Origin of the sequence: Klebsiella sp. DY2415 (genome assembly GCF_026314315.1) — a bacterium.
GTDB classification, from domain to species: Bacteria; Pseudomonadota; Gammaproteobacteria; order Enterobacterales; family Enterobacteriaceae; genus Klebsiella; species Klebsiella ornithinolytica.
In genome coordinates this window covers 344,525-402,195 of the sequence record NZ_CP111115.1, presented here as the reverse complement: position 1 = coordinate 402,195, position 57,671 = coordinate 344,525, and the positions used below count along the sequence as shown (strand labels likewise).

Here is a 57,671-nt window from a genome sequence, read left to right as displayed (position 1 = left end):
GTTGATAGCAAAAATAATATTCTTCGCCAGGTAGTAACCCGGTGCGGCTTTCGCCCCGAACAGGAACACGCGCGGTACGCGGTCCGCCTGCGGGTTTTCGCGAATCTCTTTGTACTGCGCCAGAATGTTCAGCAGATTGAGATGCTGACGCTTGTACTCGTGCAGACGCTTAATCTGGATATCGAAAATCGCCTGCGGGTTGATCTCGATACCGGTACGCGTCTTAACAAACTCAGCCAGGCGAACTTTGTTAGCCAGCTTAATCTCACGGTAGGTCTGGCGGAACGCCGCATCGTCAGCATATTTCTCCAGATGGATCAGCTGGTCGAGATCGTTAGCCCACTCTTTCTTCAGCGTCTTATCCAGCAGCGCAGCCAGTTCCGGGTTGCACTGTTTAATCCAGCGACGCGGCGTAATGCCGTTGGTCACGTTGTGGAACTTATTCGGCCACAGCTGGTGATATTCCGGGAACAGATCTTTCACCACCAGGTCGGAGTGCAACGCGGCAACGCCGTTGACCGCAAAGCCGCTGACCACACACATGTTCGCCATGCGAACCTGTTTATCATGCACCACCGCCAGTTTTGCCCACACCTGCTTATCGCCAGGCCAGGTTTTCTCGACCAGCTTCTTAAATCTGTCGTTAATCTCTTTGATGATCTGCATATGACGCGGCAGCAGGGCTTTAACCAGCTTCTCGTCCCAGCACTCTAGCGCTTCAGGCATCAGCGTATGGTTGGTGTAGGCGAAGGTTTTGCTGGTAATGGCCCAGGCGTCATCCCAGCTCAGCTGGTGCTCATCGATCAGCACGCGCAGCAGTTCAGGAATGGCGATGGTCGGGTGGGTATCGTTGAGCTGGATCACTTCGTAATCCGCCAGTTCTGCCAGCTTACGACCCGCCAGATGGTGGCGACGCAGAATATCGGCAACCGAACAGGCGCACTGGAAGTATTGCTGCATTAAGCGCAGCTTTTTCCCTGCCTGATGGTTATCGTTCGGGTAAAGCACTTTAGTCAGTTTTTCCGCGTCGATACCCTGCTGCTCTGCGCGCAGGAAATCGCCATCGTTAAATTTGGTCAGATTAAATGGATGAGCATGGGTCGCCTGCCACAGACGCAGCGGCTGCGCGACGTTATTACGATACCCCAGCACCGGCAGATCCCAGGCCTGGCCGGTAATCACGAACGCCGGTTCCCAGGCGCCGCTTTTGCTGACCTTACCGCCGATCCCAACCTGCACATCCAGCTGTTCGTTATGACGGAACCACGGGTAGCGGCTACGCCCCCAGTCATCCGGCGCTTCAACCTGCTGGCCATCTGCGAAAGACTGACGGAACAGACCATACTGATAATTCAGGCCATAGCCGGTTGCCGACTGGCCAACGGTCGCCATGGAGTCGAGGAAACATGCCGCCAGACGACCCAGACCGCCGTTGCCGAGGCCCGGATCAATCTCTTCTTCCAGCAGATCGGTCAGGTGAATGTCATGAGCCTTCAGCTCATCGCTCACCCCTTGATACCAACCCAGATTCAACAGGTTGTTGCCGGTCAGACGACCGATCAAAAACTCCATAGAGATATAGTTGACGTGACGCTGCCCTTTGGCGGGTTTCGCCACCGGTTGAGCGGCCAACAGCTCGGCAAGCGCACCGCTTACGGCGTGCCACCACTGACGCTGGGTCATCTCAGAAGCGGACTGTAAGCCAAAATGCTGCCACTGACGGGTCAGTGCAGCCTGAAACTGATCTTTATTAAAAGAAGTCTGTGACATAAGAAATCCGGGTCCTTTACTAAAACGTTGGCGTTAGTGTGCCGACCTCCTAAAGCAACGTCCTCATCCCGATGGGGATTAGACAGGGAGGAGCAGCAGGGATGAGCGAAAAGTGTGATCGTGGCCACTATAACGGTAGCTCTCCGCCAGAAACATGCTGGAAAATTCACCACCCAGAAACACTATATTGTTCATCACCATCAGAAGAATATTTGTTACAGGCCGAGACAAAGCGTTGGATAAAACACCATTCCGCAATTATCACGAAATAAAAATAAGCATTGTGTAAAAATAACTCTGCCTCATGACACAAATACGCCAAAACGATTATTTATAAGATTGTCCTGAAATTAACTTAATAAAAACATACAACTACAAAAAAATGGAGTGAAAGCCATTTTTTAGACCAGTGAACAAGGGAAAACCCAGTAATCACGCACGCTGGTACCGGTTTTACAACCGCAGGGTTTTAATTGGGAATTTGTGACCTGGTGCAAATTCAAGAGCATAAAATTCGGACATAACTTGCAATAATTTTCATTATCGCCGACCTTAATAGTCATTAATTACGAAGCGCAAAAAAAATCGCAAATCCTCTCTTGCACAGCGAAATGATTAACTATGTTGATTCCGTCTAAATTAAGTCGCCCAGTCCGCCTTGAACACACCGTGGTTCGCGAGCGATTGCTGGCTAAACTTTCCGGCGCGAACAATTACCGTCTCGTGTTGGTCACCAGCCCCGCTGGGTACGGCAAGACAACGCTCATCTCTCAATGGGCGGCGGGGAAAAATGAACTTGGCTGGTTTTCGCTGGATGAAGGCGATAACCAACAGGAGCGTTTTGCCAGTTATCTGATCGCCTCTGTTCAGCAGGCTACCGGCGGCCACTGCGTGGCCAGCGAAAACATGGTGCAGAAACGCCAGTATGCCAGCCTGCCCTCGCTTTTTGCGCAGCTGTTTATTGAGCTTGCCGACTGGCAGCGCCCGCTGTATCTGGTGATTGATGATTATCATCTGATCAACAATCCGGTGATTCACGATGCGATGCGCTTCTTCCTCCGCCATCAGCCGGAGAATATGACCCTGGTGGTGCTCTCGCGCAACCTGCCGCAGCTCGGTATTGCCAACCTGCGCGTGCGCGATCAGCTGCTGGAAATCGGCAGCCAGCAGCTGGCGTTTACCCATCAGGAAGCAAAACTCTTTTTCGACTGTCGTCTGGCTTCGCCGATTGAGGCTGAAGACAGCAGCAGGCTGTGCGACGACGTCGCCGGCTGGGCCACGGCGCTTCAGCTTATTGCTCTTTCCGCCCGCCAGAATAACTCTTCCGCCCACCACTCCGCCCGTCGTCTTGCCGGTATAAATGCCAGCCATCTCTCCGATTATCTGGTGGATGAGGTACTGGATAATGTCGACGCGCGAACGCGTAATGTTTTGCTGAAAAGCTCGCTGCTGCGTTCAATGAACGATGCGCTCATCGTTCGCGTGACCGGGGAAGAAAACGGGCAAATGCAGCTGGAAGAGATTGAGCGTCAGGGCCTGTTCATGCAGCGGATGGACGACTCCGGCGAATGGTTCCGCTATCACCCCCTGTTTGGCAATTTCCTGCGCCAGCGCTGCCAGTGGGAGCTGGCAACCGAATTACCTGAAATTCACCGCTCTGCCGCCGAAGGCTGGATGGCGCTGGGCTTCCCCAGCGAAGCCATTCATCATGCGCTGGCGGCCGGCGATGCGAAAATGCTGCGCGATATTTTACTGAATCACGCCTGGGGCATGTTCAACCACAGCGAACTGGGACTGCTCGAACAGTCGCTGGCGGCGCTGCCGTGGTCAAACCTGCTGGAAAATCCGCGTCTGCTCCTGCTGCAGGCCTGGCTGATGCAAAGCCAGCACCGTTACAGCGAAGTCAACACCCTGCTGGCGCGCGCCGAGCAGGAGATGGACATGAAAATGGATACCGCGATGCATGGCGATTTCAACGCCCTGCGTGCACAGGTGGCCATTAATGCCGGCGATCAGGAAGAGGCCGAGCGTCTGTCCATGGTCGCGTTAGAAGAGCTGCCGTTGGCCAGCTACTACAGCCGAATTGTGGCTACATCGGTGCATGGCGAAGTGCTGCATTGTAAAGGCCAGTTAAGTAAATCTCTGGCGGTGATGCAACAGACGGAGCAGATGGCCCGCCGCCACGACATCTGGCATTACGCGCTGTGGAGCATGATCCAGCAAAGCGAGATTCTCTTTGCCCAGGGCTTCCTGCAGGCCGCCTGGGAAGTGCAGGAGAAAGCTTTCCAGCTTATCCGCGAGCAGCATCTCGAGCAGCTGCCGATGCATGAATTCCTGCTGCGTATTCGCTCACAGCTGCTGTGGGCCTGGGCGCGGCTGGATGAGGCGGAAGCGTCCGCACGTAATGGCATGGATGTCCTGTCAAGCTATCAACCGCAGCAGCAGCTGCAGTGTCTGGCTCTGATGGTGCAGTGCTCGCTGGCACGCGGCGATCTGGATAACGCCCGCAGCCACCTCAACCGCCTGGAAAACCTGCTCGGCAACGGTCACTATCATAGCGACTGGGTTTCGAATGCCGATAAAGTCCGGGTGATCTACTGGCAGATGGTCGGTGATAAAGCCGCGGCCGCCAACTGGCTGCGCCAGACGCCGAAACCCGAATTCGCCAATAACCACTTCCTGCAAAGCCAGTGGCGCAACATCGCCCGGGCGCAAATTCTGCTGGGTGATTTTGACTCGGCGGAAATGGTGCTGGAAGAGCTCAACGACAATGCCCGCTCGCTGCGTCTGATGAGCGATATTAACCGCAACCTGCTGTTGCTCAACCAGCTTTACTGGCAGGCAGGACGGAAAAGCGAGGCGCAGAAAGTCCTGCTGGAGGCGCTCGCACTCGCCAACCGCACCGGGTTTATCAACCACTTTGTGATTGAAGGCGAAGCCATGGCGCAGCAGCTGCGCCAGCTGATTCAGCTCAATACGCTGCCGGAGCTGGAACAGCACCGCGCCCAGCGCATCCTGCGCGATATCAACCAGCACCATCGCCATAAGTTTGCCCACTTTGATGAGGGCTTTGTCGAACGGCTGCTGAGTCACCCGGAAGTCCCGGAACTGATTCGCACCAGCCCGCTGACCCAGCGTGAATGGCAGGTACTGGGGCTGATCTATTCCGGCTACAGCAACGAACAGATTGCCGGTGAGCTGGACGTGGCGGCCACGACCATTAAAACCCACATTCGTAATCTGTATCAGAAGCTGGGAGTCGCACACCGCCAGGATGCGGTACAGCACGCCCAGCGGTTGCTTAAAATGATGGGCTACGGCGTTTAACGCCGTTTAGCACAGTTCCAGCTGAAGGTTGTTGTCCGTAATAACTTTCAGTACCCCTGCCGGCGGCATCACATCGGTGTAGACCGCATCGACCATGCTGATGCTGCCCATATTCACCATCGCATTGCGCCCAAATTTCGAGTGATCCACCACCAGCATCACGTGGCGAGAGTTTTCAATGATCGCGCGTTTGGTGCGCACTTCATGGTAATCAAACTCCAGCAGCGAACCGTCGCTGTCTACGCCGCTGATACCGAGAATGCCGAAATCAAGACGAAACTGGGAGATAAAGTCCAGCGTCGCTTCGCCGATAATGCCGCCATCCCGACTGCGCAGCTCGCCGCCCGCCAGAATAATGCGGAAATCCTCTTTCACCATCAGCGTGGTGGCCACATTAAGGTTGTTGGTGACGATGCGCAGATCGTTATGCTCCAGCAGCGCATGCGCCACCGCTTCCGGCGTGGTGCCGATATCGATGAACAACGTCGCGCCATCGGGGATTTGGCTGGCCACCTTGCGGGCAATACGCTCTTTTTCCTGCGTCTGGGTGGCCTTCCTGTCGTGCCAGGAGGTATTTACCGAACTGGAAGGCAGCGCTGCGCCACCGTGGTGGCGCAGGATCATCTTTTGTTCGGCAAGGTCGTTCAGGTCACGACGAATGGTCTGTGGGCTGACGGCAAACTGCTCAACCAGCTCTTCCGTACTGACATATCCCTGTTTTTTTACCAGCTCGATAATGGCGTCATGACGTTGTGTTTGTTTCATGAAATATCCCTGGGATTATAAGACTCGCATAAAGGCGCTGTCGTTGCAGAGAGCCGGGTAAGTCGGCGGCCCTATGTTCGCTTTCGCACATGTTGCGTATCGACCAACGCCATCGCCAGCCCGGTCAGGAGACCTGCCACATGCGCACCGTTCGCAATCGACATGCCAAAAACATCAAACCATCCAGCAATTAACCACACTAAAGAGAAGAGTATCAAGCCACGCTGCAAATAGACGCCGCTTTGCGGATCCCGCTCTCCACGCAGCCAGACATAGCCCATCAGCGCATAGACGACGCCGGATAGCCCACCAAACCAGGGGCCGCTAAACTGGTGCTGAATAAACCCGCTTAACAAGGCGCTAATAACGGTAATGACCACCAGTTTGCCGGTGCCGATGCGTTTTTCCACCGCACCGCCGAGGTACCACCACCATAGCAGGTTAAACAGGATATGCATCAGCGAGAAGTGCATGAAAGCATGGCTAAAGTAGCGCCAGACTTCAAATTTCAGCGACGGGTCATAAGGCCAGGCCAGCAGCAGCATGATCGGCCGATCGCCGATGATGTTTTGCAGCACAAAGACCAGGATGCAGACAAGCAAAATGGCCCAGGTAAACGGCCCGGCGTTGTGACGCAGAGTGGCAAAGAAAGGGAAACGCTGGTAGCGCAAACCGCTGTTGGTCTGTCCGGATTGCCAGCTGGCCGCCAGATAGCGTGGATCGGCGGGGTTTTCCAGGAAGCGAGCCAGTTCGGCCTGCACCCGCCCGGCCTGACTCTCATCGGCCAGCCAGACATCGCTCTGATCATGCTGCTGAATGGTCAGGATAATGCCCTGCGTAGCCATGTAGTCGACAAACGCCTGGGCCACACGCGGGTTAGCAAAAGAGGTAATCATTAACATACGGCGGATCGCTTATTCCACACAAAGGGGGCTAGTATATACGAGTTGCAGGAGTGGCGCGCCCTGGGCGTCCCTGAACAACGCATCCGCAGCCATGCCATCTGAAACAGGACGGGAATAACGGAATGGCGTGCTAACGTTTAAAACGCGCCATGTTCCACTTCCGCCGGGAAATGACGATGCCACGCATCGAACCCACCATCCACGCTGTAAACCTTGTCATAGCCCTGCTGTAGCAGATACTGCGCGGCGCCTTTACTGCTATTGCCGTGGTAGCACATCACCATCACCGCGGTATCAACGTCATTATCGCGCATAAACGCGCCCAGCGTATCGTTGGTCAGATGAAACGCACCCGGCGTATGCCCCATCGCAAAACTCTGCGGATCGCGGATATCCACCAGCACCGCCTTTGCCTGATGCAGTTTCTGGTGCGCTTCTTCAACATTGATACATTCAAAGTGGTCCATGTGCTCTTTCTCTATATAGCGGAATAATATTGCTGGCAGATAGCCGGCCATGATTCTACTGCCTAGTTTACCGTCAGACGGGAAATAAACGCCAATATGTTACACGCATCACTCTGAAATGTTTTTTTGATGTTACCAATGGCGCGTTTGTTTGCTATATTGAGCGATAACGAACATTTTTGAGCTTAAACGAAAGTGCCAGAGGTAGCGAACGTGGAAACCAAAGATCTGATTGTGATAGGGGGAGGCATCAACGGTGCCGGTATCGCGGCAGACGCCGCCGGGCGTGGTTTATCCGTACTGATGCTGGAAGCGCGCGATCTCGCCTGCGCCACTTCCAGCGCCAGTTCGAAGCTGATTCACGGCGGGCTGCGCTACCTTGAACACTATGAATTCCGTCTGGTCAGCGAAGCGCTGGCCGAACGCGAAGTGCTGTTAAAAATGGCGCCGCATCTCGCTTTTCCCATGCGCTTTCGCCTGCCGCATCGCCCGCACCTGCGCCCGGCCTGGATGATCCGTATCGGTCTGTTTATGTACGATCACCTCGGGAAACGCACCAGCTTACCCGGTTCGACCGGCTTGCGATTTGGCGCAGAATCGGTATTAAAACCTGAAATCGTGCGCGGTTTCGAATATTCCGACTGCTGGGTAGACGATGCGCGTCTGGTACTGGCTAACGCGCAGATGGTGGTACGTAAAGGTGGCGAGGTCCGGACTCGTACCCGGGCAATTTCGGCAAAACGCGAAAACGGCCTGTGGATTGTCGAGGCGGAAGATATCGATACCGGCGAGAAATTCACCTGGCAGGCCCGTGGTCTGGTCAATGCGACCGGCCCGTGGGTCAAACACTTCTTTGACGAAGGGATGCATCTGCGCTCACCGTACGGCATTCGCCTGATTAAAGGCAGCCACATCGTGGTGCCGCGTGTGCACACCCAGAAACAGGCCTACATTCTGCAAAACGAAGACAAACGGATTGTGTTCGTGATCCCGTGGATGGATGAGTTCTCGATAATCGGTACCACCGACGTTGAGTACAATGGCGACCCGCAGAAAGTGGCGATCGATGACAACGAGATCAACTATTTGCTGAACGCCTATAACGCGCACTTCAAAAAGACGCTGTCCCGCGACGATATCGTCTGGACCTACTCCGGCGTCCGTCCGCTGTGCGATGATGAATCGGACTCGCCGCAGGCGATTACCCGCGACTACACCCTGGATATCCATGACGAACAGGGCCAGGCGCCGCTGCTGTCGGTATTTGGCGGCAAGCTGACAACCTATCGCAAGCTGGCCGAGCACGCGCTGGAAAAACTGACGCCCTACTACAAAGGCATCGGCCCGGCCTGGACCAAAACGGCCGTGCTGCCCGGCGGGGATATCGACGGCGACCGCGACGATTACGCGGCCAGGCTGCGCCGCCGGTTCTCATTTATCAGCGAATCGATGGCGCGTCACTATGCCCGCACCTACGGCAGCAACAGCGAGCTGATCCTCGCAGAGGCGGCATCGATAGCGGATCTGGGTGAGGATTTTGGCCATGAGTTCTATGAAGCCGAGCTCAAATACCTGGTGGAGCATGAGTGGGTACGCACGCTTGAGGATGCCATCTGGCGCCGGACGAAACAGGGAATGTGGCTGAATGACTCGCAGCAGGCGCGGATCGGCGAATGGCTGGCGCAGCACGTGGGAAAGTCTGAGCTTTCGCTGGCTTCTTAAGCCCGAACGACCCGCGCTGGCGCGGAGTTTGTCGGGATAGTGCATAAAAAACGGGGCCAGCGGCCCCGTTTTCACTGCGTAACCGGCTACAGCCGTACCGGGTCGATATGCCAGATATGGTCAGCGTATTCCTGAATCGTACGGTCAGAAGAGAAATAGCCCATGTTGGCGATATTATGCATCGCTTTCATCGCCCACTCTTCCGGATGACGATACAGCTCATCCACCTTATCCTGGCAATCCACATAGCTACGGTAATCCGCCAGCACCTGATAATGGTCACCAAAGTTGATCAGCGAATCCAGCAGATCGCGATAGCGACCCGGCTCCGACGGGCTGAACAGCCCGGTACCGATTTGCGTCAGCGCCTGATGCAGCTCCGGATCCTGTTCGTAAAATTCCCGCGGCTTATAGCCGTTACGACGTAGCGCCTCCACCTGTTCTGCGGTATTGCCGAAGATAAAAATATTATCCTCGCCCACGTGCTCCAGCATTTCGACGTTCGCGCCGTCCAGGGTACCGATGGTCAAAGCGCCGTTAAGCGCAAATTTCATATTACTGGTTCCGGAAGCTTCCGTACCCGCCAGCGAGATCTGCTCTGAAAGATCCGCCGCCGGAATAATCAGCTGCGCAAGGCTAACGCTGTAGTTCGGGACAAACACCACTTTTAGCTTATCGCCAATCTGCGGATCGTTGTTCACCACCGCCGCCACATCGTTAATGAGATGAATAATGTGCTTGGCCATGTAATAAGCCGAGGCGGCTTTCCCGGCAAAGATATTCACGCGCGGTACCCATACGGCGTCAGGATCGGCCTTAATACGGTTGTAGCGGGTAATCACGTGCAGGACATTCATCAGCTGACGCTTGTACTCGTGGATACGTTTGATTTGCACGTCGAACAGCGCTTTCGGGTTCACCACCACATTCAGCTGATGAGCAATCACGTTTGCCAGACGCTGCTTGTTCTCCAGCTTCGCCTGACGTACGGCCTGATTGACCGTCGGATAGTCAATATGCTGCTCCAGCTCCTGCAGTTGGCTGAGGTCGGTACGCCAGGTACGACCGATGTTCTCGTCCAGCACCTTCGACAACGGCGGATTCGCCAGCGCCAGCCAGCGACGCGGCGTCACGCCGTTGGTGACGTTAATAAAGCGCATCGGGAAAATCTTCGCGAAGTCGGCAAACAACGACTCCACCATCAGCCGGGAGTGCAGTTCGGAAACGCCGTTCACCTTATGACTAATCACCACCGCCAGCCACGCCATGCGCACCCGGCGGCCGTTGGATTCGTCAATAATCGACGTGCGACTTAGCAGCGCCGTATCATTAGGATACTGCTCCTGCAGCGTCTTCAGGAAGTAGTCATTGATCTCGAAAATAATCTGCAAATGGCGCGGCAGAATTTTCCCCAGCATATCGACAGGCCAGGTCTCGAGCGCTTCACTCATCAACGTATGGTTGGTGTAGGAGAACACCTGGCAGGTGACTTCAAACGCCTCATCCCAGCCGAACTTATGCTCATCAATCAGCAGGCGCATCAGCTCCGGAATCGACAGCACCGGATGGGTGTCGTTAAGGTGAATCGCAATTTTGTCTGCCAGGTTAGCAAAGGTTTTATGCAGCTGATAATGGCGGTTGAGAATATCCTGTACCGTCGCGGAGACGAGGAAATATTCCTGACGCAGGCGCAGCTCGCGCCCGGAGTAGGTCGAGTCGTCCGGATACAGTACCCGGGAGACGTTTTCGGAATGGTTTTTATCTTCCACCGCCGCGAAGTAATCACCCTGATTAAATTTACCGAGGTTAATCTCGCTGCTGGCCTGGGCGCTCCACAGACGGAGCGTGTTGGTCGCATCGGTATCAAAACCCGGGATAATCTGATCGTAGGCTTCCGCCAGGATCTCTTCGGTTTCAACCCAGCGCGACTGTTTACCTTCCTGCTGAATGCGTCCGCCGAAGCGCACTTTGTAACGCGTATTATGCCGTTCAAATTCCCACGGGTTGCCGTACTCGAGCCAGTAATCCGGCGACTCTTTCTGCCGGCCGTCAACGATGTTTTGCTTAAACATCCCGTAGTCATAGCGGATACCGTAACCACGGCCAGGCAGGCCCAGGGCCGCCAGCGAATCGAGGAAACAGGCGGCCAGGCGCCCAAGACCGCCATTACCCAGCCCCGGGTCATTCTCTTCGTCAATCAGCTCTTCAAGGTTCAGCCCCATCTCTTCCAGCGCGCTGTTCACATCTTCGTAGATGCCCAACGACAGCAAGGCGTTAGAAAGCGTACGGCCAATCAGAAACTCCATCGACAGGTAATAAACCTGGCGTACTTCCTGAGAAAGCTGAGCACGATTAGAGCGCAGCCAGCGCTCCACCATACGGTCGCGGACGGCAAACAGCGTGGCGTTGAGCCACTCATGCTTATTGGCGATAGCCGGATCTTTACCAATGATAAACATCAGCTTATAGGCAATAGAGTGCTTTAACGCCTCAACGCTCAGCGTGGGTGATGCATAGCTAAAGGGTACATTCATCGCAATGACTCCTGTGGTTACAGCAAGCGTTGATAAAGTTCGCGATAAGAGTGCGCCGCGACCTGCCAGCTAAAATCCATATTCATCGCCTGACGCTGAACGTAACGCCAGAGCGACGGGCGCGACCACAGCACGAACGCGCGCCGAATTGCCCGCAGCAGCGATAGTGCATTGCTGTCTTCAAAGACAAAACCGCTGGCTACGCCATCGGCCAGATTTTCCAGCGAACTGTCGGTCACGGTATCCGCCAGACCACCGGTACGCCGCACCAGCGGCAGCGTGCCGTACTTCAGGCCATACAACTGGGTTAAGCCACAGGGCTCGAAACGGCTGGGAACCAGAATCACGTCGGCGCCCCCCATAATGCGGTGTGAAAAAGCCTCGTGATAACCAATCTGCACGCCAACTTTGCCCGGGTGCTCGGCGGCCGCAGCCAGAAAACCTTCCTGCAGTACCGGGTCCCCTGCGCCCAGCAGCGCCAGCTGCCCACCCTGCTCAAGCAGGCCCGGCAGCGCTTCGAGAACTAAATCCAGCCCTTTCTGGCTGGTCAGACGGCTGACCACGGCGAACAGCGGGGCTTTGTCGTCGACTTTCAGCCCCATCGCAATTTGCAGCTGGCGCTTGTTCTCCGCTTTGTCTTCAAGGCGATCGCGGTCATAACGCGACGCCAGCAGCAGGTCGCTCTCCGGGTTCCAGATACCCGCATCCACGCCGTTCAGGATCCCCGATAGTCGCCCCTCGTGCTGGCGCTGACGCAGCAGCCCTTCCATGCCGTAGGCAAATTGCGGTTCGGTTATTTCACGCGCGTAGGTCGGGCTGACCGCCGTAATATGATCGGCGTAATAGAGCCCGGACTTGAGGAACGAGATCTGGCCGTTGAACTCCAGACCATGCATGTTATAGAACGACCACGGCAGTTCGATCTCATTCATGTGCCAGGAGTAGAACATCCCCTGATAGGCCAGATTGTGTACCGTAAAGACCGATTTCGCCGGGCGTCCACGCGCGGCCAGATAGGCAGGAGTCAGGCCTGCATGCCAGTCGTGAGCATGCACGACATCAGGACGCCAGAAAGGGTCCAGTCCGCAGGCCATCTCGCTGCCTACCCACCCCAGCAGCGCAAAACGCAGCACGTTGTCGGTGTAAGCATGTTGGTTGGTGTCGTGGTAAGGGCTCCCTGGGCGGTCGTAGAGATGCGGGGCATCAATCAAATAGATCCCCACGCCGTTATAGTGACCAAACAGCAGCGTCATGCGTCCGGCAAAAGTATCCCGGCGCGTCACCACCTGCGCATCGGTGACGCCACGGCGAATGTCCGGGAACGCCGGCAGCAGCACGCGCGTATCGATACCCTCAGCGATTTGCGCCGCAGGCAGCGCGCCGATTACATCCGCCAGACCGCCGGTTTTTAACAGCGGGAACATCTCTGAACATACATGTAAGACCTGCATTATCGCTCCTGTTTATGCCCCAACTTCCGCAACATATCACGCGTCACCAGCACGATACCTTCCTCTGAACGGTAGAACCGACGCGCATCTTCTTCCGCGTGTTCGCCGATCACCATGCCCTCAGGAATCACGCAGGCACGATCGATTACGCAGCGGCGCAGGCGGCATGAGCGCCCCACCCACACTTCTGGCAATAAGACTGCCGAATCAATATTACAGAATGAATTCACGCGCACGCGCGGGAACAGCACCGATTGCACCACCACGGAGCCGGAGATAATACAGCCGCCGGAAACCAGCGAGTTCAACGTCATACCGTGACTACCAGAGCGGTCCTGAACGAACTTCGCGGGCGGCAGAGACTCCATATGGGTGCGAATCGGCCAGTTCTGATCGTACATATCCAGCTCCGGCGTCACCGAAGCCAGGTCAAGGTTCGCTTTCCAGTAGGCTTCAAGCGTACCCACATCGCGCCAGTACGGTTCCGCATCCGGGTCAGACTGCACGCAGGAGAGCGGGAAAGGATGTGCATAAGCCATGCCAGCTTCAGTGATCTTCGGAATAATATCTTTACCGAAATCGTGGCTGGAGTTTTCGTCGTTATCATCTTCAGTCAGCAGTTCATAAAGATAATCCGCATCAAAGACATAGATCCCCATGCTGGCCAGCGATTTGGTCTCATCGCTCGGCATTGCGGGCGGTACGGCGGGCTTTTCGACAAACTCAATGATCTTGTCGCTCTCATCAACCGCCATCACGCCAAAGGCGGATGCCTCTTCGATGGGCACCGGCATACAGGCCACGGTGCAGCGAGCCCCTTTTTCGACGTGATCGATCAACATGCGCGAGTAGTCTTGCTTGTAAATATGATCGCCGGCGAGGATCACCACATATTCCGCTTTGTAGCGACGAATGATATCGAGGTTCTGCGTCACCGCATCAGCCGTGCCGCGATACCAGTTTTCGCCATGCACACGCTGTTGCGCGGGCAGTAAATCCACGAACTCGTTCATTTCTTCACTAAAAAATGACCAGCCGCGTTGGATATGTTGAACCAGAGTGTGCGATTGATACTGGGTGATGACGCCGATGCGGCGAATACCTGAGTTAATGCAGTTAGATAATGCGAAATCAATTATGCGAAACTTACCGCCGAAATGGACAGCCGGTTTTGCACGCTTAATAGTTAAGTCCTTAAGCCGGGTACCGCGTCCACCCGCAAGAATCAACGCCACGGTTTTGATGGGGAGCTGACGCGCCAGCATCAACGGATCGTTCTTTTCTAGCCTAACCATGATTAACTCCTTTTTACATCCCAGCCTTCCTGTCCCTCTCACCGCGTAGCGGCCGCGAGTGCAACCGGAAGCTTCAGGGCTTACGACCTTTGAAATACGCACACTCCGTGCGCGGGCCCATGCCAGACAGCCATGACGACCGGATTATCCTCTCCGGCGAAAGGAGGAACGGCGTGCCACTCCCCCTCAGGTAACTCCATATGCGCCACCTCTGGGGTGGCATTCACCGTCATTAACCAACGGCCAGACAGCAAAATTTGCAGACGCGCGGTGCCGTGCTGCCATTCATCGGCAGTTAACGGTTGCGCATACTGGTTTAGCCAAACAACGTTGCCGTCCCCTTCCTGCCACCAGCGGTTACTGGTTAATGCCGGTATGCATCGACGCAGGTGAATGAGCGCGGCGGTAAATGCCGTCAGCCCGCTATTTGCCTGGTTCCAGTCAAGCCAGGTCAATGCGTTGTCCTGACAATACGCGTTATTGTTGCCGTGCTGGCTATGACCATGCTCGTCACCCGCCAGCAGCATCGGCGTGCCCTGTGCCAGCAGCAGCGTCGAGAGCAGGGCATGAACGCTGTCCCGGCGCCGCTCAAGCACATCAAGACTGCCCCCTGTTCCCTCTATACCATGATTGCTGCTGTAGTTATTGTTAGTCCCATCGCGATTCTCTTCACCATTCGCCTCATTATGTTTCTGATTGAAACAAACGCAGTCGCGCAGGGTGAAGCCATCGTGGGCGGTGATCAGATTCACCGCCGCCGCGGGCTGGCGACCGTTACGCTGAAAGAGATCGCTGGACGCGGCAAAACGCCGGGCAAACTCGCCCAATGAGATGCTTTGTTGTAACCAGAAGCGCCTGGCGACATCGCGAAAATGGTCATTCCATTCGGCAAAAAGCGGCGGGAAGTTTCCCACCTGGTAGCCGCCGGCGCCAATATCCCAGGGTTCGGCAATCAGCTTCACGGCCGCCAGCTGCGGATCGTTACGGATCGCTTCAAACAGCGGCGCATCCTGGCGAAATTCCGGCGTGCGTCCCATCACCGAGGCTAAATCAAAGCGAAAGCCATCGACGTGGCACTCATCGACCCAAAACCGCAGACACTGGCGGGCATACTCCACCACGTCCGGCTGGCTGAGATTGAGCGTATTTCCGCAGCCGGTCCAGTTGTAGTAATCCCCGTCTTCTCTGATCCAATAATAGTTACGGTTATCGATTCCGCGCAAAGAGAAGGTCGGTCCTTCCAGATCAATTTCAGCACTGTGGTTCAGCACCACGTCGAGGATCACTTCGATCCCCGCCGCATGCAGCGCCTTTACCGCATCGCGAAACTCATCCAGCGCACGCGCAGGCTCGCTGGCATAGCGCGGATCGAGCGCGTACATCGCCATTGGGTTATAGCCCCAGTAGTTGCTTAACCCCATTCTCTGCAGGCGCGGTTCGCTGGCGAACTGCGCCACCGGCATCAGCTCCAGCGCCGTAATGCCGAGGGTCCTGAAGTAATCGATCATCACCGGATGACCCAGCGCTTTATAGGTGCCGCGAATCGACTCCGGCAGCCCGGGATGCAGCCAGGTCAGCCCTTTAACATGGGCCTCATAGATAACCGTTTCACCCCAGGGGGTTCCCGGCGGCGCATCGTTCTGCCAGTTGTAACGCAGATCCACAACCTGCGACTTTGGCGCAATCGCCGCGCTGTCACGACGATCGGGAGAAAGATCGCCGCCGTGGAGACGCTCATCATCGGGCAGTACGCCCTCAACCCGATGACAGCACGGGTCGAGCAGCAGCTTGGCCGGATTAAAGCGGTGCCCCTGCGCCGGATCCCACGGCCCATGCACACGGTAGCCGTAGAGCAGACCCGGCCCGGCGGCAGCAAGCCAGCCGTGCCAGATATTGCCCGTGCGCGCGGGTAAATCGAACCGCTGCTCATTGCCCTGGGCATCAAATACGCAGAGTTCAACCCGCTCGGCATGGGCGGAAAAGAGGGTGAAATTCACCCCCTTTCCGTCATAGCTTGCACCCAACGGCGAAGGTTTTCCGGCCGCCAGTGTCGTCATTCTGCCTCCCGTACCAGCCAAACGGTCGCCAGCGGCGGTAGCGTAATCGAGAGAGAATGCTCACGCCCGTGGCTGGCGATGGCTTCGCTTTCCACGATGCCGCCGTTACCGGTGTTGCTACCGTGGTAGTGCATCGAGTCGGTATTCAGTTCTTCACGCCAGCGCCCCGGCTGGTTAATCCCGAAACGATAGCCGTAGCGCGGCACCGGCGTGAAGTTGCTGGCAACGATAATCTCATTGCCGGCCTTATCGCGACGGACGAAGACAAATACCGAGCGCTCATGATCGTCCACCACCAGCCATTCAAAGCCGTAGGGGTCAAAATCCAGCTCGTGCAGCGCTTTATGGTGGCGATAGGTATGGTTCAGATCGCGTACCAGGCGCTGGACGCCGTGATGCCAGTTATCGCCGCCTTCCAGCAGATGCCAGTCAAGGCTACCGTCGTGGTTCCACTCCCGCCCCTGGGCAAATTCGTTGCCCATAAACAGCAGTTTTTTCCCCGGGAAGGCAAACATCCAGCCATAGTAGGCGCGCAGGTTGGCAAACTTCTGCCAGGCATCGCCGGGCATCCGGTCAAGAATCGATTTTTTGCCGTGAACCACTTCATCGTGTGACAGCGGCAGCACGAAGTTTTCGGTGTAGTTGTAGAGCATCCCGAAGGTCATCTTGTCGTGATGATGACGACGATAGATGGGATCGAGCTTCATGTAGTCGAGGGTGTCATGCATCCAGCCGAGGTTCCATTTGAACCAGAAGCCAAGACCGCCCGTCGAAGACGGTCGTGAAACCCCGGCGAAGTCGGTAGACTCCTCCGCCATCGTGACCGCTCCCGGCGTCTGTTCACCGAGCACACGGTTGGTATTGCGCAGAAATTCAATCGCTTCGAGGTTTTCCCGGCCGCCGTACTCATTGGGCACCCACTCCCCCTCTTTGCGGCTGTAGTCGCGGTAGATCATTGACGCAACCGCATCCACGCGCAGGGCGTCGATCCCGAAGCGCTCAATCCAGTACAGCGCGTTCCCGACCAGGAAGTTGCTGACTTCCCGACGACCGTAGTTGTAGATCAGCGTATTCCAGTCCTGGTGATAACCTTCTCGCGGGTCGCTGTGTTCATACAACGCGGTGCCGTCGAACGATGCCAGCGCAAAGTCATCCGACGGGAAGTGGCCCGGCACCCAGTCGAGAATCACGTTCAGACCCGCGGCATGGGCAGCATTCAGGAAGTAGCGGAAGTCTTCACGGGTACCAAAACGGCGGGTCGGCGCGTACAGCCCGGTCGGCTGATAGCCCCAGCTGCCGTCGAACGGATGTTCGTTTACCGGCAGCAGCTCCAGATGGGTGAAGCCCATCCACTTCGCGTAGGGCACCAGCTGATCGGCCAGTTCACGGTAGCTCAGCCAGAAGTTGTTATCGGTATGGCGACGCCAGGAGCCCAAATGGACTTCATAGATCGAAATCGGCGCATCAAACTGGTTGGCCTGCTTACGGGACTGCGGCTGTTCGACCTTTTCCGGCAGGCCGCAGATAAGCGACGCGCTTTCCGGGCGCATTTGCGCTTCAAAGGCATAAGGGTCGGACTTCACGCGCAGATGGCCGTGGGCGTCAATCAGTTCAAATTTATACAGCTGGCCATTATGCGCGCCGGGCACAAACAGCTCCCAGATGCCGGACTCTTTGCGCAGGCGCATCGGATGACGGCGGCCATCCCAGTAGTTGAACTGTCCGACAACGGAAACCCGACGGGCGTTCGGCGCCCAGACGGAAAAGCGCGTGCCGGTGACGCCGTCCATCGTGTCGGCGTGTGCCCCCAGCGTTTCATAAGGCCGTAGATGAGTGCCTTCTGACAGCAGCCAGACATCAAGATCCTGCAGCAGCGGACCAAAGCGATAAGGGTCGTCAATCAGGTTTTGCTGACCGTGCCAGGTGACGGCCAGCTGGTAACGAAAAGGATTTTTTCGGCGCGGCAGTACGCCGCTAAAGAATCCGCGTGAGTCGAGGCATTCGAGTTTGCCGACTTTGCGCCCGGTTTTCGGTTCAATCACCCATACATCGGTGGCATCGGGTAATAATGCGCGCACTTCCAGACCGGCATCGGTTTGATGCATTCCAAGTACGGAAAAGGGATCCGCAAAATGGCCAGAAATAAGCGCATTAATCACGTCTCTATCGATACGATTAGACATGGTTTCATCCTGTTGTAAGTGTCGCCCTTTCCTGTATCTGGCGACTTTTTTTGACCTGAACGGTGCAGCACACTGTGCATCCTTCTGCTCCGTCCCACCTTCAGGTAAGGCAACGTTGTCGTTCCTTACTTAAAGCATAGCCAAGGCTGTCTTACCTCCGTTGGAAAAAATCTAACATCCGCGTTTACTCCTTGTATTACGCAAAAAAAAGGAGGTGTAAAACACCCCCTTTTGGTTCATCCCGTTATCAAGCCAGCTGGCGCAGCATGCGTCGCAGCGGCTCGGCAGCGCCCCACAGGAGCTGGTCACCGACGGTGAAAGCCGACAGATATTCCGGCCCCATATTCAGCTTACGCAAACGACCCACCGGCGTGGTCAGGGTGCCGGTGACGGCAGCCGGGGTCAGCTCACGCATTGTAATATCACGATCGTTCGGTACGACTTTGGCCCACGGGTTGTGTGCGGCCAACAGTTCTTCAACGGTCGGGATAGAGACATCTTTTTTCAGCTTGATGGTAAACGCCTGGCTGTGGCAACGCAGCGCGCCAACGCGTACACACAGGCCATCAACCGGAATCACTGACGAGGTGGCGAGAATTTTGTTGGTCTCAGCCTGTCCTTTCCACTCTTCACGGCTCTGGCCGTTATCCAGCTGTTTGTCGATCCATGGGATCAAACTGCCTGCCAGCGGCACGCCAAAGTTATCAACCGCCAGGTCGCCGCTGCGGGTCAGCGCCGTCACTTTGCGTTCGATATCCAGAATGGCGGACGCCGGATTCGCCAGCTCTGTCGCCACGTGGCTATGCAGCTGGCCCATCTGGGTCAGCAGTTCGCGCATGTGACGCGCCCCGCCACCGGATGCCGCCTGGTAAGTGGCCACGCTCACCCACTCCACGAGATCCTGGGCAAACAGGCCGCCGAGGGACATCAGCATCAGGCTGACGGTACAGTTGCCGCCAACAAACGTTTTCACGCCATTATTCAGACCGGCGGTAATCACATCCTGGTTTACCGGATCAAGAATAATGATGGCGTCGTCTTTCATGCGCAGCGAAGAGGCGGCGTCAATCCAGTAACCCTGCCAGCCGCTCTCACGCAGCTTCGGATACACGTCGTTGGTATAATCCCCGCCCTGGCAGGTCACAATAATGTCCAACGCCTTCAGCGCGTCCAGATCAAACGCGTCCTGCAGCGTACCGCCGGTGCTACCACCAAAGGATGGAGCAGGCTGCCCCAGCTGAGAGGTGGAGAAAAAAACAGGGCGAATGGCGTCGAAGTCGCGCTCTTCAACCATGCGTTGCATGAGTACAGAGCCGACCATTCCGCGCCAGCCGATAAAACCAACATTTTTCATAACGTATTTCCTGGGAGATGTGTGCTGTTTGTGCCTAGCCAGTTTCCTGCTGGATCATCCCTCACATTACAAAATGCTGCTAAAGTCGCAAGTGAAATTAATCAATGATTGCGCAGCAATCAGAAAAGCAACTTATTGAACGCAGCTTCTGCCGACATCGGTACCCAGAAAAACCGCAAAGATTATCGGGGAAATAACCGCAGGAAGGGAATATTTTCCGCCGCTTTTTTATTGATCTGGATTATGGATCTGCGCAGAAATCTAGCGCTATCGCGCCGGTGGGGAAAGCGGAGAAAACCAGGTCTGATGCGGCCTTACGAGAGGTAATCCTTTCGTCTCATCGCTCAGCAGAGAGGTTTTTTGCGGGATTGGATGGGCGATTTGCCCGGCCTCGCGTCGCTCGGCCGGACACGCTCAGCGGCGTTTAGCTTAACAACGTAAACGCGATCATACCGACGATGGCGCCGGTGGTGCCGAGGATAGTTTCCATCATCGTCCAGGTTTTCAGCGTCTGCGCTTCGGTGGCGCCGGTAAATTTCCCGAACAGCCAGAAACCGGCGTCGTTCACGTGGCTCACCACGATGGATCCACCCGCGATACAGATGGAGAGCGCCGCCATCTGCGCACCGCTGTAGTTCAGCTGCTCGATGACCGGCATGACCAGTCCCACCGCCGTTAAACAGGCGACGGTCGCAGAACCCTGGATAATACGCACCGCGGCCGCCAGCACGAAGCAGGTAATGGCGATAGGCAGCCCCATGCCCGTCAGCGCTTCACCGAGCGCCGGGCCCACGCCGGAGTCAACCAGCACCTGTTTGAAGACGCCGCCGGCACCGATAACCAGCAGGATAATCCCCGCAGGCTGCAGCGCATGACCGCAGATCTCCATCACCCGATCTTTCGCCATCCCCTGACGTACCGCCAGACCATAGATAGCCACCAGACACGCGACCAGAATCGCGGTGAACGGATGGCCGATAAACTCAAACCATTCGTAAGCGCTGGAGCCAACCGGCACAAAGCGCGCGGCGATTGTTTTCAGCCCCACCAGCACCAGCGGCAGGAGAATCAGCGACAGGCTAAAGGCAAAGGACGGCATCTTGCCTTCACCCAGGCTTGGTTCGCTAATATCGTCAGGAATATGCAGCTCAACGTAACGGCTGATGAAGTTGCCCCACAGCGGCCCGGCGATAATCATTCCCGGAATCGCCGCGCACAGACCAATCAGGATCATCCAGCCAAAGTCAGCATGCATTTGCGATGCCAGCAGCATCGGCGCCGGCCCGGGCAGCAGGAACGCCGCCGCGGCCGCCACGCCAGCAAACAGCGGGATAACCAGTTTCACCAGGTTGGTGCCGGTATGGCGCGCCATGGAGAAGGCCACGCTGATCAGCAGCACGATCGCCACTTCGAAAAACAGCGGCAGCGCGCAGATAAGACCAGCGAGGCCAATCGCGTAATGAGCGCGGCTGTGGCCGAAAGATTTCAACATCTTCACGGCAATCTGATCGACAGCGCCGGTTTCATGAAGAATCTTGCCAAACATCGCCCCAAGCGCCACGACGATCGCCAGGAAGCCCAGCGTCCCGCCCATCCCTTTTTCCATCGTCGCCGCAATTTTATCCAGCGGCATGCCGGAAAAGAGACCGGCACCAATAGAAACCACCATCAAAGCCACGAAAGCATGCATACGCGCCTTCATGACTAAAAACAGCAGCAGCAAAACGGATCCTACTGCTGTTAAAACAAGCGTTAATGTACTCACTAGTTACTGCCTTTGTTGATCACCTCAATGGTGCTCGCGACCACGCCTTCCAGCGATTGATCAATATCGACGATTAAGACATCGCCTTCGTCTGCGCCAGGTTCCTGCAGCGTTTCAAACTGGGTCACCAGCATCTGGGTTTTAAAGAAATGGCCTTTACGCGCTTTCAGACGGCTTTCAATCAGGTCGAAATCGCCTTTCAGGTAGACGAAAGAGAGATTCGGGTTGCCCTTGCGGAGAATATCGCGATAGCTCTTTTTCAGAGCGGAACAGACGATCAGCGAAACTTTATTTGTACGCTGCATGGCAAAAGCGGCGTCGTTCAGCGCCTGCAGCCACGGCGTACGATCATCGTCGTTTAACGGCTCGCCGGAGGCCATCTTGTTGATGTTGCTACGCGGATGCAGAAAGTCACCATCGAGAAACGCGGCATGCAGCTGATGCGCCACTTCGCTGGCGACAGCGGATTTACCACTGCCGGAAACGCCCATCAGGACATAGACGTGGTGATCATGGTTAGTCGTGCTCAAAGCTTCCTCCCACTGGACACATATACGAAGCCGTACTGGCTGCAAGAATACAGCGTGAAGACTCGTATACCGATTGATTGTTACGGGTAACTGTTATCGGTAACATTGTCATGCCGGACTTAGCGATAAGCAATCACCATTCGTGCCAGGAATGAATATGTGTGATCTACTTCAAACTTGTCAGTCTAAATTGATCCGCCCGGTGACAATGTGAAACCTAAATCTAACATCTTCGGCGTCACGACTTCACCCCGAATACGGGCCAGCAGCCGTTCGGCACCAATGCGTCCCATTCGCTCACGCGGGGTCAGCACGCTGGCCAGCCGGGGCTCCATCACCTGACCAATATCATGGCCGTGGAAACCGGCGATCGCCATATCGTCCGGAATTTTCAATCCCAGGCGCTGACACTCAAAGGCGGCACCGACCGCAAGGTCATCGTTGGTACAGAAGATGCCATCGAGCTGCGGATATTCGCGACGCGCCTGGCGCATCAGCTCTATCCCTGACGAATAGGACGAAGATTGTTCAACCATCACGCTATACGGCGTCATGCCGGCATCGCGCATCGCCTGTTCGTAGCCCTTTTGCTTGATGATAGTACGTTCATCAAGGCGCGCCCCCAGATAGGCCACGTGGCGATGGCCGCGGGCAATAATTGCGGCGGTCATCTGGCGTGCGGCATCAAAGTTATCAAAACCGACGGCGATATCGAGGCACGGCGACTGACTGTCCATCAGCTCAACCACCGGGATACCGGCAACTTCGATCATTTTCAGCGTGCGAGGGGTATGGGTACGTTCGGTGAGAATCAGGCCATCAATGTTCCATGAGAGCATGGATTCGAGACGCTTTTCTTCCATTTCCGGCTTATAGCCGTAGTGCGCGAGCATCGTCTGGTAGCCGAAGGCATCGGTGACGCTTTCAATCCCACGCAGCACTTCCGAGAACACCTGGTTGGTCAACGAGGGCAGCAGCACACCAATGGCGCGGCTGGTGGCATTAGAGAGGATATCAGGCGCACGATTGGGAATATAACCCAGTTCATCGAGAGCAGCGGCAATCTTGCCACGCAGGGCCTCGGAAACCTGTTCCGGGTTACGTAAAAAGCGACTGACCGTCATTTTGGTCACGCCGACAAGATCGGCTACATCCTGCAGTACGGGTCTTTTCTTTTTCATCGTCCTGACTGTGATAACGGGGAGACATTTTCCCAGTTTATCACGGACAAAGCGCAACCTTCCCAAACATCCGGGAAGGCTGCGCAATTTATTTAAACATCTTCAGAACTGAATCAGACCGGCGGCAGATCGAACAGCAGGATCTCGCTATCGCTGTCAGCGTGTACGGAAATCGCCTGCTCGTCCCAAATCGCCAGGCCATCGCTGGTGGTCGCTTTGGTACCGTTAATCGTCACCTCGCCTTTCACCACCTGGATCCACACGCGGCGTTCCGCGGCAATCTGATGCACCGACTGTTCATCTTTCAGCAGCGCCCAGCGGTACAGTTCCATATCCTGGTGCACTTTCAGTGAACCGTCACGGGCATCCGGCGACAGAACCAGCTGTTTGCCCTGCAGAGCATCAAAGCGACGCTGTTCGTAGCGCGGAGTGATGCCGTTTTCTTCTGGCATAATCCAGATCTGGTACAGATGCAGTTTTTCTGTATCGCTTGGGTTGTACTCGGAGTGACGAACCCCGGTACCTGCGCTCATGATCTGGAACTCGCCCGCCGGAACCTGCTCTTTGTTACCCATGCTGTCCTGGTGTTCAACCGCCCCTTCCAGCACGTAGGTCAGGATTTCCATATCTTTGTGCGGATGGGTACCGAAGCCCTGACCGGCATCAATCACGTCATCATTGATAACCCGCAGCGCCGAGAAGCCCATAAAGTTCGGGTCATAATAGTTAGCGAAAGAGAAAGTATGCCAGGAATCCAGCCAGCCGTGGTTAGCGTGACCGCGTTCATTAGCTTTGCGTAAGTAGATCATGTTGCACCCCCGTATGTTTTCGATAGAGTCAGTGTGGACTCAATCTGCTCACGATCATAGAGGGTGAAAATTGACTCCTCTGTTCAAAAAATATGAATGACTACAAAGGAGCCAGGAAGGCTTATTTATCTAAGGTTATCGTGGCCGGAGAGGGCTGTTCAAACCCGCGCCCGAGGATCTCCATATTCGTGAGAACGTCAGATTCCTTGACGTAATTTGGCTGACCGTTAACGAGGGTTTCATACAGCGCATCATAGACCCGCCCATAGTCGCCGGTTTCAATTGGGATCTCTTCCCGCACGGTTTCACCCGCCTCATTGACGTACTCCAGCAGGCCAAACGTATCGTCCGCGCCGAATCCTGGCTCACCCGGCATAATATTGGCTTTCAGGCTGGTTTCCTGCCGATCGATACCATATTTGATAAAGGAGCCTTTATGCCCGTGGACGGTAAACCTCGGGTACGCCAGCTTCACCAGGTGGCTGGTTTTGGCAATGGCCTTCAGGTCGCCGTAGAACAGCTGGGCTTCAAAGGTGTCATCCGGATTGGCTTTGTTGCGCAGGCTGCGGATGTCATAAGCCACGTGGTCCGGGCGGCCAAACAGCGAGATGAGCTGATCCAGCGTATGCACACCAAGACCGTAAAATGTTCCATCCTGCGGCACTCCGGGCTGTGTTTCTGCCACCGGGCGATAAAGGTCAAAATGGCTCTCAACCTCCACGATCTCGCCCAGTTTGCCGCTCTCAATCACCTTTTTCATCGTCAGGAAACAGGAATCAAAGCGGCGGTTCTGGTATGGCGTCACCGTCAACCCCCGGCTCTTCGCCAGCGCAAAGAGCGACTTTGCCTCAGCTAGCGTGGAGGTAAACGGTTTTTCTACCAGCACATTTTTACCGGCCTCCAGCGCCCGCTTTGCATATTCGAAATGGCTGTCCGCATGAGTACAGACAATCACCAGTTTTACCTGCGGGTCGTTGAGCACATCGTCGAGATCGCTGGTGAAATGAATATGAGAATACTGCGGCGCCTGCTCCTGCGGCTTCGCGCTGCGGCGATAGATATGCGCGACGTGCCAGCGGTCTTTGCGGTGCAGAACATAAGGAAGATGGTAGCGGGTGGTGCTTTTGCCAAACCCAATAAACGCGCAGTGCAGAGTCATAAAGCCGTCCTTTGTTGAGGTTTCTGCTGCTAACCATAGCGCACCCCGGCGACGAACTTAACTCTTAACCTATTCAGGATGGTGGAAATGTCCGGCAAAAAAGCCAAAAAAAAAGCCAGCACCTGGCTGGCTAAAGTAATACTGGAAGCAATGTGAGCAATGTCGTGCTTTCAGGCTTTCCGCAAGGGTCTCCCTGAATGCAGGACAATAATAATCATTCTCATTCGCACTTGTCTACCTCTTTTTGCAAAAATTAGCCGTTGACGCATTTTTTAAAGTCAGGGATGTTTAAAAGGCCAATAAAGGGGATCAAGACCGCGATGCCGCGGCACAGGAGAAGAGAAATGAGTGACATAGTGATACGCCACGCTGAACCGCGCGATGCAGAACCTTTACGCCAGCTGACGGCCCACCCGGAGGTCTATCACGACACACTACAACTTCCTCATCCCTCGATGGAAATGTGGCAAGAACGTCTACAGCCCAGGCCACACAGCCACCATCTGGTCGCCACTCTTGACAATGGCGTCGTCGGTCACCTGATGCTCAGCGTCGAGCCGCGACCTCGCCGGAGCCACGTTGCCACCTTCGGAATGAGCGTTGACGCAGCGTTCCACGGGCGTGGCGTGGGCAGCGCGCTGATGCGCGAAATGATTAACCTGTGCGATAACTGGCTGCGGGTCGAGCGCATCGAATTGACGGTATTTGCCGATAACGCCGCCGCCGTTGCCGTCTATCGCAAACACGGTTTTGTCGTCGAAGGGACCGCGCGGAAGTTTGCCCTGCGTAACGGCGAGTATGTGGATGCGCATTTCATGGCGCGCCTCAAGTAACCGCTAAATATGGCCCGGTGGCGCCACGCCAGCCGGGCCCGTGATTCTGCATCATCTGTAGGCCGGGTAAGGCGTCAACCGCCACCCGGCACATCAATCAGTATCCCGCCGTCAAATCACCGGGCGAGCGCGGATCGGACGCGCCATACAGCGTCCCGTCCGGGCCGACCATAATGCTCTGGGTACTTCCCATCGCCTCTTTCAGCGCCACTTTCTGCCCTTTCTGCTCCAGCAGCTTCAGCGTATCCGGGCTAAACCCCTTCTCCACCCGCAGCTCATCCGGCAGCCACTGATGATGGAAGCGCGGCGCGTTGGTGGCTTCCGCCACGTTCATACCGAAATCGATGGTGTTGACCACCATCTGCAGTACGGTGGTAATGATGCGGCTACCGCCCGGACTGCCGGTCACCAGCCAGGTTTTCCCCTCCTTCACCACGATAGTCGGCGACATCGACGACAGCGGACGCTTTTTCGGCCCGACGGCGTTGGCATCACCGCCCACCAGCCCGTAGACATTCGGAACGCCCGGTTTCGCCGAGAAGTCATCCATCTGGTTGTTCATCAGTATCCCGGAGCTACCCGCCACAATACCGGTCCCGAAGGTAGTATTCAGCGTATAGGTGACCGCCACCGCGTTACCCTCTTTATCCACCACCGAGAAATGGGTGGTCTGGTTACTTTCATACGGTGCCAGCTTGCCCGGACGAATCTGGCTCGAAGGTTTGGCTTTGTTGATATCAATCTGTTCAGCAATCGATTTGGCGTAGGCTTTGTTGGTTAGCGCCTGCCACGGCACTTTGACGAAGTCCGGATCGCCGAGATACTCCGAACGGTCGGCATAGGCATGTTTTTCGGCTTCCGCCATCACCTGCATGGCGTCTGCACTGCCGAAGCCATATTTATGCATGTCGAAGTTTTCGAGGATATTGAGGATCTGTACGATGTGGATCCCCCCGGACGAAGGCGGTGGCATCGAAAACACCTGATAACCGCGATATTCGCCGCTTATCGGCGTACGCTCGACTGCCTTGTAGCCGGCAAGGTCGGCTTTGGTGATCAGGCCGCCGTTTTTGTGCATTTCGTCGGCAATCTGATCGGCAATCGCCCCTTTATAAAACGCATCCGGGCCATGCTCCGCGATCAGCTCAAGGCTTTTGCCCAGCTGTTTTTGCACCAGCTTGTCACCTTTCTTCAACGGCTCGCCGTTTTTCCAGAAGATGGCTTTACTGTTCGGGTGACTGGGGATGACTTCACTCCCGTAGGTCTTCAGATCGTCGGCCAACGCATCGTTCACCGTGAAGCCCTCTTCCGCCAGCTTAATCGCCGGACGGATCACCTTGTTCAGCGGCATGGTGCCGTATTTTTCCAACGCTAATGAGAAGCCTGCCACGGTGCCCGGCGTACCAGAAGCCAGATGTGAAGTGAGCGATTTTTTGCTATCCGGGTTGCCCTGATCATCAAGGAACATATCCCGGGTGGCCTGCTCAGGCGCCATTTCGCGAAAATCAATCGCCGTCGTTTTACCGTCTTTGGTACGCAGCATCATAAACCCGCCGCCGCCAATATTACCGGCCTGTGGATGCGTAACCGCCAGCGCATAGCCCACGGCCACCGCGGCATCGACGGCGTTGCCCCCCTGACGCAGAATATCCACCCCGACGCGGGTCGCCGTCGCATCTACCGAGGCCACCATCCCCTCCCGGGCACGAACCGGGTGAAAGACATCTTCTTCGACACCATAAGAAACGGGCGGCGGGGTGGGATTTGCGCTGACGGCAAAACTTCCGCCGGCCAGCAAAGCAGCGATGACCACCTGACGCCAGGAACGCGTGTTTATCATTGTCTTACTCCTGAAGTGTTTTTTTCCCCGCTTAAGCCTGGTTGATAAGTCCTAAAAAATCATTGTTATGCTGAAAAGGAGGTACACTTAAGTGATCCCACGCACGGGAGGAGAGAACCATGAAAGCACTATTATTTCTGGCGGCGCTGCTGCCGCTGAGCGTCCTGGCGCAGCCACTCAACACCACCAATAATCCCAATCAGCCGGGGTACGTCATCCCCAGCCAGCAGCGGATGCAAAATCAGATGCAGGTGCAACAGCAGCAGCACCAGAGCATGCTGAAGCAGGATATGCAGAGCCAGACGCGCGCCCAGCAGCAGCATCTCCAGACGCAGCTCAACAACAACCAGCAGCGGGTCATCCAGAGCGGTAATTTGAATTCGTCCCAGCAGATGTTGCCGAATAATAACGGAGGGATGTTGCAACGGCAGACGACACCATAACGGCCGTCTGCCGAAGGATCAGGCGTGGAAGTCAGGACCGATGACATCAATGGCATCGGTACAAATGCAGTCCACGCCCCAGCGCAACAGCTCAGCCGCCCGCTGGGGTTTGTTGACGGTATAGACGAGGATGTGCAGACCCGCGGCTTTCAGGCTGGCCACTCGCGACTCATCCAGCAGTTGATGGTTAAGGTGGATCGAAACGCACGCCAGGCGCGTGGTCAGCTCGCGCCAGTCCTCGCGCCACTCATCCAGCAGCAACCCGCGCGGCAGCTCAGGCACCGCCTGCTGCGCCGCCTCCAGCGCGTCAATGTCGAACGATGAGAGCAGCGGCGGCGTCATACCTTGCCACAGCTCCCGGGCCGCCAGCGCCACCGCTTTCCCGGTGAGCGGTCCGGTGCCGGTTGTGGGTTTAATCTCGATATTCGCCATCATGCCGTGCTGACGACAGCGTTCGGCAACCTCGGCCAGCAGCGGCAGCGGCTCGCCTTTGAATTCATGGCTATACCAGCTGCCGGCATCGGCTTTCAGCAGTTCGCTCCAGGCCAGCTCGCCGGCGACGCCCCAGCCGTTGCTGGTGCGCTCGAGATTGTCATCATGCAGCAAAAAAATCTGTCCGTCTTTCGACAGCTTGGCGTCAAACTCGATCATCGTATGCCCGAAACGGGCGCCGACGTCGATGGCCGCCAGGGTGTTTTCCGGCGCCAGTTTCCCGCCGCCACGATGGGCGACGATGTGAGGATAAGGCCAGTGACTCATGCGCGTTGTCCTGTTTCACCATCAAAGAGGTGCAGATGATCCTCGGGCAGATGCAGCCACAGCGTGCTGCCTGCTGACGGACGCTGCTGATGCGGCAGCCTGACCACCAGTTTCTGCTCGCCCCAGCGACCGTGGGCAAGGTTATCGGCACCTAAAATTTCCAGCGTATCCATCACCAGCGGTACGCCACCTTCCGCCTGGGAGCTTAATGCAAAATGCTCCGGGCGGATACCTAACGTCATCTTACGCCCGGCATGGCGGCGATGCTCGCCATTCATCGGTAAACGCAGACCGCCTTCCAGCTCAAAACGATGACCATCTTCGCTGACGCGCCCGTCCAGCAGGTTCATCGCCGGGCTGCCAATAAAGCTCGCCACAAAGCGGCTGGCCGGCTTCTCGTACACCTCGACGGGGGTGCCAATTTGTTCGGCAATGCCTTTGTTCATCACCATCACCCGCTGGGCAAGCGTCATCGCCTCCACCTGGTCATGCGTGACGTACAACGAGGTGGTTTTCAAACGACGATGCAACTGCTGAAGTTCAAGACGCATCTGGACGCGCAGCTTGGCATCGAGATTCGATAGCGGTTCATCAAACAGAAATACCGCCGGGTCGCGCACGATGGCGCGGCCCATCGCCACGCGCTGGCGCTGGCCGCCGGAGAGCTCGCGCGGGCGGCGCTTGAGCAGGCCATCCAGCTCCAGAATACGCGCCGCTTCCTGCACCCGCTCGGCGATCAGGCCTTTGCCCATACCGCGTATTTTTAGCCCCCAGGCCATGTTCTCTTCCACGCTCATGTGCGGATAAAGCGCGTAGTTCTGAAACACCATCGCGATCCCGCGATCCTTCGGCTCCATCTCGGTGACGCGCTGGCGGTTAATCCAGATGTCGCCGCTGGTCACGCGTTCAAGCCCGGCAACCATGCGCAGCAGCGTTGATTTCCCGCAGCCGGACGGTCCGACCATAACGATAAATTCCCCGTCCGCGACGTCCAGCGTCAGCGGTTGAATGACCTGGGTTTTGCCATCCCAGCTTTTGGTTACTGCCTGTAGTTTTAAACCTGCCATAAAAGGTTGTATCCCTTGATTGTTCATGAACGTCGCTGGCGGCTATTTTTGCTCGGGGCAAGGCGTAAGCGTCGCAGTTTGGTGGGCCCAAATAAGACGCGAGTAACGCGGTACCGGGCAAAAATGGCCCCAGCCCTTCGGGACGCGTGCCGAAACCGCGTACTCTGCGTTGTCGGATTTGGACATAGGCCCACTATGTCCATCATCCTCCGCCTTGATTACGCGGTTTCGGCTCAGCGTCGACGCCACGAACAATCAAGGGATACAACCTACTTCTCACTGTCCACTAAACCACGCACAAACGCACGCTGCATGGCTAAAACGATAACAACCGGGGGAATCAGCGTCAGCAGCATCGCCGCCATCACCTGGTTCCACTGGGTGGTGCCTTCTCCGGTGGCGATCATGCCTTTGATACCCGCCACTGCGGTGCCAAGATTCACGTCCTGAATAATCAACAGCGGCCACAGATACTGGTTCCAGCCGTAGATAAAGGTGATAACAAACAGGGCCGCGAGATTGGTTTTCGAGAGCGGCAGCACGATGTCGCGGAAAAAGCGCATCGGTGAGGCGCCGTCGATACGCGCCGCTTCGATCAGCTCGTCCGGCAGGGTCATAAAGAACTGGCGGAACAGGAAGGTGGCGGTCGCGGAGGCCATCAGCGGCAGCGTCAACCCGGCATAGCTGTCGAGCATCTTCAGATTGGCGATCACTTCCACCGTCGGGAAAATTCGCACCTCAACCGGCAGCATCAGGGTAATAAAAATCATCCAGAAGAAGAGGTTACGCAGCGGAAAGCGGAACCAGACGATGGCGAACGCGGAGAGCATTGAGACTACGATTTTCCCGACCGTGATACCGAAGGCCATGATGAAGCTGTTGAGCATCATCAGCCAGAATGGCGCGCTGTTCACGCCAACGCCCTGGGTCCAGATGGTCGCCATATTTTCCAGCAGATGTCCGCCGGGAATCAGCGTCATCGGCGTCTCAAAAACGGCTTTGTTATCCAGCGTCGCGGCAACAAACGCGACATACAGCGGGAACAGGATGACGGCGATCCCCGCAATCAGCATGGTGTGGCTGAAAATCGTCAGCCCGCGACGGTTCTCAATCATTGGTAGCGCACCTTACTTTCAACGTAGCGGAACTGAACGACCGTCAGCACAATCACCAGGAACATCAGAACCACCGACTGGGCGGCGGACGCCGACAGGTCGAGCCCGGCGAAACCTTCGCGATAGATCTTATAAATCAACGTAGTGGTCGCCTGTACCGGGCCGCCGGCGGTGGCAGCATCGATCACCGGGAAGGTATCGAAGAAGGCGTAGACCAGGTTGACCACCAGCAGGAAAAAGCTGACCGGCGCAATCAACGGCAGCGCCAGTTTAAAGAAGCGGCGAATCGGCCCGGCGCCGTCAATGGCGGCAGCCTCAACCAGCGAGCGCGGGATCGACTGCAATGCAGCGAAGAAAAACAAAAAGTTATAGCTGATCTGCTTCCATACCGAGGCAAAGACCACCAGGAACATTGCCTGGCCGCTGTTCTGCGCATGGTTCCAGTCATAGCCCATCTCGCCGAGGAAATGGGTTATCAGTCCACGGCCGGGGTTAAAGAGGAAAATCCATAATACCGCCGCCACCGCTGGCGCCACGGCATAGGGCAGCAGCATCAGGGTTTGATAAAAGCGGCTGCCGCGCACGACATAATCCACCAGCGCAGCAAAGAACAGAGAAATCATCAGCCCGCTGAAGGTCACCAGGCTACTGAACTTAATGGTGGTCCAGAACGAGTCCAGATAGTACGGGTCGTGGAACAGGGTCACGAAGTTGTCCAGGCCAACGAACTGGCTGGAAAGACCAAACGGATCGACGCTCTGGAGTGAGTACCACAGCGCTTCGCCCGCGGGCCAGATAAAGAAAATAATGGTGATAATCAGCTGCGGCGCGACCAGCACATAAGGCAGCCAGCGCGAGCGGAATACCGGACGGGATGATGACATTGAGATTGGGTTCCTGAACAATGCCGGGTGGCGGCTACGCCTTACCCGGCCTACATAGGGCACGTCGTAGGCCCGGTGAGCGAATTCCACCGGGCATTTCAGCGATTACGATTTCGTTGATTGCTCGAAGCGGCGCAGCAGCTGGTTACCACGTTGTACCGCTGAATCCAGCGCCTGTTGTGGCGTTTTCTTCCCGGTCCACACGCTTTCCAGCTCCTCATCCACAATGGTGCGGATCTGCGGCATGTTGCCCAGACGCAGCCCTTTGGTGAACGGCAACGGTGGCTTGTTCAACATCTGACGAGTGGCAATATCCGCGCCTGGATTCTTATCGTAGAAGCCCTGCTGGCGGGTCAGGTCATAAGCGGCGGTGGTAATCGGCAGGTAGCCGGTTTTCTGATGCCATTCCGCAGCGATTTCCGGTTTAGCGAGGAATTCCAGGAATTTCGCCACCCCGGTGTAAGTCTCTTTATCTTTACCCTGCATCACCCACAGGCTGGCCCCGCCGATAATGGCGTTCTGCGGCGCGCCCTTCACGTCGGCGTCGTACGGCATCATCCCCACGCCGTAGTTGAACTTCGCGTACTGGCGAATATCGGCCAGCGAACCGGAAGAGGCGGTGGTTATCGCGCAGTCCCCGTTATAGAACTTCTCGGTGGACTCATCTTTACGCCCGAAGTAGCTGAAATCGCCCTTCTTGTTCATCGCTTCCAGCATGGCGATATGCTTGACCTGCTCCGGCTTGTTGAACTCCAGAACCGCATCGGTACCGTCAAAGCCGTTGTTTTTGGTCGCCACCGGCAGGCCATGCCAGGCGCTGAAGTTTTCAATCTGAATCCAGCCCTGCCAGCCGCTGGCGTAACCGCACTTCATCCCGGCGGCTTTCAGCTTATCGGTATAGGCTGCCAGCTCCTGCCAGGTTTTCGGCGGCTGCTCCGGGTCTAAACCGGCTTTTTTGAAGGCGTCTTTGTTGTAGTACAGCACCGGTGTGGAGCTGTTAAACGGCTGGGAGAGCAGATGGCCGCTTTTGGAATCGGTGTAGTAACCGGAAACGGTCGGGACGAACTGCGATTCATCAAACTTAATACCCGCATCGCTGAACACCTGATATACCGGCTTAATGGCCTTCGAAGCCATCATCGTCGCAGTACCCACTTCATAAACCTGAAGGATCGCCGGCGCATTACCGGTACGGAATGCCGCAATGCCGGCACTCAGGCTCTGTTCATAGTTACCTTTGTACACCGGTGTAATTTTATAATCCGGATTGGCCGCGTTGAAACGTTGCGCCAGAGAATCAACTTCTTTACCCAACTCCCCTTCCATGGAATGCCAGAACGGAATATTGGTCACTGCCAGCGCCTGACCGGCACATGCCAGGCTGAGCGCCAGTCCTAAAGCTGTATGTCGTAACGATATCATCGGTTATCTCTCTTGTTGTTCCAGATGCGCGATTTCACGCGTTTTATGTTCGCGGGGGTAACATGACATGCTCGAATGACAGAAAAATAACTATTGCATTACAAAAATATTACAATAAATTGGCAAAAACATGATGAAACGGTGAAAAAAAAGTGGCATGGAAATGGCAAGGGAAAAAGAGAGGCGGCGCAGACTACAGATAAAGGGGGATCTGTAGTTAAATAGAGTGCGTTAAAGAGCACTCTACGGCGAGCCGTCAAAAGGAAAAAATATGAAGACGCTTCATAAACCTACCGAGCGCGTTTTGCTCATTCTGGAAACCTTAGCCAACGCGGATGGAATGACGCTTTCCGAGCTATCGCTCAAAACGGATATCGCCAAGGGAACCATTTTCCCGATCCTCAAATCACTGCAGTATCGCAAATATATCAGTCACGACGCTCGCAACGGGATTTACACTCTGGGGATCTCCTGCGCGGTTCTGGCCAGCTCAACGGTGGAAAAAGAGTTCTGGCTGAAAACGATCAATAGCGAAATGCACGCGGTGGTCAATGAATGCAACGAAGTTTGCCAGCTCGGCATTCTGGATGATGCCTGGGTACTTTATGTTGATAAAGTCCAGGGCGATCAAACCGTGCAGCTGGTCTCTAAGGTAGGAACTCGCCTTCCGGCGATCTGTTCCGCCCTGGGCAAGGCGCTGCTGCATAAGCATCGTGACGAAGAGATACTGGAGCTCTATCCGCAGGGTTTTCCTTGCGTTACCGCCCGCAGCGTAACGAATATGGCCCAGCTTCGTCAGCAGCTGGATATGGTCGCCGCCAACGGTTATGCCATGGACGATCGGGAAATCAACGACGATACCATCTGCTTCGCCGTCCCCCTGCAGCAGAAAGGCATTATTCTGGCGGCGATCAGCGTCTCATTGCCTTCTTTCCGCGCCAGCGATGAAAAAACGCAGCAGGTTATTCATGCGCTAAAAGAGGCCAAGGGTCGTATCGAAAGCGTGCTGAATAAGCTGCCTGATATTAAAAATTACTGATTTATTTGCCAACGGCGCCTTCGGAATTGTGATTACCCACACAATGCCGATATTTAATGATCCACCGTGGCGCCCGACTATTCTGCATAATTCCCCATCTATTCATTGAGTTAATCAATTATCCGCACGACTTTGGCGCCATTTGACTTCACGTCGATGGCGTGTTTACTTATGCTTAATCGCAAATACAGACGCTGTTTGTATATACGAACAACAAAGAGGTTTAATATGCAAAGTCGTTACATCACCCCGGCAATAACGGTTTTTGATGAGCAGGGCAGGCTGGATCCTGAAGGCAGCTTTCGCCTGTACGATTTCATTAAAAGCAGCGTATCGGGATTTGTCGTCATGGGTAGTACCGGTGAGTTTTTCTCGCTGGATATGAAAACATCCCGTCAGGTCATTCAAATGGCGGCAGAGTTCCCGCGCGAGGGAATAAAGGCCTATGCAGGTACCAGCCGCATGGATATTGACGAGTGCGTAGAGCTGGCAAACTATGCAGATGAGTGCGGACTGGATGGCGTCATGATTATCAGCCCGTGGTACTTCCGCCTGACTGATGAAGGCATTTATACATTTTATAGCCAGATAGCTCGCCGCACCGCCGCCAAAATATTTATTTATAACTTCCCGGAACGTACCGGCTATTGCGTCTCGCCAGAGGTCTGTTTACGACTCGCCAGAGAGTTCCCAAACATTGTCGGTCTTAAAGACACCATTCCGGACACCAATCATACGTCGCAGGTGATTCGCCAGGTAAAATCTGAACTACCGTATTTTGAAGTCTATGCCGGTTATGACAATAACTTCGCGCACAATGTCCTGGCGGGGGGCGATGGATGTATCGGCGGGTTATCCAATATTTGCCCTGAAATATTCCGCGACTGGATGCAGGCATTTAGCGATAACGATTTGCAGAAAATTTCGCGGTATCAGCAAAAAGTGGATGGGTTAATGGATATTTACGCGGTTAACGATCCGTTCATTCCAACATTTAAAAAAGCGCTACAGCTGCGCGGAATTATTCAGTCCGACCGCTGCACAGCACCGTTTAGCTCGCTCGCCACCTGCCAGACCGAAAGTATTCTGCGGATACTTTCCCGCGCTGGTATTGAAATTAATGCCTGACCCCCACGCGGAGGTATTATGAAAACCATCACAGCTTACGACAATCCGGCCCTCAATTCCGCGATTACCAAATCATGGAAGCGCCTGGTGCCACTGATGTTTATTTTGTACTTCATCGCCTTTATCGACAGGGTGAACGTGGGATTCGCCAAAGAGGCGATGCAGGTGGATATTGGGCTCTCCAATTCCGCCTTCGCCCTCGGGGCGGGGATCTTTTTCGCCGCCTATGCGCTGTTTGGCATTCCTGCGAACCTGATTCTGAATAAAATTGGCGCGCAAAAATGGTTAAGTATCACCACCGTTCTGTGGGGCGTCCTCTCTGCCCTCACCGGACTGGTACAGACGGAAACCCAGTTTATTGTCCTGCGCTTTTTACTGGGATTAGGCGAAGCCGGTTTTTATCCCGGTATTCTGCTGCTGGCCTCCATCTACTTTCCCAATAAAGTTCGCGCATCCGTAGTCGGTATCTTCGTACTCGGCGTACCGCTGGCGCTGACCTTAGGCTCGCCCATCTCCGGCGCGCTTCTGGAAATGCACGGCTTCCTCGGTAAACCCGGCTGGTTCTGGATGTTCTTCATTGAAGGCATTCCGGCGGTCATCATGGGGATCTTCGCCTGGTTCTGGCTCGACGATACGCCGGCCAAAGCGCGCTTCCTGAACGAAGAAGAGAAAAAGGCGCTGACTGCCCAGCTACAGCAGGAGCAGAGGCAGACGGAAACCAGCAGCGTCGGTACCGCGCTGAAAAGCCTTAAAGTCTGGCACCTGGCGCTGATCTACGGCACCATCCAGATCAGCGTGTACGGACTGATGTTCTTCCTGCCTTCGCAAGTCGCCTCGCTAATGGGTTCCACGCTCGGCTTTAAAGAGTCGCTGGTCGCCGCCATTCCATGGGCCTGCTCCGCCGTCGGCGTCTATTACATTCCGCGTCTGGCGGACAAAATGCCGGCTCGCCGGGTACTGATTTCGGTCATCTGTATGCTGGCTGCGGCGCTGGGGCTGTTTGTTTCTGCCTGGTCCGGCCCGGTGCTCGCCATTGCCGCGCTGTCGCTGTCGGCCATCGGCTTTCTCTCCGTGCAACCCATTTTCTGGACTTTCCCGGCGCAGATTGTGTCAGGCTCGGCGCTGGCCGCCAGTATCGGCTTTTGCACCACCATGGGCGCGTTTTGTAGCTTCCTGGCGCCGCTCATTCGCGTTGAGGTCGATACCTTCTTCGGCAACGATTCGGCGGGCCTGGTCGCACTGTCGCTGATTACCATCTGCTGTGCGCTGCTTATTGCCGCTCTTGCCGGCAGAAAAGCGACAAACGGCGTTGCGGTCACTCATCACTAAGTCCTGATGCGCCTATAACAAAGGATAAATAACATGCAGACCATCTTAAAGATTGACCCTACTGATAACTTAATCGTTGCGCTGCAGGACTTACGCAAAGAACAGCGGGTTCACTGGAACGATGAGGCCTACGTTCTGCGTAGCGATGTCAAAGCCAAACATAAATTTGCCACCGAGGATATTGCGCCCGGCGATATCGTTTCGCTGTATGGCGTACCGGTCGGTAAAGCGACGCGCCCCATCACCCGGGGCGAAGCCATCACAACGGAGAATATCAAACACTACGCGGCCCCGGTTACGCTTGACGATGTCGCCCCCTATGACTGGCAGCAGCCGGATGTTTCCGCCTGGCAAAAGCGGACGTTTAAGGGAATCGTGCGTGAAGATGGCCGGGTCGCCACCGCGAACTACTGGCTGGTCATTCCGCTGGTATTCTGTGAAAACCGCAACGTTCAGCGCGTCACCGATGCGTTGAACGACGCCCTTGGCTACGCCAATAACGGCCTGAAAAATTTTGCTCGCCAGGTGACATCGGCAGGGGCTTTAAACGATACCCGGCATCTGCCCTTTCCGCATCTTGACGGTATTCGCTGTATTACCGTTAATTCCGGCTGCGGCGGCGCCACCTCGGACAGCATGACGATGTGCGACGTGCTGGCCGCCTATTCCGATCATCCCAACGTTCTTGGCGTGACGGTTTTTGCTCTCGGCTGTGAAAAAGCGCGAATTGTTGATTTCAACGCCGCGCTGGCGAAGCGTAACCCAAACTTCAGCAAACCGATTATTTACTTCAGGCAGCAGGACTGGAGTAGCGAAGAAAAAATGATGCAGGATGCGTTGACCGAAACCTATAACGCGATCCGCGAAGCCCCCGTCGCCGAGCGGCAGGACGTCCCGCTCTCCCATCTGAAAATCGGCGTCAAGTGCGGCGCTTCTGACGGGTTCTCGGGGATCAGCGCAAACCCGGCGATGGGCGAAGTGTCAGACCGCCTTGTCGCCCTCGGCGGCGCGTCGGGGCTGGCGGAATTCCCCGAGCTGTGCGGCGCGGAAGGGGATATCGTTCAACGTTGCGCGACCCGCGAACTGAAAGAGAAGTTTCTGTCGCTGATGAAAAACTATGAACATGTCGCGAACTTCTTCGGCACCACCATCGCCGATAACCCCAGCCCGGGAAACATTGCCGATGGGCTGATCACTGACGCGATAAAATCCGCCGGCGCGGCGAAAAAAGGCGGCAGAGCGCCGGTTAGCGCGGTATGCGACTATGCCGAACCGATGGGAGAAAGCGGCCTTTCGCTGGTCTGCACGCCGGGCAACGATGTGGACGCGGTAACGGGCCTGGTCGCGGCCGGGTGCAACGTGGTGATCTTCTCAACCGGGTTAGGTACGCCGACAGGGAACCCTATCGTTCCGGTTCTCAAAGTTTCAACCAACACCGCGCTGGCCAAAAAGATGCCGGATATTATCGATTATGACTGCGGGCCGATTATCGAAGGTACGCCGCTGGCGGATATCGCTGACGGCCTGTTCGAGAAAATCATCGCCACCGCCAGCGGAAGCTGGCATACCAAAGCGGATGCGCTCGAACAATATGATTTTATGCTGTGGAAACGCTCTCTGGAGCTGTAGGAGCCAAGTAAAACGCCCGGCAGATGCCGGGCGTTTTATCTTCACTATCCGCCCAGATAGGCGCTACGCACCGCCTCGTTAGCCAACAGCGCATCGCCGGTGTCTTCCAGCACGACGTGGCCGTTTTCCAGCACATAGCCGCGGTCAGCCAGTTTCAGCGCCTGGTTGGCGTTCTGCTCGACAAGGAAGATGGTCATCCCCTGCTCGCGCAGCTGTTCGATGGTGTTGAAAATCTGCTGGATGATGATCGGCGCCAGTCCCAGAGAGGGCTCATCAAGCAGCAGCAGGCGCGGCTGGCTCATCAGCGCCCGACCAATCGCCAGCATCTGCTGCTCGCCGCCGGACATGGTGCCCGCACGTTGAATACGGCGTTCAAGCAGGCGCGGGAACAGTTCATAAACCCATTTGATGCGGGTCTGGAACTGGTCTCGATCGGCAAAAAAACCGCCCATCGCCAGATTCTCCTCAACGGTCATACGCGAGAAGACGCGCCGCCCTTCCGGGACAATCGCCACCGCTTCGCGCATGATTTTCGCGGTCTGCCAGTCGGTAATATCCTTACCGTCAAACACCACCTTCCCGCTGCTGGCGCGCGGGTCGCCGCACAGGGTACCCAGCAGCGTGGTTTTCCCCGCGCCGTTGGCGCCAATCAGGGTCACGATTTCCCCCTGATTAATATGCAGACTGACGTTATGCAGCGCCTGAATCTTGCCGTAGTGGGCGCTTACGTTGTCAAAAGATAACATCACTTTTTCCATACTTATGCCTCACCAAGGTATGCGCGGATCACATCCGGGTTATTGCGGATCTCTTCCGGCGTACCGTTAGCCAGCGGCGTGCCCTGGTTTACCACATAAATACGATCGGAAATGCCCATCACCAGCTTCATATCGTGCTCAATCAGCAGGATGGTGGTGTTGTGATGACTGCGCAGCTCGGCGATCAGCTCGTCCAGCTCTTTGGTCTCTTTCGGGTTCAGACCCGCAGCGGGTTCATCCAGCATCAGGATTTCCGGCTGGGTGACCATGCAGCGGGCAATCTCCAGACGCCGCTGGTCACCGTAGGCCAGATTGCTCGCCTGACGGTTCGCATGTTCCAGCAGGCCGATACGCTCAAGCCAGGTAGCGGCACGATCCAGGGCTTCGCTCTGCGCGCGACGAAAGGCCGGGGTTTTCAACAACCCGGAGAAGACCCCGGTTTTCAGCTGCTGATGTTGCGCCACCAGCAGGTTTTCAATCACCGTCATTTCGCGGAACAGACGCACGTGCTGGAAGGTACGAACAACGCCCATCCGGGCGATTTGCTGACCCGGCAACCCTTCCAGGTGCTGATCGCGCAACATGATGGTCCCGCCGGTCGGCTTATAAAAACCGGTCAGGCAGTTGAAGACCGTGGTTTTCCCGGCGCCGTTAGGACCGATCAGCGACACGATCTCCTGTGGGTGCAGCTCCAGCGACACGTTGTTGACCGCCAGCAGGCCGCCAAAGCGCATCATCAGGCCGCTGACGGATAATAATGGCTGACTCATGCCTGCTCTCCTTTCGCCTGACCTTTTTTCAGCTTCAGCTGCGGACGCGTCATCGGCAGCAGACCCTGCGGACGCCAGATCATCATCAGTACCATCAACCCACCCAGCATCAGCATGCTGTATTCGTTGAAATCACGCATCAGCTCGCGCGATACCACCAGCAGCACCGCGGCGAGAATCACCGCAAACTGCGAGCCCATTCCACCCAGAACCACAATCGCCAGCACGAAAGCCGACTCGGCAAAGGTGAAGGATTCCGGACTGACAAAGCCCTGGCGCGCGGCGAAGAGCGTACCGGCAAAGCCGGCAAACGCGGCGCTGATGGTAAAGGCGGTCAGCTTGATGCGCGTAGGGCTAAGGCCCAGCGAGCGGCAGGCAATTTCGTCTTCACGCAACGCTTCCCATGCGCGTCCCAGCGGCATACGCAGCAGGCGGTTGATCACAAACAGCGACAGCACGACCAGCAGCAGCGCCACCAGGTAGAGGAAAATCACCCGATCGCCCGGGTCGTACTTCAGGCCAAAGAAGTTACTGAAAGTATCCCAGCCGCCTTCGCGGGCGCTGCGGCTAAACTCAAGGCCAAACAGCGTCGGTTTTGGAATCTGGCTGATGCCGTTGGGGCCACCGGTGATTTCGGTGTTATTAAGCAGCAAAATACGGACGATTTCGCCGAAGCCAAGCGTGACGATCGCCAGATAGTCGCCGCGCAGACGCAGCACCGGGAACCCCAGCAGGAAGCCCGCGGCTGCGGATACCAGCCCTGCCAGCGGCAGACAGGTCCAGAAGCCAAGACCGTAATAGTGGTTCAGCAGCGCAAAGGTGTAGGCACCGATGGCATAGAAGCCGCCATAACCCAGCACCAGCAGACCGGACAGCCCCACCACCACGTTAAGCCCGAGACCGAGAATGATATAGATCATGGTCAGCGTGGCGATATCCACCGTCCCGCGCGACACCATAAACGGCCACGCCACGGCGATAACCAGCAGTGCGAGCAGGAACAGCTTCTGCTTGACCGTCGAACCGTCGATGGCCGGCATAATAAACTTCGGCCCGGAGACGTTTTTCAGGGTTTTCTGGAACAGCGGACGCATCAGCTGGAAGAAGAAGACCACCGCGGTGCCGATGAAGATCCACTGCCAACGGATATCGGCTGCGGTATCCACCACCAGTTTGGTGCCGTCCAGCTCCAGCTGCACACCCATAAACACGCCGGCGAGGACAAAGAACATCGCCGCGGACAGCAGCGACATAGCAATATGCATCGGTTTCATACTTTCTCGACCTCCGGACGACCCAGAATGCCGGTAGGCATCACCAACAGCACCAGAATCAACAGGGCAAAGGAGACGACGTCTTTATATTCCGTACTGAGGTAGGCAGACGAGAGCGCTTCGGCGATGCCCAGAATCAGGCCACCGATCATCGCGCCAGGAATGCTGCCGATGCCGCCCAGTACCGCAGCGGTAAAGGCTTTCATCCCGGCCATAAAGCCGATATACGGGTTGATAACGCCGTAGAACTGGCCCAGCAGTACGCCCGCGACCGCCGCCATTGCCGCGCCGATAACAAACGTCAACGCAATCACCCGGTCGGTATTGATACCGAGCAGGCTCGCCATTTTGAGGTCTTCTGCACAGGCGCGGCAGGCGCGGCCCATGCGTGAATAGCGGATAAACAGCGTCAGTGCCAGCATCGCAACAAAAGTCACGACCCAAATCACCAGCTGCATCGTGGTGACGGTGGCGGCGAAGTTTTCGCTGCTCCCGATAATCCACTGGCCGTTAAACAGGCTCGGCAGCGCGATATCGCGCGAACCTTCCGTCAGGCTGACGTAGTTTTGCAGGAAGATCGACATCCCGATGGCGGAAATCAGCGCAATCAGGCGCTTGGAGCTGCGCACCGGTCGGTAGGCCACGCGTTCAATGCTCCAGCCGTAGGCGCTGGCGATAATAATCGCCCCGATAAACCCGGCGGCCACCAGCAGCCAGCTGGTATCAATCCCCATCATCATGAGGGCGGCGATGATCATGAAGGAGACGTAGCTGCCAATCATGTATACCTCGCCATGGGCGAAGTTAATCATGCCGATAATGCCGTACACCATCGTATAGCCGATGGCGATCAGCGCATAGGTACTGCCCAGCGTGACGCCGTTAAACATCTGCTGCAGAAAGTAGAGAAACTGCTCGGACATAAGGTAACCTTTTTCATGCCGCCCGCTTCACACGGGCGGTGGGATAACGCATCTTATTTTGCGACAGAGGATGATCCATCCGCATGCCACTGGAAGACACCAAACTCAAATCCCTTCAAATCGCCTTTTTCGTCCCAATTCAGCGGCCCAATCACGGTTTTCGCCCCGTGAGCTTTCAGATCTTTGATTAAGTCCAGCGGCTCCTGGCTGCTGCTCCTGTCCATCGCCTGCGCCAATGACTGCACGGCAGCATAGGTGATCCAGACATACGGACCGCTCGGATCTTTCTTCTCTGTTTTCAGCGCCTCAACGATAGCGCTGTTCGCCGGATCCTGGTCATAGCGTTTCGGCATTGTTACCAGCATGCCTTCCGCTGCTGCGCCGGCAATATTTGACAGCGACGCGTTGCCGACACCTTCGGGTCCCATAAAGACGGTTTTCAGCCCCACGGAGCGAGCCTGACGCAGCATTTGCCCCATTTCAGGGTAGTAGCCGCCGTAATAAACGAAGTCGATATTTTCTTTTTTCAGGCGTGCCAGCAGCGCGGAGAAATCTTTCTCTCCGGCGGTGATGCCATCAAAGAAGACGATATTCGCCTTGCCTTTCTTCAGGCTCTCCTGGACGGATCGCGCCAGACCTTCGCCATACTGCTGTTTGTCATGGATGATGGCGATACGCTGCGGTTTCACTTTTTCCAGGATGTATTTGGCGGCGGTCGGCCCTTGTGCGGAGTCCAGGCCAGCGGTACGCATGATGTACTGATAGCCGCGTTGGGTCAGTTCCGGGTTCGTCGCGCCCGGAGAAATCATCAGAATACCTTCATCTTCATAGATATCGGACGCCGGCTGGGTAGAAGAGGAACACAGATGGCCGATAACGTACTTGATGCCTTCATTAACAATTTTGTTCGCTACCGCCACGGCCTGTTTCGGGTCGCAGGCATCGTCGAACTCAACGCCAACCAGCTTATCGCCTTTAATTCCGCCCTGCGCGTTAATGTCTTTAATGGCCTGCCGCGCGCCGTTGAACTCCATGTCGCCCCACTGAGCTACCGGGCCGGACATCGCACCGACCACGGCAACTTTAATATCCTTAGCCATGACCGCGTGAGACATCGTCAGTGCAACGAATCCCGCAATAATGGTTTTTGCGTTCCTTTTCATGCTTCAGAACCCCGTTCGTGATGTGGTGTAAATATTTTGTATTTTTATGGTTAAAAAGCATTCTGTGCTTTTATTAAACAACGCTACTTTTACCATTATCTTTAATGGTTTAGCGATGTTTTTTGCCTGAATTGAGATTAAAATCTCTATTTTTCAGGCGATTAAGCAAAGATAATATTCTGTATTAAAGCGAAGATAAACAAAAAAAAGTCCTCTTCACAGCATAAAATAACGATACATAAGGCGGAATAAAACGCTGCACATTAGGTTAAAATTCTGCTTATTTTTCGATCCATGACGGATTGCTCTAATCTGCACTCACCAGAAGAACGAATCCCCTAATGAATGGATAAAAAACAGCGCCCCTTCCGACAGCAAATTTGGGTACACTGCCCCATCCGTTTTGACTGGACTTGTCGCGCATGAAACTGACCATTATTCGATTACCACTTTTCAGCGATCAGGATCGCATCGACTTAGGGAAAATCTGGCCGTCGCAGGATCCCGACGATATCCCTCTGGACGATCGTCACCGAATTTACGCCGCCCGCTTTAACGAGCGTCTGCTGGGTGCCGTGCGCGTCACGCTACGTGGCAATGAAGGCGAGCTCAGCGCGCTGTGCGTACGCGAAGTCACTCGTCGGCGCGGCGTCGGGCAGTATCTGGTGGAAGAAGTGCTGCAAAGAAATCCAGAAATCGGTCGCTGGCGGATGGCCGATACCGGAATTGAAGACCACCGCGTCATGTCAGCGTTTATGCAAGCGCTAGGCTTCAGCGCCCGGGACGGCGGTTGGGAAAAGCATTAAAAACAAAGCGGTCATTGATTTAACCGGGAATTTCGCGCTACAGGGAGGCGGCAAGCTGTGAAATCCCCGGGAGCTTACATAAGTAAGCGACCGGGGTTGAGGAGCGCAGCCAACGCACCTGTAGCGTGAAAGGCGAAGGTTAAATTATTTGGCGTCGGTCGCCGTGCCATCGGCATGCCAGGTAAACACGCCGAACTCGAAGCCTTTCAGGTCGCCTTTCTGATCCCAGGAGAGCGGCCCCATAACGGTATCGACAGAGTTGGCCTTCAGGTATTTCGCGATCGCCGCCGGGTCTTCGGACTGATTCAGGCCCGCCTGCAGCGACTGAATTGCCGCGTAGGTTGTCCAGACGAAGGCGCCGCTCGGATCCTGTTTCTTCGCTTTGATCGCGTCAACAATCGGTTTGTTCGCCGGGACCTGGTCATAGTTCTTCGGTTTCGTGACCAGCATGCCTTCCGCAGACTGACCGGCAATGTTAGACAGGGAGACGTTGGCGACGCCCTCCGGTCCCATAAACTGCGTTTTCAGACCTGCCGCGCGGGACTGACGCAGAATCTGCCCCATTTCCGGGTGGTAGCCGCCGTAATAGACGAAGTCGATGTTTTCTTTCTTCAGGCGCGCAACCAGGGTAGAGAAATCTTTCTCCCCGGCGGTGATGCCGTCAAAGAACACCACGTTAGCGCCGCCCTTCTTCAGACCATCCTGCACCGCACGCGCCAGACCTTCACCATATTGCTGTTTGTCATGCACGATAGCGATGCGCTGAGGTTTAACCTTCTCAATAATGTATTTCGCCGCCGTCGGCCCCTGGTCAGAATCGAGACCGGTGGTACGCAGAATCATTTTATAGCCGCGGGCGGTCAGCTCCGGCGCTGTCGCAGCCGGGGTGATCATCAGAATGCCTTCGTCTTCATAGATATCGGACGCCGGCTGGGTAGAGGACGAGCACAAATGGCCGATAACGTACTTAATGCCATCGTTAACCACCTTGTTGGCGACGGCCACCGCCTGTTTCGGGTCGCAGGCATCATCATATTTCACGATCTGCAGCTTATTGCCTTTGATCCCACCCTTCGCGTTAATATCGGCAACCGCCTGCTCAGCACCGGTAAACTCCTGGTCACCGTACTGTGCCACCGGGCCAGACATCGCGCCAACCACGGCAATTTTGATATCTTCCGCCAGCGCGGCATTGCTCATAATTAAGGCGATACATCCTGCCAGTAGCGCTTTACCCTTCATGTTCATCCTGAGGCTCCCCATTATTATGGTTTTTTGCATTTGTTGTGATGTTGTTTGTTAGCGCATTATTCTAATTTAAGTCACAAATAAAGCATATGACGTCTACTTTTAGGTCTGCCGCCTGCGCTTTTGCAGCACACTATGCTAAACATACCGCCATTCAGGAGAATTTGAAATGACAAAATTGCGGGTTATGTAACAGATAAGTGACAAATAAAAAACCGCGTCAGGATGAACCGGACGCGGTGGAGTCAGGCGCCAGATTACCAACCGGCGGGCAGGTAGCCCAATGCGGAAGCTATCGCGTAAACGGCGCTACACAGGTAAAGCAACACAATGAAGGTCTGGATCAGCGGATGGGTTATCAGCGGCGGACAGCTCCAGCCTGGCGTGATATCACCGCGCTGCCGGGCGCCTTTGAGCATCAGAATCGGCATGATGGATAAAATCACGCCGCTAAAGACGCCGGCAAAATAGAGTGCATTCACAAACGACACCATGCCGCTGTATGCCAGAATAAATGGAGGGATGGCCACGATAGTCAGCACCATCAGGCGCTTGCGCGGTTGCTCATCGTTGCCGAGGCGGAACTGATCGAAAATATTCGTCAGGAAACTTCCCCCCAGACCCCAGTAAGAAGTCAGCATCGCACACAGGGCAAACAGGTTAGCGGAGAAAAAGGCCCACTCACCGAGCGCCCTGCCCCAGGAGATCGTCGCCACGTCGGAAATATTATCCAGCCCGCTCAGGGCGATCACCGACAGCGGGACCAGCGCCAGCAGGCAGAAAGTCAGCCCCATTCCCACCATAATGGCTTTCGGCAATTTCTCCGGCTTATCCGCAAACCCGCGGGCCATTTCCGGAACGATATACTGCGCCGAGAAACAGAATGCGACCACGTTGAACACCGGCACCATATACAGCCAGTTGCCGTCGAGCAGATAGCGGACCTGGGTCGTCTCTTTGAGCAGCGTCGCCGCCACCAGCACGGCGATCATGACCACCATGCCGATACTGATGAATTTTTCACCTCGCCCGATGGCCTTCAGCCCGAGATAAAGCACGCCTGCCGCCGGGATAAAAAAGAGCGCGCTCCCCAGCGCCGGAGAGATACCGAACAGCGAATGCAGCAGCTTACCGCTTCCGGTCATATAGGCCGTCAGCGCGCCGATGCTGTTCACGCAAACCGACAGGAACATCATCAGCGCCCCGAAGCGCCCGACATAGCGATGCGACAGCCCGCTCAGCTGTAAATGCTTACGGGTGCGCAGCGTCGATTCTGCGACATACAGCATGGTGACCGTCGTCAGGCTGCCGACCACCACCAGCCAGAACAACAGCGGTAAAAAGCCGGCCTTGCTGGACGCATAGGCGATAGACAGAACCCCGGCACCGATATTGGTGCCGACGATCATCGAGACCCCTTCCACGAAGCTAAGGGATTTTGCAGGTACAGCGGTACGCTCCCGGCTGGTGAGAACCGAGGAAAAGGTGGAATGTTCAGACATAATATTTTCCGTTTTATTCCGGCGACAGGCGCCGCCGGAAAAAAGGTGATATCAGGGTGATAAACCACTCACGCTGAGTATGAAAACTCGTGTGCGGCATCCTGTTTTATCTGGCTTCCCTGCCGCCGCACAGGAGTCGGGCACATCATCCCTTCAGGACGCGCGCCAGAATATCCAGCGCTTTTGTAAACTGCGCATCGGGGATAGTTAACGGATACAGGAAACGGATAACGTTGCCATAGACGCCGCAGCTCAGCAGCAGCAGACCATTTTCCTGAGCCTTTTGCTGAATGTGGCGGGTGAACTCCGGTGACGGCGCGCCGGTCTGCGGATCGTTAAATTCCACGGCAACCATTGAGCCCTGGCCGCGAACATCAACAATCGCCGGACAATACTCGCGCGCCTGATTCAGCACCTCTTTCAGGTGGCTGCCAAGCTGTTCCGCACGTTGACACAGCTGCTCTTCTTCAATGACGTCAAGGACCGCATGAGCCGCGGCGACCGCCAGCGGGTTACCGGCATAGGTGCCGCCCAGTCCGCCCGGCGCCGGCGCATCCATCACCTCGGCGCGCCCCACTACGCCTGACAGCGGGAAACCGCCGGCAAGGCTTTTCGCCATCGTCATCAGGTCCGGCTTCACATCGTAATGCTGCATAGCAAACAGCTTGCCGGTGCGGGCAAAACCGGTCTGCACTTCATCGGCAATCAGCAGGATGCCGTGGGTATCACACAGCGTACGCAGCGCCTGCATAAACTCCGCTGGCGCGACGTTAAAACCGCCTTCGCCCTGAATCGGCTCGAGGATAATTGCCGCCACCTGGTCCGGGGCAATATCGGCTTTAAAGATACGCTCAAGGCTTTTCATCGCCTCATCGGTGGTGATGCCGTGGGCAGCATTCGGGTATACCCCGTGATAAACCGAACCAGGGAACGGTCCAAAACCGATTTTGTAAGGCGCGACTTTACCGGTCAGCGCCATGGTCATAAAGGTACGCCCGTGAAAGCCGCCGCCAAAAGTAATCAGCCCCGGACGGCCGGTATAAGCGCGGGCAATCTTCACCGCATTTTCTACGGCTTCCGCACCGGTGGTGAAGAAAGCGGTTTTGGCCGGGCCATCGACCGGCGCCAGCGCGTTAATGCGCTCCGCCAGCGAAACATAGCTTTCGTAAGGGACAATCTGATACGCCGTATGGGTAAAGGCCTCCAGCTGCTGCGCGACGGCGGCAACAATTTTCGGGTGGCGATGGCCGGTATTGAGCACGGCGATTCCCGCAGCAAAATCAATCACCTCGTTACCTTCCACATCCCACAGCGTGGCATTCTCCGCCTTCTCAACAAAGTAATTGCACATTACGCCTACGCCGCGCGGCGTCGCCTGCTGGCGACGTTGATTCAGTTCTGAACTTTTCACCCTCGAATCTCCTGTCATGTGTGTCACGTTATCGCAACAATCTCGAAACTATGTCGTTTATTTACACAGGAGTTGGCCCTATAATCGAGTACCAATTTAGATTATCTGAGGGATCCAATTGCGCTCACTCGTCGGTGACCTTGTGCTGGTCAGATTGCAGGAGGAGACAGACCCGCTGCTGCATAAACGCTTATACAACGCGGTTCGTCGCTCGATTCTGGACGGTTCTTTAGCGCCCCATAGCCGCCTGCCCCCCTCGCGAGATCTGGCCGGGGAGCTCGGCGTTTCAAGAAACACCATATTAACAACTTATGAACAATTGCAGGCGGAAGGATATGTGGTTTCCCGCCGCGGAAGCGGCACATTCGTCGCGAAAACCGGGCCGGATATTTCTCTTTCTACTGGCAGCATCGCCGAAAATAGCAGCGACTTGACGGCAACCCCCTTTTTGTCGCGCCGCGGGCAACAGCTGCTCAGCCACGTCAGCGCCAGCCCGCGCCAGTGGGGAGCGTTTATCCCTGGCGTACCGGACGTCAATGCTTTCCCCCACCCGCTATTTAGCAAGATTCAGGCCCGTATCAGCCGCCGCCCGAAACCCGAGCGACTGAGCTACAGCTGTAACGGCGGTACGCCGGAACTGCAGCAGGCATTAGTGGATTACCTGCGCGTGTCCCGAGGCGTTCACTGCCAGGCAGATCAAATTCTTATTACGGAAGGGATCCATCAGGCAATCGATCTGGTGACGCGTATGCTCTGCGATAGTGGCGATCTGGCGTGGGTCGAGGAGCCCTCCTACTGGGGGATCCGTCACGTGCTGGCGATGAATGATGTGCGGGTCAATCCCATTACCGTCGATGCCAACGGCCTGTGCCCGCCGGAGACAGTTGAGGCGGCGCCGCACCTGATTTTTGTCACCCCATCGCATCAGTATCCGCTGGGGGCGGTGATGAGCCTGGAGCGCCGTCAGCGCCTGTTGGCTCTGGCGCGCCAGCACGGCTGCTGGATCGTCGAGGATGATTACGACAGCGAATTTCGCTTTTCCGGCCAGCCGATTCCGGCGCTGCAGGGACTGATTGCCGACGCGCCGGTCGTCTATATCGGAACATTCAGTAAGACTCTCTACCCGGGGCTGCGGTTGGGGTATGTCGTGCTGCCGCGTCCGCTGATTGGCGATCTGAAAAGCGCCCATGCCGAACTCTATCGCGGCGGCCATTCGCTGATTCAGATGGCGCTGGCGGAATTCATCAACGCGGGCCATTACTCCGCCCATATCCGACGAATGCGCCTGCTGTACAGCCGCCGTCGCGCCTGCCTGACCGAGCTGATTCAGCGCTATTGCAGCCCGCAGGCGCTGTCAGATTTCAGCGATAACGCCGGTCTGCATCTGATCCTCAACTTGCCAGACGACGCGGACGATGTCGCGATCGCCAGACAGGCCAATGCCCACAATATTCTGGTGCGTCCGCTCTCGCGCTACTATCTGACGGAAGAACGTAAGAAGGGGCTATTGATGGGCTTTGCCAGCCTGGCAGAAGCGCAAATGGAGCCGGCCTTCCGTATCCTGCTGGCATGTCTGCAGACGCTATGCCCGCAGGTGCTGGCCGAAAAAGCAGACGCAGAAAAACAAAACGCCCCAACGTAATGTGGGGCGTTATCGGGTGCCTGCACAGAGGCGAGTATGTACGCTGTTGCGTTATGCTTCGATGGCAGTACGCAGTTTCTTCATCGCGTTCTTTTCCAGCTGGCGCACGCGCTCAGCCGACACGCCATAGCGATCCGCCAGTTCCTGCAGCGTCGACTTATTGTCTTCGTCCAGCCAGCGGGCGCGGATAATGTCCTGGCTACGCTCGTCCAGACCTTGCATCGCGTCGGTCAGCTTGTTGGCCGCCTGCTCTTCCCAGTTATCATCTTCAATGCCATCGGCAAAGTTAGACGTTTTATCCTGCAGGTAGAGCACCGGTGCCATCGGCTGGCTATCGGACTCGTCGTCCGACGACATGTCGAAGGTCATGTCCTGCGCCGCCATACGGGATTCCATTTCACGTACGTCTTTGCTCGACACGCCCAGCTCACGGGCCACCATCTCGACTTCATCCTGGTTAAACCAGCCCAGACGCTGCTTAGTTTTACGCAGGTTAAAGAACAGCTTACGCTGCGCTTTGGTGGTCGCGACTTTCACAATACGCCAGTTACGCAGAACGTATTCGTGAATTTCAGCCTTAATCCAGTGTACGGCGAAGGAAACCAGACGCACGCCCACTTCCGGGTTGAAACGACGCACGGCTTTCATCAGGCCAATGTTGCCTTCCTGAATCAGATCCGCCTGCGGCAGGCCATAGCCCGAGTAATTACGAGCAATATGAACAACAAAGCGCAGGTGAGACAGGATCAGCCTTTTCGCTGCTTCCAGATCGCCCTGGTAATGCAGCTTTTCAGCAAGCTCCCGCTCTTCATCAGCCGATAACATCGGCCAGCTGTTCGCAGCCCGGATATACGATTCCAGGTTACCAACGGGGGCTAAAGCTAAAGTTTGCATATCTTTGGTCATTCAAATCCTCTCAATCGATATCGTCTGACGTGATGGTTCCCATGAGATGAGCAACAAACATGCCAGCGTTTATGAGCAACGAGAATATCACCCACATTAGTATCAGACAGTGATTTTATCCACAAGTTCCATGCAACGATGTGAATAGATTACGCACAAAATGTGACATGGAAATGAAACGTAGGGAAGAGACAACAGGGACTCTTTCCCTGCAGAGAGACATTCATCAGTGCAGGGAAAGATTATATCAGACTTTTTTTAATCGGGGGTAAAGTGACGTAAATGTTGCACGGTAGCCAGCCAGGCCGCCACCCAGCCAATCATCGAGCAGACAATCAGCATCAGCAGACACTCGTCGAAGCCTAACCCGCTGAGTTCAAACTTGGTTCCAAACACCTGCGCGACTTCCGTCACCGCGGACGACAGGCGCATCACCATAATTTCCGACAAAATCAGCGATAAAAAGGCACCGCAGAAGCCCAGCAGCGCACCGCCATACAGGAACGGACGCAGGATGAAGCCGTCGGTCGCGCCAATCAGTTTTTGCACGTTAATGGTATCGCGACGAGCAAAAATGCTCAGGCGTACGCTGTTGCCGATAACGAGGAACACAGCCGCCACCATCAGCACGCCAATCAGCGCCGACACCCGGCCCACCAGCCCGGTCAACGAGGAGAGGCGGGCAAACCAGCTGTCATCCATACGCACTTCGTCCACGCCCTGAATGTGCGTCACGCGATCGCGCAGCGTATTCAGCGCATTGGTGCTCTGGAAATCCAGCTTCGGCACGACAATCGCGACGGCCGGAAGGGGGTTCTCTTCCAGCATATCCAGCGCGCCACCAAAGCCAGACCAGTTGCGGAACTCGCCAAGCGCTTCATCCCGCGACAGATAGTTCACCTTCTCTACGCCTTGTTCTGCCTGGAGCTGGCCAACCACTCGCGCCGCCGCGTCATCGTCCAGCGTTTTCTCAAGATAAACGGTGATCTGCGGCGACGGGTAGTACTGCGCCGCCGCGCTGTTGACGTTCTTGTACACCATGTAGCACACGCTTGGCAGCGTCAGCGAAATGGCGATAACCATAATGGTCAGGAAGGTAGCCAGCGGCGTACTTTTTAAATCCTGGACCGCGCCATGCCAGGCATAGCGAACCTGTTCGTTAAAGACGTTGCTCTTACGGGAAGCCGGGCCCGGCGCTGCTTTTGGCCGCTTCGGCGCATTACGCCCACCGCCGCCGCCCGCGCCTGCGCCATTGCGGAGGCGATCGAGCCTGCTACCGAACTGGCGAATCTGGTTTATTGCGTCGCGCTTATTCACCCCAATGGCCTCCATGCATATGACCGTCGCTCAGGGTCAGCATGCGATACGAGCGGCTGGAAATCAGCCCCAGGTCGTGCGTCGCCATCAGAACCGTTACGCCTACGCGGTTAAACTCCTCAAACAGGCGTAAAATCCCTTCCGAGAGCGCCTCGTCGAGGTTACCGGTAGGTTCATCCGCCAACAACACCGCAGGCTTATTGACCACCGCGCGGGCAATCCCCACGCGCTGCTGTTCGCCGCCGGAGAGTTGAATAGGGAGGTTTTTCGCTTTGTCCAGCAGCCCGACCTTGTCCAGCGCCGCCGACACACGGCGACGAATATCATCGCCGCTGGCGCCGGCAATAATCAGCGGAATAGCGACATTATCAAACACCGTACGGTCCATCAGCAGGTGGTGGTCCTGGAAAATCATGCCGATCTGACGGCGCAAAAACGGCACCTCACGGCTTTTCAGGCGGCTAATATCGTGGCCGCCGAATAAGATTTTCCCGGCGCTCGGCCGTTCAATACCGCAGATAAGCTTAAGCAGGGTACTTTTCCCCGCGCCGGAGTGGCCGGTCAGAAATGCCATCTCGCCCGACTGCAGGTGGAAATTCACCCCCTGCAGCGCTTGTCTCCCACCGAGATAGGCTTTGCTGACTTGTTCAAAGCGAATCATGATTAATCCTCTCGGGCAAAAAGTGCCTCAATAAAGTCGCCCGCATTAAACGGACGCAGATCCTCAATACGTTCACCGACGCCAATGTAGCGAATCGGAATACCGAACTGGTCGGCGACCGAGAAGATAACCCCACCTTTCGCGGTACCGTCCAGCTTAGTCAATGTGATGCCGGTCAAGCCAACGGCTTCATGGAACAGTTTGGCCTGGCTAATCGCGTTTTGCCCGGTGCTGGCATCGATGGTCAGCATGACCTCATGCGGCGCATCTTCATCCAGTTTTTTCATCACCCGGACAATTTTCTTCAGCTCTTCCATCAGGTGCGATTTATTCTGCAGACGACCCGCGGTATCGGCGATCAGCACGTCAACATTTCGCGCCTTCGCGGCCTGAATAGCATCGAAGATCACTGATGCCGAGTCCGCGCCGGTATGCTGAGCAATCACCGGAATGTTGTTGCGCTGACCCCAGACCTGCAGCTGTTCTACCGCCGCGGCACGGAAGGTGTCCCCGGCCGCCAGCATCACCGATTTACCCTGCTGTTCGAACTGACGCGCCAGTTTACCGATAGTGGTGGTTTTACCCACGCCGTTCACGCCCACCATCAGAATAACAAATGGCGTTTTCCCTTCAACATTCAGCGGCTCATCCACTTTCGCCAGGATATCGCCCATCTCTTCTTTCAGCAGGCCATACAGCGCTTCCGCATCACGTAGCTGCTTACGGCTGGCGCCTTCGGTAAGATTGGTAATGATCTTACGGGTCGTTTCCACGCCGACGTCAGCAATCAGCAGCTGCTCTTCCAGCTCTTCAAACAGATCATCGTCGATTTTTTTGCCGCGGAACAGACTGATAAATCCGGAACCGAGGTTCTGTTTGGTTTTAATCAGGCTGCGTTTCAGACGGGCGAAAAAGCCCTCTTTCGTCGGTTTTTCCTGCTCCTGCTGAGCGGAATCATCCGGCTGACTCTGTTCTTCCGCTTCAACAACCTCTTTATCATCAATAGGTTGAGTGGAGAGCGCCAGAGCTTCAAGCTCTTCATCAGACAGAGCAGATTCAGGCTGCTCCTCACCGCGCGGCTCATCACTCACCGCGTCGTCCACGGCAGCGACTTGCGGCTCATCCGTCACCGCTTCCGGCGTCTGCCCTGCTACCGCTTCCGCGACAACCGGCTGAGCGATCGCATCTTCGACCAGCGACTCCGGAGCAGCGAGGTCTTCCGCCGGCAGCTTTTCAGCAACCGTCTCTTCAGCAGCGGTCTCAGCCACAACCTGTTCAACGGCAGCCTCTTCGACCCACGTACTGGCGGCTGGCGCTTCGTCAATAGCAGCGTGCGGCTGAGGGATCGCTTCGACTTCGGCCGGGGCTTCAACCGCAGGCGTCACCGGCTCAGAGTGCGGTAATTCGCTCTCAACAACCTGTTCAGTCACCTCAACGACATCGGCCGCAAAAGCTTCCGCGTCCTCTTTCTCCACCGTAGAAGCGCTTACCGTATCCGCTTCTGGTGCCGCCACCGTCTCAGCAGGCAACGCTGTAGCCGAATGCTGTTCGGCAACGTCGGTTTGCCCTTCTACTTTCTGTTCGGTCTCGGTTTCCTGCGCCTGTTCTTTTTGTCCAAAGCCCAGCCAGGAAAAGAAGCCACGTTTTTTCTCTTTTGCCATTTGCGACGACACTCCCGCTGTTTATTCATGGCACAGCTTCGGCATAACAATAGCGGAAGCTGAAAAATGATGAAATTAGTCGGATAGTCTATCACTTAACTTAACTCGCATCACCGCCCCCGGATTAAGGTTTCGTCATCCGCGTTCGATCGCTAGAATAGCGGGCTGAAAGTGGAGACCTGAGCAACGAGATGAAGAAACCAAACCACACGGGCAGCGGCCAGATCCGTATTATTGGTGGGCAATGGCGGGGGCGGAAATTACCGGTGCCCGAGAGCCCGGGCCTGCGCCCGACTACCGACCGGGTCCGTGAAACCCTTTTTAACTGGCTGGCGCCTGTCATGGTCGATGCGCACTGCCTCGATTGCTTTGCCGGCAGCGGCGCCCTCGGGCTGGAAGCGCTGTCGCGCTATGCGGGCAGCACCACGCTGCTGGAAATGGAGCGCGGCGTCGCTCAACAGTTGCAAAAAAACCTGGCGACCCTGAAAGCCAGCCATGGCAAGGTGGTCAATACCAATACGCTCAGCTACCTTAATCAGCCAGGCACGCCGCACCATATCGTGTTTGTCGATCCGCCTTTCCGCAAAGGTCTGCTGGAAGAGACGCTGCGTCTGCTGGAAAATAACGGCTGGCTCGCCGATGAAGCGCTCATCTACGTTGAGAGCGAAGTCGAAAATGGCTTACCGCCGGTGCCGGCATGCTGGCATCTGTATCGTGAGAAAGTGGCCGGACAGGTCGCCTACCGTCTCTATCAACGTGAGGCAAAAGGAGAAAATTATGCTGATTAATTTTGGCCGCGTGTTGATGCTGTGCGTCTGGGCATTTTTATTATTAAACCTGTTTCAGCCTTTCCCGAAGCCGCTGAACATCTTCGTTAACGTTGCTCTGATCTTTATGATCCTGATGCACGGTCTGCAGCTGACGCTGCTGAAGGCCACTCAGCCGAAAGATGCCCCGCCGCTGAGCCGTTTTGAACAGGTCCGTATTTTTATCTTTGGCGTGTTTGAACTGGTGGCCTGGCAGAAAAAACTCAAGGCCACGCTGCGTAAGAAGTAACCTCGTGGGCTCAAGGTTCTGGCGTAAACGCGACAAACCTTGAGCCTTTGTAGCTCAGCGTTCCCCGGTCACCGACGCTGAGCGCATGATATTGCGCCGCCTCAAGCTGAAAACTGACTTCCAGGCCACCGGTTTCCGGCCTGAAGCTCACGTCATAGCGCATATCGCTGCCGGCGGGGGCTACGGTTTGCTGGCGCGACCGGCGATCGTTGATCACCTTCTCCCGTTTGTTACTCACCACCACCCGCTTTTGTAGCAGCGGCGCGGCGTCGTTAGCCATATTTTCCCGTCGTTGCTGTACATAGCGGACCGATGCGGCCACCACAATAATGGCGACGACGATAATAAAAAACAGGGGAACCTTGCTCATTCATCTCACCCATAAGAATTCTCAGGAATAAGCATACCGCGCCTTGATTAACGTTGTCATCTGCCCGCCCGAACCACTACACTAAGTTTCAGTACTGCCAATACACCACTCACTTAATAATAACAGATACAAGGACTTACTATGCTTTGGTCGTTTATTGCTGTCTGTTTCTCCGCATGGCTTTTCGTCGATGCGTCCTATCGCGGCCCCACGTGGCAGCGCTGGGTTTTTAAACCCGTCACGCTGATCCTGCTGCTGCTGCTGGCCTGGCAGGCGCCAATGTTCAACGCTATCAGCTACCTGGTACTCGCCGGGCTGTGCGCTTCGCTGCTGGGCGATGCATTAACGCTGCTGCCGCGCCAGCGGGTGATGTATGCGGTGGGGGCCTTTTTCCTGTCGCATCTGCTGTACACGATCTGGTTTGCCAGCCAGATGACGATGTCGTTTTTCTGGCCGCTGCCGCTGGTGCTGCTGGTTATCGGCGCGCTGCTGCTTGCGGTCATCTGGAGCCGGCTGGAAGATCTGCGCATGCCGGTTTTCACCTTTATCGGCATGACCCTGGTGATGGTCTGGCTGGCCGGTGAGCTGTGGTTCTTCCGCCCGACGGATACCGCATTCTCAGGCTTCGCCGGTGCGACATTCCTGCTGTTGAGTAATATTGTCTGGCTGATCAGCCACTATCGCCGTCGCTTCCGCGCCGATAACGCCATCGCCGCCGCCTTCTACTTTGCCGGCCACTTTCTGATCGTCCGCGCGCTGTATCTGTAATTTTGCGCTTGACTCTGGAGTCGACTCCAGAGTGTATCCTTCTGGTAATGAGAAAATTATCATTACCGGGAGGGTCCCATGTCGACTCCAGAAACGCAGGATAAAAAAGTCCCACAGTTCTCGTCATTCAAATTAAAGCCGGTTGTCGCCCAGGCTGACAGCTGCTGCACGGAATCTGGCTGTGCCGCCGATAACGCCGCCGACAGCGAGGGGTTAAACGAGGCGCGCTATCGCTGGCTGGTTGAAGGCATGGACTGCGCCGCCTGCGCCCGTAAAGTCGAAACGGCGGTGCGCCAGGTACCCGGCGTCAACCAGGTGCAGGTTCTGTTTGCCACCGAAAAACTGCTGGTCAACGCCGATGCCGATATTCGCACTGCCGTCGAAAGCGCGGTACGTGCCGCGGGCTATACGCTGCGCGATGAAAGCGCCCCGCCGCCGGAAACCTCACCTCTGCGCGAGAACCTGCCGCTGATAACGCTGGTACTACTGATGGCGCTGAGCTGGGGTCTGGAGCAGCTCAACCACCCCTTCGGCGAGCTGGCATTCATTGCCACCACGCTTGTGGGTCTGTGGCCCGTCGCTCGTCAGGCTTTGCGCCTGATCCGCAGCGGTAGCTGGTTTGCCATTGAAACACTGATGAGCGTCGCCGCCATCGGGGCACTGTTTATCGGCG

At 56.0% G+C, this 57,671-nt stretch carries 48 protein-coding genes (2 of these 48 running past the window's edge); 14 read left to right on the top strand and 34 right to left on the bottom strand.

What is annotated here, in order from left to right; all coding sequences use genetic code 11:
* Positions 1-1,770 carry the 5' portion of a maltodextrin phosphorylase gene (malP, locus tag OQV00_RS01810; protein WP_004868504.1) on the bottom strand. 621 nt of this gene lie to the left of the window's left edge, so 1,770 of the gene's 2,391 nt are visible here — the first part of the coding sequence; it begins with the start codon at positions 1,768-1,770; its stop codon lies off the left edge, out of view.
* Between the two features lie 621 nt (positions 1,771-2,391).
* Between malP and malT the strand changes: the two genes are divergently transcribed.
* Positions 2,392-5,097, top strand: a complete 2,706-nt coding sequence (malT, locus tag OQV00_RS01805) for an HTH-type transcriptional regulator MalT (protein ID WP_004868506.1) — start codon at positions 2,392-2,394, stop codon at positions 5,095-5,097.
* A gap of 6 nt (positions 5,098-5,103) precedes the next feature.
* On the opposite strand, the gene OQV00_RS01800 is transcribed toward malT, so the two are convergent.
* The 3 genes from OQV00_RS01800 to glpE all read right to left on the bottom strand — a co-directional run bounded on the left by OQV00_RS01800 (position 5,104) and on the right by glpE (position 7,234).
* Entirely contained in the window at positions 5,104-5,862 is a 759-nt protein-coding gene (locus tag OQV00_RS01800) for a DeoR/GlpR family transcriptional regulator (RefSeq protein ID WP_004868507.1), read from the bottom strand.
* A gap of 71 nt (positions 5,863-5,933) precedes the next feature.
* A complete protein-coding gene (gene glpG, locus OQV00_RS01795) occupies positions 5,934-6,764 on the bottom strand; it encodes a rhomboid family intramembrane serine protease GlpG (RefSeq protein WP_004868509.1) in 831 nt (276 codons plus the stop codon).
* A 140-nt stretch (positions 6,765-6,904) separates the two neighbouring features.
* The gene (glpE, locus tag OQV00_RS01790) at positions 6,905-7,234 is read right to left on the bottom strand and encodes a thiosulfate sulfurtransferase GlpE (protein ID WP_266279756.1); all 330 of its coding nucleotides are present in this window, start codon (positions 7,232-7,234) and stop codon (positions 6,905-6,907) included.
* A gap of 213 nt (positions 7,235-7,447) precedes the next feature.
* Here glpE and glpD point away from each other — a divergent pair, with 213 nt between their 5' ends.
* Positions 7,448-8,956, top strand: coding sequence for a glycerol-3-phosphate dehydrogenase (gene glpD, locus OQV00_RS01785; protein WP_004868514.1), 1,509 nt, complete (start codon positions 7,448-7,450; stop codon positions 8,954-8,956).
* A gap of 86 nt (positions 8,957-9,042) precedes the next feature.
* Here the strand turns inward: glpD and glgP are convergent, their stop codons facing one another.
* The 11 genes from glgP to OQV00_RS01730 form a co-directional block, all read right to left on the bottom strand.
* Positions 9,043-11,490 carry a glycogen phosphorylase gene (glgP, locus tag OQV00_RS01780; RefSeq protein WP_004868517.1) on the bottom strand — a complete coding sequence of 816 codons (2,448 nt, stop codon included), beginning with the start codon at positions 11,488-11,490 and terminating at the stop codon, positions 9,043-9,045.
* Positions 11,491-11,507: 17 nt separating this feature from the next.
* Positions 11,508-12,941, bottom strand: coding sequence for a glycogen synthase GlgA (gene glgA / locus OQV00_RS01775; RefSeq protein ID WP_004868519.1), 1,434 nt, complete (start codon positions 12,939-12,941; stop codon positions 11,508-11,510).
* Positions 12,941-14,236 carry a glucose-1-phosphate adenylyltransferase gene (glgC, locus tag OQV00_RS01770; protein ID WP_004868522.1) on the bottom strand — a complete coding sequence of 432 codons (1,296 nt, stop codon included), beginning with the start codon at positions 14,234-14,236 and terminating at the stop codon, positions 12,941-12,943. The genes glgA and glgC overlap by 1 nt, the downstream gene beginning before the upstream one ends.
* Positions 14,237-14,316: 80 nt before the next feature.
* The gene (gene glgX / locus OQV00_RS01765; RefSeq protein WP_015585603.1) at positions 14,317-16,293 is read right to left on the bottom strand and encodes a glycogen debranching protein GlgX; all 1,977 of its coding nucleotides are present in this window, start codon (positions 16,291-16,293) and stop codon (positions 14,317-14,319) included.
* Positions 16,290-18,476, bottom strand: a complete 2,187-nt coding sequence (gene glgB / locus OQV00_RS01760) for a 1,4-alpha-glucan branching enzyme (RefSeq protein WP_004868525.1) — start codon at positions 18,474-18,476, stop codon at positions 16,290-16,292. Before glgB ends, glgX begins: the two co-directional genes overlap by 4 nt.
* Before the next feature lie 247 nt (positions 18,477-18,723).
* Positions 18,724-19,830: an aspartate-semialdehyde dehydrogenase gene (gene asd, locus OQV00_RS01755; protein ID WP_004868528.1), complete on the bottom strand. Its 1,107-nt coding sequence runs from the start codon at positions 19,828-19,830 to the stop codon at positions 18,724-18,726.
* 424 nt (positions 19,831-20,254) lie between these two features.
* Positions 20,255-21,595, bottom strand: a complete 1,341-nt coding sequence (gntU, locus tag OQV00_RS01750) for a gluconate transporter (RefSeq protein WP_015585601.1) — start codon at positions 21,593-21,595, stop codon at positions 20,255-20,257.
* Complete coding sequence (gene gntK, locus OQV00_RS01745) at positions 21,595-22,125, bottom strand: gluconokinase (RefSeq protein ID WP_004868532.1); 531 nt, start codon at positions 22,123-22,125, stop codon at positions 21,595-21,597. Before gntK ends, gntU begins: the two co-directional genes overlap by 1 nt.
* 185 nt (positions 22,126-22,310) lie before the next feature.
* Positions 22,311-23,306 (bottom strand): gluconate operon transcriptional repressor GntR, encoded by a 996-nt coding sequence (gntR, locus tag OQV00_RS01740; RefSeq protein WP_004868533.1) that lies wholly within the window; start codon positions 23,304-23,306, stop codon positions 22,311-22,313.
* A 113-nt stretch (positions 23,307-23,419) separates the two neighbouring features.
* Positions 23,420-24,115, bottom strand: coding sequence for a quercetin 2,3-dioxygenase (gene yhhW / locus OQV00_RS01735; RefSeq protein WP_004868535.1), 696 nt, complete (start codon positions 24,113-24,115; stop codon positions 23,420-23,422).
* A 121-nt stretch (positions 24,116-24,236) separates the two neighbouring features.
* Positions 24,237-25,274: an oxidoreductase gene (locus tag OQV00_RS01730; protein ID WP_004868536.1), complete on the bottom strand. Its 1,038-nt coding sequence runs from the start codon at positions 25,272-25,274 to the stop codon at positions 24,237-24,239.
* A gap of 356 nt (positions 25,275-25,630) precedes the next feature.
* Between OQV00_RS01730 and yhhY the strand changes: the two genes are divergently transcribed.
* Positions 25,631-26,107, top strand: a complete 477-nt coding sequence (yhhY, locus tag OQV00_RS01725; protein ID WP_160873408.1) for an N-acetyltransferase — start codon at positions 25,631-25,633, stop codon at positions 26,105-26,107.
* 97 nt (positions 26,108-26,204) lie between these two features.
* Here yhhY and ggt read toward each other — a convergent pair whose 3' ends face one another.
* Complete coding sequence (ggt, locus tag OQV00_RS01720; protein WP_004868538.1) at positions 26,205-27,947, bottom strand: gamma-glutamyltransferase; 1,743 nt, start codon at positions 27,945-27,947, stop codon at positions 26,205-26,207.
* A gap of 119 nt (positions 27,948-28,066) precedes the next feature.
* Here ggt and OQV00_RS01715 point away from each other — a divergent pair, with 119 nt between their 5' ends.
* Complete coding sequence (locus tag OQV00_RS01715; protein WP_004868539.1) at positions 28,067-28,390, top strand: DUF2756 family protein; 324 nt, start codon at positions 28,067-28,069, stop codon at positions 28,388-28,390.
* A gap of 18 nt (positions 28,391-28,408) precedes the next feature.
* Here the strand turns inward: OQV00_RS01715 and ugpQ are convergent, their stop codons facing one another.
* The 5 genes from ugpQ to ugpB form a co-directional block, all read right to left on the bottom strand.
* Complete coding sequence (gene ugpQ, locus OQV00_RS01710; RefSeq protein ID WP_004868540.1) at positions 28,409-29,149, bottom strand: glycerophosphodiester phosphodiesterase; 741 nt, start codon at positions 29,147-29,149, stop codon at positions 28,409-28,411.
* Positions 29,146-30,216 (bottom strand): sn-glycerol-3-phosphate import ATP-binding protein UgpC, encoded by a 1,071-nt coding sequence (locus tag OQV00_RS01705; RefSeq protein WP_004868541.1) that lies wholly within the window; start codon positions 30,214-30,216, stop codon positions 29,146-29,148. Before OQV00_RS01705 ends, ugpQ begins: the two co-directional genes overlap by 4 nt.
* 269 nt (positions 30,217-30,485) lie before the next feature.
* A complete protein-coding gene (gene ugpE / locus OQV00_RS01700) occupies positions 30,486-31,331 on the bottom strand; it encodes a sn-glycerol-3-phosphate ABC transporter permease UgpE (protein ID WP_004868542.1) in 846 nt (281 codons plus the stop codon).
* Positions 31,328-32,215 (bottom strand): sn-glycerol-3-phosphate ABC transporter permease UgpA, encoded by an 888-nt coding sequence (ugpA, locus tag OQV00_RS01695; protein WP_004868543.1) that lies wholly within the window; start codon positions 32,213-32,215, stop codon positions 31,328-31,330. Before ugpA ends, ugpE begins: the two co-directional genes overlap by 4 nt.
* 105 nt (positions 32,216-32,320) lie before the next feature.
* A complete protein-coding gene (gene ugpB, locus OQV00_RS01690) occupies positions 32,321-33,637 on the bottom strand; it encodes a sn-glycerol-3-phosphate ABC transporter substrate-binding protein UgpB (RefSeq protein WP_015585597.1) in 1,317 nt (438 codons plus the stop codon).
* A 271-nt stretch (positions 33,638-33,908) separates the two neighbouring features.
* On the opposite strand from ugpB, the gene OQV00_RS01685 reads away from it, so the two are divergent.
* The 4 genes from OQV00_RS01685 to OQV00_RS01670 all read left to right on the top strand — a co-directional run bounded on the left by OQV00_RS01685 (position 33,909) and on the right by OQV00_RS01670 (position 38,762).
* Positions 33,909-34,676, top strand: a complete 768-nt coding sequence (locus OQV00_RS01685) for an IclR family transcriptional regulator (RefSeq protein ID WP_048022881.1) — start codon at positions 33,909-33,911, stop codon at positions 34,674-34,676.
* Between the two features lie 228 nt (positions 34,677-34,904).
* On the top strand, positions 34,905-35,804 hold the full coding sequence (locus OQV00_RS01680) for a dihydrodipicolinate synthase family protein (protein ID WP_266279752.1): 900 nt from the start codon (positions 34,905-34,907) through the stop codon (positions 35,802-35,804).
* An 18-nt stretch (positions 35,805-35,822) separates the two neighbouring features.
* Entirely contained in the window at positions 35,823-37,133 is a 1,311-nt protein-coding gene (locus tag OQV00_RS01675; protein ID WP_015585594.1) for an MFS transporter, read from the top strand.
* Between the two features lie 33 nt (positions 37,134-37,166).
* Positions 37,167-38,762, top strand: a complete 1,596-nt coding sequence (locus OQV00_RS01670; RefSeq protein ID WP_266279749.1) for a UxaA family hydrolase — start codon at positions 37,167-37,169, stop codon at positions 38,760-38,762.
* 44 nt (positions 38,763-38,806) lie between these two features.
* Here OQV00_RS01670 and livF read toward each other — a convergent pair whose 3' ends face one another.
* From livF to livK, 5 genes are read right to left on the bottom strand one after another with little or no spacing between them, the layout of a single operon-like run.
* Positions 38,807-39,520, bottom strand: coding sequence for a high-affinity branched-chain amino acid ABC transporter ATP-binding protein LivF (livF, locus tag OQV00_RS01665; protein ID WP_004868545.1), 714 nt, complete (start codon positions 39,518-39,520; stop codon positions 38,807-38,809).
* A 2-nt stretch (positions 39,521-39,522) separates the two neighbouring features.
* Positions 39,523-40,290, bottom strand: a complete 768-nt coding sequence (gene livG, locus OQV00_RS01660) for a high-affinity branched-chain amino acid ABC transporter ATP-binding protein LivG (RefSeq protein WP_004868546.1) — start codon at positions 40,288-40,290, stop codon at positions 39,523-39,525.
* Positions 40,287-41,564, bottom strand: coding sequence for a branched chain amino acid ABC transporter permease LivM (gene livM, locus OQV00_RS01655; RefSeq protein WP_004868547.1), 1,278 nt, complete (start codon positions 41,562-41,564; stop codon positions 40,287-40,289). The genes livG and livM overlap by 4 nt, the downstream gene beginning before the upstream one ends.
* Positions 41,561-42,487, bottom strand: coding sequence for a high-affinity branched-chain amino acid ABC transporter permease LivH (livH, locus tag OQV00_RS01650; protein WP_004868550.1), 927 nt, complete (start codon positions 42,485-42,487; stop codon positions 41,561-41,563). Before livH ends, livM begins: the two co-directional genes overlap by 4 nt.
* A gap of 53 nt (positions 42,488-42,540) precedes the next feature.
* The gene (livK, locus tag OQV00_RS01645) at positions 42,541-43,650 is read right to left on the bottom strand and encodes a high-affinity branched-chain amino acid ABC transporter substrate-binding protein LivK (RefSeq protein WP_004868551.1); all 1,110 of its coding nucleotides are present in this window, start codon (positions 43,648-43,650) and stop codon (positions 42,541-42,543) included.
* Positions 43,651-44,072: 422 nt separating this feature from the next.
* On the opposite strand from livK, the gene panM reads away from it, so the two are divergent.
* Positions 44,073-44,456 carry an aspartate 1-decarboxylase autocleavage activator PanM gene (gene panM / locus OQV00_RS01640; RefSeq protein WP_004868553.1) on the top strand — a complete coding sequence of 128 codons (384 nt, stop codon included), beginning with the start codon at positions 44,073-44,075 and terminating at the stop codon, positions 44,454-44,456.
* A gap of 144 nt (positions 44,457-44,600) precedes the next feature.
* Here panM and livJ read toward each other — a convergent pair whose 3' ends face one another.
* The 3 genes from livJ to OQV00_RS01625 all read right to left on the bottom strand — a co-directional run bounded on the left by livJ (position 44,601) and on the right by OQV00_RS01625 (position 48,617).
* Entirely contained in the window at positions 44,601-45,704 is a 1,104-nt protein-coding gene (livJ, locus tag OQV00_RS01635; protein WP_015585591.1) for a branched chain amino acid ABC transporter substrate-binding protein LivJ, read from the bottom strand.
* A gap of 257 nt (positions 45,705-45,961) precedes the next feature.
* A complete protein-coding gene (locus OQV00_RS01630; protein ID WP_004868557.1) occupies positions 45,962-47,206 on the bottom strand; it encodes an aromatic amino acid transport family protein in 1,245 nt (414 codons plus the stop codon).
* Positions 47,207-47,351: 145 nt separating this feature from the next.
* Positions 47,352-48,617: a 4-aminobutyrate--2-oxoglutarate transaminase gene (locus tag OQV00_RS01625; RefSeq protein WP_004868558.1), complete on the bottom strand. Its 1,266-nt coding sequence runs from the start codon at positions 48,615-48,617 to the stop codon at positions 47,352-47,354.
* A gap of 118 nt (positions 48,618-48,735) precedes the next feature.
* On the opposite strand from OQV00_RS01625, the gene pdxR reads away from it, so the two are divergent.
* Complete coding sequence (gene pdxR / locus OQV00_RS01620; RefSeq protein ID WP_004868560.1) at positions 48,736-50,259, top strand: MocR-like pyridoxine biosynthesis transcription factor PdxR; 1,524 nt, start codon at positions 48,736-48,738, stop codon at positions 50,257-50,259.
* Positions 50,260-50,310: 51 nt separating this feature from the next.
* On the opposite strand, the gene rpoH is transcribed toward pdxR, so the two are convergent.
* From rpoH to ftsY, 4 genes are all read right to left on the bottom strand, one after another.
* Positions 50,311-51,165 carry an RNA polymerase sigma factor RpoH gene (gene rpoH / locus OQV00_RS01615; RefSeq protein WP_004868561.1) on the bottom strand — a complete coding sequence of 285 codons (855 nt, stop codon included), beginning with the start codon at positions 51,163-51,165 and terminating at the stop codon, positions 50,311-50,313.
* A 258-nt stretch (positions 51,166-51,423) separates the two neighbouring features.
* On the bottom strand, positions 51,424-52,482 hold the full coding sequence (gene ftsX, locus OQV00_RS01610; RefSeq protein ID WP_004868563.1) for a permease-like cell division protein FtsX: 1,059 nt from the start codon (positions 52,480-52,482) through the stop codon (positions 51,424-51,426).
* A complete protein-coding gene (ftsE, locus tag OQV00_RS01605; RefSeq protein ID WP_004868565.1) occupies positions 52,475-53,143 on the bottom strand; it encodes a cell division ATP-binding protein FtsE in 669 nt (222 codons plus the stop codon). Before ftsE ends, ftsX begins: the two co-directional genes overlap by 8 nt.
* A 2-nt stretch (positions 53,144-53,145) precedes the next feature.
* Complete coding sequence (gene ftsY, locus OQV00_RS01600; protein ID WP_044350532.1) at positions 53,146-54,804, bottom strand: signal recognition particle-docking protein FtsY; 1,659 nt, start codon at positions 54,802-54,804, stop codon at positions 53,146-53,148.
* A 191-nt stretch (positions 54,805-54,995) separates the two neighbouring features.
* On the opposite strand from ftsY, the gene rsmD reads away from it, so the two are divergent.
* A complete protein-coding gene (gene rsmD / locus OQV00_RS01595; RefSeq protein ID WP_266279746.1) occupies positions 54,996-55,592 on the top strand; it encodes a 16S rRNA (guanine(966)-N(2))-methyltransferase in 597 nt (198 codons plus the stop codon).
* Entirely contained in the window at positions 55,582-55,860 is a 279-nt protein-coding gene (locus OQV00_RS01590) for a DUF1145 family protein (protein WP_113990798.1), read from the top strand. The genes rsmD and OQV00_RS01590 overlap by 11 nt, the downstream gene beginning before the upstream one ends.
* A 10-nt stretch (positions 55,861-55,870) precedes the next feature.
* Here the strand turns inward: OQV00_RS01590 and OQV00_RS01585 are convergent, their stop codons facing one another.
* Positions 55,871-56,230 carry a DUF2500 domain-containing protein gene (locus tag OQV00_RS01585; RefSeq protein ID WP_069476381.1) on the bottom strand — a complete coding sequence of 120 codons (360 nt, stop codon included), beginning with the start codon at positions 56,228-56,230 and terminating at the stop codon, positions 55,871-55,873.
* A 141-nt stretch (positions 56,231-56,371) separates the two neighbouring features.
* Here OQV00_RS01585 and OQV00_RS01580 point away from each other — a divergent pair, with 141 nt between their 5' ends.
* Both OQV00_RS01580 and zntA read left to right on the top strand, forming a co-directional pair.
* Entirely contained in the window at positions 56,372-56,998 is a 627-nt protein-coding gene (locus OQV00_RS01580; RefSeq protein ID WP_004868576.1) for a lysoplasmalogenase, read from the top strand.
* A 78-nt stretch (positions 56,999-57,076) separates the two neighbouring features.
* On the top strand, positions 57,077-57,671 hold the start of the coding sequence (zntA, locus tag OQV00_RS01575; protein WP_134936042.1) for a Zn(II)/Cd(II)/Pb(II) translocating P-type ATPase ZntA. Its footprint extends 1,604 nt past the window's final position; the window shows 595 of its 2,199 coding nt (coding positions 1-595); it begins with the start codon at positions 57,077-57,079; its stop codon lies off the right edge, out of view.

Bases quoted from the DNA above. Each gene is read 5' to 3' on its own strand.
- malT (WP_004868506.1), top strand. From the start codon at position 2,392: ATGTTGATTCCGTCTAAATTAAGTCGCCCAGTCCGCCTTGAACACACC.
- OQV00_RS01800 (WP_004868507.1), bottom strand. From the start codon at position 5,862: ATGAAACAAACACAACGTCATGACGCCATTATCGAGCTGGTAAAAAAA.
- glpG (WP_004868509.1), bottom strand. From the start codon at position 6,764: ATGTTAATGATTACCTCTTTTGCTAACCCGCGTGTGGCCCAGGCGTTT.
- glpE (WP_266279756.1), bottom strand. From the start codon at position 7,234: ATGGACCACTTTGAATGTATCAATGTTGAAGAAGCGCACCAGAAACTG.
- glgP (WP_004868517.1), bottom strand. From the start codon at position 11,490: ATGAATGTACCCTTTAGCTATGCATCACCCACGCTGAGCGTTGAGGCG.
- glgA (WP_004868519.1), bottom strand. From the start codon at position 12,941: ATGCAGGTCTTACATGTATGTTCAGAGATGTTCCCGCTGTTAAAAACC.
- glgC (WP_004868522.1), bottom strand. From the start codon at position 14,236: ATGGTTAGGCTAGAAAAGAACGATCCGTTGATGCTGGCGCGTCAGCTC.
- glgX (WP_015585603.1), bottom strand. From the start codon at position 16,293: ATGACGACACTGGCGGCCGGAAAACCTTCGCCGTTGGGTGCAAGCTAT.
- glgB (WP_004868525.1), bottom strand. From the start codon at position 18,476: ATGTCTAATCGTATCGATAGAGACGTGATTAATGCGCTTATTTCTGGC.
- asd (WP_004868528.1), bottom strand. From the start codon at position 19,830: ATGAAAAATGTTGGTTTTATCGGCTGGCGCGGAATGGTCGGCTCTGTA.
- gntR (WP_004868533.1), bottom strand. From the start codon at position 23,306: ATGAAAAAGAAAAGACCCGTACTGCAGGATGTAGCCGATCTTGTCGGC.
- yhhW (WP_004868535.1), bottom strand. From the start codon at position 24,115: ATGATCTACTTACGCAAAGCTAATGAACGCGGTCACGCTAACCACGGC.
- OQV00_RS01730 (WP_004868536.1), bottom strand. From the start codon at position 25,274: ATGACTCTGCACTGCGCGTTTATTGGGTTTGGCAAAAGCACCACCCGC.
- ggt (WP_004868538.1), bottom strand. From the start codon at position 27,947: ATGATAAACACGCGTTCCTGGCGTCAGGTGGTCATCGCTGCTTTGCTG.
- OQV00_RS01715 (WP_004868539.1), top strand. From the start codon at position 28,067: ATGAAAGCACTATTATTTCTGGCGGCGCTGCTGCCGCTGAGCGTCCTG.
- ugpQ (WP_004868540.1), bottom strand. From the start codon at position 29,149: ATGAGTCACTGGCCTTATCCTCACATCGTCGCCCATCGTGGCGGCGGG.
- OQV00_RS01705 (WP_004868541.1), bottom strand. From the start codon at position 30,216: ATGGCAGGTTTAAAACTACAGGCAGTAACCAAAAGCTGGGATGGCAAA.
- ugpE (WP_004868542.1), bottom strand. From the start codon at position 31,331: ATGATTGAGAACCGTCGCGGGCTGACGATTTTCAGCCACACCATGCTG.
- ugpA (WP_004868543.1), bottom strand. From the start codon at position 32,215: ATGTCATCATCCCGTCCGGTATTCCGCTCGCGCTGGCTGCCTTATGTG.
- ugpB (WP_015585597.1), bottom strand. From the start codon at position 33,637: ATGATATCGTTACGACATACAGCTTTAGGACTGGCGCTCAGCCTGGCA.
- OQV00_RS01685 (WP_048022881.1), top strand. From the start codon at position 33,909: ATGAAGACGCTTCATAAACCTACCGAGCGCGTTTTGCTCATTCTGGAA.
- OQV00_RS01680 (WP_266279752.1), top strand. From the start codon at position 34,905: ATGCAAAGTCGTTACATCACCCCGGCAATAACGGTTTTTGATGAGCAG.
- OQV00_RS01675 (WP_015585594.1), top strand. From the start codon at position 35,823: ATGAAAACCATCACAGCTTACGACAATCCGGCCCTCAATTCCGCGATT.
- OQV00_RS01670 (WP_266279749.1), top strand. From the start codon at position 37,167: ATGCAGACCATCTTAAAGATTGACCCTACTGATAACTTAATCGTTGCG.
- livF (WP_004868545.1), bottom strand. From the start codon at position 39,520: ATGGAAAAAGTGATGTTATCTTTTGACAACGTAAGCGCCCACTACGGC.
- livG (WP_004868546.1), bottom strand. From the start codon at position 40,290: ATGAGTCAGCCATTATTATCCGTCAGCGGCCTGATGATGCGCTTTGGC.
- livM (WP_004868547.1), bottom strand. From the start codon at position 41,564: ATGAAACCGATGCATATTGCTATGTCGCTGCTGTCCGCGGCGATGTTC.
- livH (WP_004868550.1), bottom strand. From the start codon at position 42,487: ATGTCCGAGCAGTTTCTCTACTTTCTGCAGCAGATGTTTAACGGCGTC.
- livK (WP_004868551.1), bottom strand. From the start codon at position 43,650: ATGAAAAGGAACGCAAAAACCATTATTGCGGGATTCGTTGCACTGACG.
- panM (WP_004868553.1), top strand. From the start codon at position 44,073: ATGAAACTGACCATTATTCGATTACCACTTTTCAGCGATCAGGATCGC.
- livJ (WP_015585591.1), bottom strand. From the start codon at position 45,704: ATGAACATGAAGGGTAAAGCGCTACTGGCAGGATGTATCGCCTTAATT.
- OQV00_RS01630 (WP_004868557.1), bottom strand. From the start codon at position 47,206: ATGTCTGAACATTCCACCTTTTCCTCGGTTCTCACCAGCCGGGAGCGT.
- rpoH (WP_004868561.1), bottom strand. From the start codon at position 51,165: ATGACCAAAGATATGCAAACTTTAGCTTTAGCCCCCGTTGGTAACCTG.
- ftsE (WP_004868565.1), bottom strand. From the start codon at position 53,143: ATGATTCGCTTTGAACAAGTCAGCAAAGCCTATCTCGGTGGGAGACAA.
- ftsY (WP_044350532.1), bottom strand. From the start codon at position 54,804: ATGGCAAAAGAGAAAAAACGTGGCTTCTTTTCCTGGCTGGGCTTTGGA.
- rsmD (WP_266279746.1), top strand. From the start codon at position 54,996: ATGAAGAAACCAAACCACACGGGCAGCGGCCAGATCCGTATTATTGGT.
- OQV00_RS01590 (WP_113990798.1), top strand. From the start codon at position 55,582: ATGCTGATTAATTTTGGCCGCGTGTTGATGCTGTGCGTCTGGGCATTT.
- OQV00_RS01585 (WP_069476381.1), bottom strand. From the start codon at position 56,230: ATGAGCAAGGTTCCCCTGTTTTTTATTATCGTCGTCGCCATTATTGTG.
- OQV00_RS01580 (WP_004868576.1), top strand. From the start codon at position 56,372: ATGCTTTGGTCGTTTATTGCTGTCTGTTTCTCCGCATGGCTTTTCGTC.